42 protein-coding genes and 11 tRNA genes (1 of these 53 cut by a window edge) are annotated in these 40917 nt (G+C 31.4%); 45 read left to right on the forward strand and 8 right to left on the reverse strand.

The annotated features are described in order from the left end of the window. The 8 genes from E0K96_RS05670 to dnaJ form a co-directional block, all read left to right on the forward strand. A protein-coding gene (locus tag E0K96_RS05670; RefSeq protein ID WP_168081809.1) for a DNA internalization-related competence protein ComEC/Rec2 crosses the window boundary here: on the forward strand, nucleotides 1-1598 show its 3' portion. The gene continues 391 nt to the left of window position 1, outside the view; the window shows 1598 of its 1989 coding nt (coding positions 392-1989); its start codon lies beyond the left edge, outside the window; the stop codon is at nucleotides 1596-1598. Between the two features lie 32 nt (nucleotides 1599-1630). Beyond that, the gene (holA, locus tag E0K96_RS05675) at nucleotides 1631-2608 is read left to right on the forward strand and encodes a DNA polymerase III subunit delta (protein ID WP_087242870.1); all 978 of its coding nucleotides are present in this window, start codon (nucleotides 1631-1633) and stop codon (nucleotides 2606-2608) included. Beyond that, nucleotides 2596-3801 carry an L-serine ammonia-lyase, iron-sulfur-dependent, subunit alpha gene (locus E0K96_RS05680; protein WP_168081811.1) on the forward strand — a complete coding sequence of 402 codons (1206 nt, stop codon included), beginning with the start codon at nucleotides 2596-2598 and terminating at the stop codon, nucleotides 3799-3801. Before holA ends, E0K96_RS05680 begins: the two co-directional genes overlap by 13 nt. Next, complete coding sequence (gene hemW, locus E0K96_RS05685; protein WP_087297686.1) at nucleotides 3798-4895, forward strand: radical SAM family heme chaperone HemW; 1098 nt, start codon at nucleotides 3798-3800, stop codon at nucleotides 4893-4895. The genes E0K96_RS05680 and hemW overlap by 4 nt, the downstream gene beginning before the upstream one ends. A gap of 104 nt (nucleotides 4896-4999) precedes the next feature. Further along, nucleotides 5000-6037, forward strand: a complete 1038-nt coding sequence (hrcA, locus tag E0K96_RS05690) for a heat-inducible transcriptional repressor HrcA (protein ID WP_168081813.1) — start codon at nucleotides 5000-5002, stop codon at nucleotides 6035-6037. 10 nt (nucleotides 6038-6047) lie between these two features. Further along, nucleotides 6048-6605, forward strand: coding sequence for a nucleotide exchange factor GrpE (gene grpE / locus E0K96_RS05695; protein ID WP_240924449.1), 558 nt, complete (start codon nucleotides 6048-6050; stop codon nucleotides 6603-6605). Between the two features lie 20 nt (nucleotides 6606-6625). Further along, nucleotides 6626-8446: a molecular chaperone DnaK gene (dnaK, locus tag E0K96_RS05700; RefSeq protein ID WP_087242862.1), complete on the forward strand. Its 1821-nt coding sequence runs from the start codon at nucleotides 6626-6628 to the stop codon at nucleotides 8444-8446. A 49-nt stretch (nucleotides 8447-8495) separates the two neighbouring features. Then, nucleotides 8496-9620 (forward strand): molecular chaperone DnaJ, encoded by a 1125-nt coding sequence (dnaJ, locus tag E0K96_RS05705; RefSeq protein ID WP_168081817.1) that lies wholly within the window; start codon nucleotides 8496-8498, stop codon nucleotides 9618-9620. Nucleotides 9621-9715: 95 nt separating this feature from the next. On the opposite strand, the gene rpmB is transcribed toward dnaJ, so the two are convergent. Further along, nucleotides 9716-9901, reverse strand: coding sequence for a 50S ribosomal protein L28 (rpmB, locus tag E0K96_RS05710; RefSeq protein WP_087242858.1), 186 nt, complete (start codon nucleotides 9899-9901; stop codon nucleotides 9716-9718). Nucleotides 9902-10193: 292 nt separating this feature from the next. On the opposite strand from rpmB, the gene E0K96_RS05715 reads away from it, so the two are divergent. Both E0K96_RS05715 and E0K96_RS05720 read left to right on the forward strand, forming a co-directional pair. After that, complete coding sequence (locus tag E0K96_RS05715) at nucleotides 10194-10550, forward strand: Asp23/Gls24 family envelope stress response protein (protein ID WP_087242856.1); 357 nt, start codon at nucleotides 10194-10196, stop codon at nucleotides 10548-10550. Between the two features lie 12 nt (nucleotides 10551-10562). After that, nucleotides 10563-12224, forward strand: coding sequence for a DAK2 domain-containing protein (locus E0K96_RS05720; RefSeq protein WP_168081819.1), 1662 nt, complete (start codon nucleotides 10563-10565; stop codon nucleotides 12222-12224). 159 nt (nucleotides 12225-12383) lie between these two features. On the opposite strand, the gene E0K96_RS05725 is transcribed toward E0K96_RS05720, so the two are convergent. From E0K96_RS05725 to E0K96_RS05735, 3 genes are all read right to left on the reverse strand, one after another. Beyond that, entirely contained in the window at nucleotides 12384-13007 is a 624-nt protein-coding gene (locus E0K96_RS05725) for a transposase (protein WP_168081821.1), read from the reverse strand. A 7-nt stretch (nucleotides 13008-13014) separates the two neighbouring features. Continuing rightward, nucleotides 13015-13290: a transposase gene (locus E0K96_RS12335; protein ID WP_168081863.1), complete on the reverse strand. Its 276-nt coding sequence runs from the start codon at nucleotides 13288-13290 to the stop codon at nucleotides 13015-13017. Nucleotides 13291-13546: 256 nt separating this feature from the next. Continuing rightward, on the reverse strand, nucleotides 13547-13726 hold the full coding sequence (locus tag E0K96_RS05735) for a transposase family protein (protein WP_168081823.1): 180 nt from the start codon (nucleotides 13724-13726) through the stop codon (nucleotides 13547-13549). A 305-nt stretch (nucleotides 13727-14031) separates the two neighbouring features. On the opposite strand from E0K96_RS05735, the gene E0K96_RS05740 reads away from it, so the two are divergent. From E0K96_RS05740 to E0K96_RS05780, 9 genes are all read left to right on the forward strand, one after another. Further along, nucleotides 14032-15036, forward strand: a complete 1005-nt coding sequence (locus E0K96_RS05740; RefSeq protein ID WP_168081825.1) for a C45 family autoproteolytic acyltransferase/hydrolase — start codon at nucleotides 14032-14034, stop codon at nucleotides 15034-15036. A gap of 77 nt (nucleotides 15037-15113) precedes the next feature. Then, a complete protein-coding gene (locus tag E0K96_RS05745) occupies nucleotides 15114-15572 on the forward strand; it encodes a VOC family protein (RefSeq protein ID WP_129736421.1) in 459 nt (152 codons plus the stop codon). Nucleotides 15573-15693: 121 nt separating this feature from the next. Then, nucleotides 15694-16182, forward strand: coding sequence for an MGMT family protein (locus E0K96_RS05750; RefSeq protein ID WP_168081827.1), 489 nt, complete (start codon nucleotides 15694-15696; stop codon nucleotides 16180-16182). 34 nt (nucleotides 16183-16216) lie between these two features. After that, nucleotides 16217-16816, forward strand: a complete 600-nt coding sequence (locus tag E0K96_RS05755) for an alpha/beta hydrolase (RefSeq protein WP_168081829.1) — start codon at nucleotides 16217-16219, stop codon at nucleotides 16814-16816. A 46-nt stretch (nucleotides 16817-16862) separates the two neighbouring features. After that, nucleotides 16863-17195, forward strand: a complete 333-nt coding sequence (locus E0K96_RS05760) for a DUF3795 domain-containing protein (RefSeq protein WP_087303711.1) — start codon at nucleotides 16863-16865, stop codon at nucleotides 17193-17195. Nucleotides 17196-17222: 27 nt separating this feature from the next. Next, complete coding sequence (locus E0K96_RS05765; RefSeq protein WP_087303710.1) at nucleotides 17223-17621, forward strand: SRPBCC family protein; 399 nt, start codon at nucleotides 17223-17225, stop codon at nucleotides 17619-17621. Between the two features lie 23 nt (nucleotides 17622-17644). Continuing rightward, a complete protein-coding gene (locus E0K96_RS05770) occupies nucleotides 17645-18289 on the forward strand; it encodes a flavin reductase family protein (protein WP_168081831.1) in 645 nt (214 codons plus the stop codon). A gap of 141 nt (nucleotides 18290-18430) precedes the next feature. Beyond that, nucleotides 18431-19060 (forward strand): TetR/AcrR family transcriptional regulator, encoded by a 630-nt coding sequence (locus tag E0K96_RS05775; RefSeq protein WP_168081833.1) that lies wholly within the window; start codon nucleotides 18431-18433, stop codon nucleotides 19058-19060. 81 nt (nucleotides 19061-19141) lie between these two features. Then, complete coding sequence (locus tag E0K96_RS05780; RefSeq protein WP_168081835.1) at nucleotides 19142-19783, forward strand: alpha/beta fold hydrolase; 642 nt, start codon at nucleotides 19142-19144, stop codon at nucleotides 19781-19783. Nucleotides 19784-19874: 91 nt separating this feature from the next. On the opposite strand, the gene E0K96_RS05785 is transcribed toward E0K96_RS05780, so the two are convergent. Further along, the gene (locus tag E0K96_RS05785) at nucleotides 19875-20177 is read right to left on the reverse strand and encodes a hypothetical protein (protein WP_087242846.1); all 303 of its coding nucleotides are present in this window, start codon (nucleotides 20175-20177) and stop codon (nucleotides 19875-19877) included. Nucleotides 20178-20457: 280 nt separating this feature from the next. Between E0K96_RS05785 and E0K96_RS05790 the strand changes: the two genes are divergently transcribed. From E0K96_RS05790 to pap, 3 genes are all read left to right on the forward strand, one after another. Next, a complete protein-coding gene (locus tag E0K96_RS05790) occupies nucleotides 20458-21423 on the forward strand; it encodes an ROK family protein (RefSeq protein WP_206080605.1) in 966 nt (321 codons plus the stop codon). Further along, nucleotides 21404-22291 carry a PHP domain-containing protein gene (locus tag E0K96_RS05795; RefSeq protein ID WP_168081865.1) on the forward strand — a complete coding sequence of 296 codons (888 nt, stop codon included), beginning with the start codon at nucleotides 21404-21406 and terminating at the stop codon, nucleotides 22289-22291. The genes E0K96_RS05790 and E0K96_RS05795 overlap by 20 nt, the downstream gene beginning before the upstream one ends. Nucleotides 22292-22421: 130 nt before the next feature. Next, nucleotides 22422-23891 carry a polyphosphate:AMP phosphotransferase gene (pap, locus tag E0K96_RS05800; RefSeq protein ID WP_168081839.1) on the forward strand — a complete coding sequence of 490 codons (1470 nt, stop codon included), beginning with the start codon at nucleotides 22422-22424 and terminating at the stop codon, nucleotides 23889-23891. A gap of 26 nt (nucleotides 23892-23917) precedes the next feature. On the opposite strand, the gene E0K96_RS05805 is transcribed toward pap, so the two are convergent. Beyond that, nucleotides 23918-24700: a Cof-type HAD-IIB family hydrolase gene (locus E0K96_RS05805; RefSeq protein WP_168081841.1), complete on the reverse strand. Its 783-nt coding sequence runs from the start codon at nucleotides 24698-24700 to the stop codon at nucleotides 23918-23920. Between the two features lie 129 nt (nucleotides 24701-24829). On the opposite strand from E0K96_RS05805, the gene E0K96_RS05810 reads away from it, so the two are divergent. The 20 genes from E0K96_RS05810 (at nucleotide 24830) to E0K96_RS05905 (ending at nucleotide 36483) form a co-directional block, all read left to right on the forward strand. Beyond that, nucleotides 24830-25741 carry an AEC family transporter gene (locus E0K96_RS05810; protein ID WP_168081843.1) on the forward strand — a complete coding sequence of 304 codons (912 nt, stop codon included), beginning with the start codon at nucleotides 24830-24832 and terminating at the stop codon, nucleotides 25739-25741. 73 nt (nucleotides 25742-25814) lie between these two features. Continuing rightward, on the forward strand, nucleotides 25815-27824 hold the full coding sequence (recG, locus tag E0K96_RS05815; protein ID WP_168081845.1) for an ATP-dependent DNA helicase RecG: 2010 nt from the start codon (nucleotides 25815-25817) through the stop codon (nucleotides 27822-27824). A 36-nt stretch (nucleotides 27825-27860) separates the two neighbouring features. Further along, entirely contained in the window at nucleotides 27861-28844 is a 984-nt protein-coding gene (gene plsX, locus E0K96_RS05820) for a phosphate acyltransferase PlsX (protein WP_168081847.1), read from the forward strand. Beyond that, on the forward strand, nucleotides 28841-29524 hold the full coding sequence (rnc, locus tag E0K96_RS05825; RefSeq protein ID WP_087242834.1) for a ribonuclease III: 684 nt from the start codon (nucleotides 28841-28843) through the stop codon (nucleotides 29522-29524). Before plsX ends, rnc begins: the two co-directional genes overlap by 4 nt. A gap of 69 nt (nucleotides 29525-29593) precedes the next feature. Beyond that, nucleotides 29594-29860, forward strand: coding sequence for a LysM peptidoglycan-binding domain-containing protein (locus tag E0K96_RS05830; RefSeq protein WP_087242832.1), 267 nt, complete (start codon nucleotides 29594-29596; stop codon nucleotides 29858-29860). Between the two features lie 54 nt (nucleotides 29861-29914). Beyond that, nucleotides 29915-30268, forward strand: a complete 354-nt coding sequence (locus tag E0K96_RS05835; RefSeq protein ID WP_087303700.1) for an FMN-binding protein — start codon at nucleotides 29915-29917, stop codon at nucleotides 30266-30268. A 122-nt stretch (nucleotides 30269-30390) separates the two neighbouring features. Next, nucleotides 30391-31860 carry a nicotinate phosphoribosyltransferase gene (locus tag E0K96_RS05840; RefSeq protein WP_168081849.1) on the forward strand — a complete coding sequence of 490 codons (1470 nt, stop codon included), beginning with the start codon at nucleotides 30391-30393 and terminating at the stop codon, nucleotides 31858-31860. A gap of 26 nt (nucleotides 31861-31886) precedes the next feature. After that, the gene (locus tag E0K96_RS05845; RefSeq protein ID WP_168081851.1) at nucleotides 31887-32717 is read left to right on the forward strand and encodes a prephenate dehydrogenase; all 831 of its coding nucleotides are present in this window, start codon (nucleotides 31887-31889) and stop codon (nucleotides 32715-32717) included. A 220-nt stretch (nucleotides 32718-32937) separates the two neighbouring features. Further along, a tRNA-Cys gene (locus E0K96_RS05850) sits at nucleotides 32938-33012 on the forward strand. A gap of 3 nt (nucleotides 33013-33015) precedes the next feature. Further along, a tRNA-Leu gene (locus tag E0K96_RS05855) sits at nucleotides 33016-33104 on the forward strand. 84 nt (nucleotides 33105-33188) lie between these two features. After that, nucleotides 33189-33265 (forward strand) — tRNA-Arg (locus E0K96_RS05860). A 14-nt stretch (nucleotides 33266-33279) separates the two neighbouring features. Beyond that, nucleotides 33280-33356 (forward strand) — tRNA-Pro (locus tag E0K96_RS05865). 7 nt (nucleotides 33357-33363) lie between these two features. Further along, nucleotides 33364-33439 (forward strand) — tRNA-Ala (locus E0K96_RS05870). Between the two features lie 9 nt (nucleotides 33440-33448). Next, nucleotides 33449-33541: transfer RNA gene (locus tag E0K96_RS05875), tRNA-Ser, on the forward strand. Nucleotides 33542-33558: 17 nt separating this feature from the next. Then, nucleotides 33559-33635: transfer RNA gene (locus tag E0K96_RS05880), tRNA-Met, on the forward strand. A gap of 3 nt (nucleotides 33636-33638) precedes the next feature. After that, nucleotides 33639-33715 (forward strand) — tRNA-Asp (locus E0K96_RS05885). A gap of 8 nt (nucleotides 33716-33723) precedes the next feature. Then, a tRNA-Phe gene (locus E0K96_RS05890) sits at nucleotides 33724-33799 on the forward strand. Nucleotides 33800-33825: 26 nt separating this feature from the next. Continuing rightward, a tRNA-Met gene (locus tag E0K96_RS05895) sits at nucleotides 33826-33902 on the forward strand. A gap of 40 nt (nucleotides 33903-33942) precedes the next feature. Beyond that, nucleotides 33943-34019: transfer RNA gene (locus tag E0K96_RS05900), tRNA-Ile, on the forward strand. A 127-nt stretch (nucleotides 34020-34146) separates the two neighbouring features. Continuing rightward, nucleotides 34147-36483: an HAD-IC family P-type ATPase gene (locus tag E0K96_RS05905; protein ID WP_168081853.1), complete on the forward strand. Its 2337-nt coding sequence runs from the start codon at nucleotides 34147-34149 to the stop codon at nucleotides 36481-36483. Here the strand turns inward: E0K96_RS05905 and E0K96_RS05910 are convergent. Next, nucleotides 36480-37025, reverse strand: coding sequence for a hypothetical protein (locus E0K96_RS05910; protein WP_168081855.1), 546 nt, complete (start codon nucleotides 37023-37025; stop codon nucleotides 36480-36482). The two genes, E0K96_RS05905 and E0K96_RS05910, sit on opposite strands and share 4 nt — an antisense overlap. Nucleotides 37026-37154: 129 nt before the next feature. Between E0K96_RS05910 and E0K96_RS05915 the strand changes: the two genes are divergently transcribed. From E0K96_RS05915 to E0K96_RS05925, 3 genes are all read left to right on the forward strand, one after another. Further along, a complete protein-coding gene (locus E0K96_RS05915) occupies nucleotides 37155-38168 on the forward strand; it encodes an AI-2E family transporter (RefSeq protein ID WP_168081857.1) in 1014 nt (337 codons plus the stop codon). A gap of 23 nt (nucleotides 38169-38191) precedes the next feature. After that, a complete protein-coding gene (locus E0K96_RS05920; RefSeq protein ID WP_168081859.1) occupies nucleotides 38192-38965 on the forward strand; it encodes an HAD-IIB family hydrolase in 774 nt (257 codons plus the stop codon). Nucleotides 38966-39039: 74 nt separating this feature from the next. Next, nucleotides 39040-40377, forward strand: coding sequence for a citrate synthase (locus E0K96_RS05925; protein ID WP_087242750.1), 1338 nt, complete (start codon nucleotides 39040-39042; stop codon nucleotides 40375-40377). A gap of 9 nt (nucleotides 40378-40386) precedes the next feature. On the opposite strand, the gene E0K96_RS05930 is transcribed toward E0K96_RS05925, so the two are convergent. Then, nucleotides 40387-40893 carry an MFS transporter gene (locus E0K96_RS05930; RefSeq protein WP_206080606.1) on the reverse strand — a complete coding sequence of 169 codons (507 nt, stop codon included), beginning with the start codon at nucleotides 40891-40893 and terminating at the stop codon, nucleotides 40387-40389. Nucleotides 40894-40917: the final 24 nt, after the last annotated feature.

Consider the following 40917-nt stretch of genomic DNA (forward strand, 5'->3'; position numbering starts at 1 on the left):
ATGGACAAAAGATTTTTCATAAAGCTTATTTACAGACATTACTTAAGCAACAGCATCATCCTACATTTTATCACTGGCTAGAACAGCGTTTATCAGACCATCAGGATATAAATGATTATCAGAAATTATTTATTTTAGGTGAAAGAAATGAAAGCATTCATGATGATTATCAGGTTTTGACAGATTTATCTTTAGTCCATATGTTTGCTTTATCAGGTATGCATATTCATATTTTGTATGCTCTCATCAAAAATGTTCTTGGTTTATTTCTGCCACGTTCTTTGTCTCGATTGATAACCTATTTATTGATTGGTTTTTATATTTTTTCTATCCCAATGCTTGTGTCTTTATATCGTGCTTTTTTTGTTTTATTGTTGTATGATTTATTGAAAAAGTGGCTGAATAAATTAGATGTTTTTGCTATTTTGATTATGATATCTTTATTTTATAATCCTTATATCATTTTTAATATTTCTTTTGTTTTTTCTTATTTTGTTTATTTTATTGTTTTATTGACACAACATATGCGTTATTCTTCATTTTGGATTTATTTATCTTCTTTACCTATTATTCTCACACTTAATGCTCAAATTCCACTGATTGCTTTTTTTGTTAGTGATATTTTGAATCTTTTTATTGAATATTTTTATAGTTTATGTATTTTTTCAATTATTTTTCCTGCTTTAGAAATTATTTTAAAATATTATGTAAATGTTTTTCAAAGTATTTTATCATTTTTAGAAACAATCAATCATTTTATTGTTTTTTCAAAACCTACATTAGCATGGCTTGTCTTGTTTTATTTCTTTTATTTTCGGCTTTTATTACGTCAGGAGATCCAGCATCGCTATCGCCATGATATTTGTGCTTTACTTTCATTAATGCTGGTATTAAATGTATGGAGTCAATATAAGATTTATGGAGAAGTGACAATGATTGATGTTGGACAGGGAGATTGTACTTTGATTCGTTTACCAATGAATCAGGGGCATATTTTAATTGATACTGGAGGTCATCAGGAATATGATTTGGCTACACAAACAATTATTCCCTATTTAAAGTCAGTTGGAATTTCACATTTAGATTATGTTTATATTTCTCATGATGATTTTGATCATTGTGGAGCATTAGATTCTTTGCTGGAACATTTTTCAGTTGGACAAGTGATTGATAGTTTTGAAGAGAGTCGACAAATTGGATGTGCTCATATTCAAATGTTAAAAAGTGACAAAGTTTATAGTGATTCGAATGATCAGTCTTTACTCATGTATGTGACTTTACCAGCTATGAATATTCTGTTTATGGGGGATGCTTCTGTTGCTGTTGAAAAGGATATTGAAAAACAGCTTCAAGACTTAGATGTTGATGTTCTTAAAGTATCTCATCATGGAAGTGCAACGGCTACATCAGCCACTTTTTTATCACAAATTCATCCTGAAATTGCAATGATTGGTGTCAAGAAGGATAATATGTATCATCATCCATCATTAGAAGTGATTGAACGATTGCAAAGAAAAGGAATCACAATTTTACGTACTGATCAAGATGGGATGTTTCATATTCGATTTTATGGAAAAGAGCGTTACATTTTAAGATGATTCATGTATAATGATAGGCGTGGGGTGATTCTATGAATTTTGTTATTTATGGTGAAGATAAATTATTAATGGAACAAAGATTGAAGACATTAAAGAAAAAATATCATATTCAGGAAGATGATATGAATATTGTGACATATTGGTGTCAGGACACACCGTTATCATCTATCATAGAAGATGCTTTAACACCACCTTTTTTAAGTGAGTATAAAATGATTGTTGTGAAAAACCCCGTTTTTTTGACAACTCAAAAACAAAAAATAGCAAGTGATGAAGATATTCAAAAATTTATGGATTATTTAAAACTAGACAATCCTACTACAGTTCTTGTCATCTATCATGATCAAAGAAATTTTGATGAAAGAAAAAAAGTTGTTAAAGAGTTGCGTAAAAATGCTCATTTTTATGATATTGAAAAAATGGATGAACATCAATTATATAAAGCCACTCATCAGGCTATTAAAAGTCGTGGCTGTGAGATTGATGAAGAAGCTTTAAGGTTGTTTTTATCACGTATGCCAAATAATTTATTAGAAATTTCTCAGGAAGTTCAAAAACTTTGTTTATATACAAAGCATATTACAACACAGACAGTTGATTTGTTAGTGAGTAAACAGATTGAAGAAAATGTGTTTGAATTAACTCAAGCTATTTTAAACAAGGAAACAGCGAGAAGTTTTCGTATTTATAAAGATCTTATTATGAATAATGAAGAACCAGTGAAATTAATTGTGTTGATTGGAAATGCTATGCGTTTATTATACCAGGTGAAATTATTGGATAGAAAAGGCTATAATGATAAAGAAATAGCCCAAATGTTATCTATTAAATCTGGCCGTTTGTGGTATATTAGACGAGATAGTCGAAATTTTGATTTGAAAGAATTATTGGTTTGTATTGATGAGTTATCACAACTTGATATTGCGATAAAAACAGGAAAAATTGATAAATACAAGGGTTTAGAACTCTTTTTAATGCGAATGGGAGGAAATGGAAAATGGAATCAATGAGAGAATTATTTAAAATTGGTGTTGGGCCCTCTTCATCACATACGATGGGCCCTCAAAGGGCAGCCTTAAAAATAAGTGAAATGTATCCTGAAGCCACACATTTTCATGTTGATTTACATGGTTCATTGGCTTTAACAGGGAAGGGACATTTAACTGATTATATAATTGAAAAGACTTTTGCGCCAAAACCTGTTCAATTTTCTTTTAAAAGTGAAGAATTACCTTTTCATCCTAATGGCATGATTGTTCATGTTTATAAGGATGATGTAAAAATGAAAACGGTAGAAGTTTATTCTATTGGTGGTGGTTCCATCCTATTTAAAGGAGATTTGGCTCAAGATCCAGTTCAGGTATATCAACAAAATACAATGAAAGAAATACTTGACTATGTAGATGTTCATGGTATTTCTTTATATGATTATGTTTTAGAAAATGAAGGTGAAGATTTTGATCATTTTCTTTCTGATATATTGGAAGCTATGTTTGAAAGTGTTGAAAATGGTTTGAAAAAAGAAGGAGTCATTCAAGGAAAGCTAAAATTAAAAAGAGTAGCAAAATCAATGTTTCAACAGGCGCAAAATACGCGACGTGAAGCTGATCGTGAAAGACTATTTATTTCTAGTTATGCTTATGCTGTGTCAGAAGAAAATGCTGATGGTGGACAAATTGTGACAGCACCAACATGTGGGGCGAGTGGTATTATGCCAGCTATTCTTTATTATTGTTATAAGCAATTACATATTGAAAAGAAAGATTTGATTAAAGCTTTAGCTATTGGCGGTTTATTTGGTAATGTTGTTAAAACAAATGCTACAATTTCTGGCGCTGATGGTGGTTGTCAGGCAGAAGTAGGAACGGCCTGTGCAATGGCGGCTGCTACAATGGCTTGGATATATGAACTTAATAATTCGTTAATAGAGTATGCTGCTGAAATGGGATTAGAACACAATCTAGGATTGACTTGTGATCCTGTAGGTGGTTATGTTCAAATTCCATGTATTGAGCGTAATGGATATGGATCATTACGTGCATTAGATGCAGCAATGTTAGCTAAACAGTTAGGTTATTTAAGAAAAAACAAAGTGTCTTTTGATACTATTGTCAAAGTCATGAAAGAAACGGGTAAAGATTTATCTAGTGATTATAAAGAAACCTCTCTAGGTGGATTAGCGAAAGAATTTGGTTTATCATGAGTGCTTTATATGTTCATGTTCCATTCTGTCAGCATATTTGTAGTTATTGTGATTTTTGTAAAGTCTTTTATGATGAAAAATGGGCCTGGGATTATTTAAAAGCTTTATCTTTTGAAATAAAAGATAAAGCTTTATCAACATCTTATGATAGTATCTATATTGGTGGTGGAACACCAACTGCTCTTACTTATCAGCAGCTTCAATACTTATTTGAATTATTAAAACCTTTTTCCAAACAAGTTCAAGAATATAGTATCGAAGTCAATCCAGAAACAATGGATCAAGAAAAATTAGAGCTTTGTTTTCAAAATGGTGTCAATCGTTTAAGCATTGGTGTCCAGACCTTTCGTGATGATTTATTAAAAAAGATTGGTAGAGTTCATACCTCTAAACAAGTTTTAGAACTCATAAAAGATGCTCAAACAATAGGCTTTCAGGATATTAATATTGACTTGATGTATGGTTTACCAGATCAGACATTAGAAGATGTTCAAGCAGATATTCAACAATTATGTCAATTAGACATAGGACATGTTTCCTATTATGCGTTGATTTTAGAGGATCATACAATCTTAAAAAATATGAATTATCAGCCTTTGGATGATGAAGAAGATGCCAAGTGGTATCATTTTATACGACAAGAATTAAAAAAATATGGTTTCCATCAATATGAAGTGAGTAATTATTATCGTTATAAACCATCATTGCATAATCTTGTATATTGGCATTATCAGGATTATGAGGGGATTGGTCTTTCTGCACATTCATTAAAAAAACATCATCGTTATGAAAATACAAAATCTTTGACACGTTATTTGAATCATCATTATTTAGAAAATGATATTCCATTGTCTATGGAGGATTGCTTGTTTGAAAAAATCATGATGGGTTTACGTTTGAATGAAGGGATTTCTCTTGAGGAAATGAATAGATTATTTGATATTGATTTTCAAGTGAAATATCAAGATGTCATTACTAAATATCAAAATATGAATTTTTTAGAAATAACGAATGGATATTTAAAAACAACATCTTTAGGGATGGATTATCTCAATAATATTTTAATAGATTTTTTAGAAGATGAACAGGGATGACCTGTTTTTCATTCTTTTTTAGCACAAAAGTGTTGACAGTGCTAAAAAGATGAGTATAATGTAATTAGCACAAGAGGAAAAGGAGTGCTAAAGGAGGCTATGATATGCTGACAGCTAGGCAATTACTGATTTTAAAATGTATTGTTGAAGAATTTGTGGAAACGGCTGAGCCAGTAGGATCAAAAACCTTAATGACGAAATATCAGCTTCCTTATTCGAGTGCAACAATTAGAAATGAAATGTCGTTTCTAGAAGAACACGGTTACTTAGAGAAGACGCATACGTCTTCAGGGCGTGTCCCATCAACAAAAGGATATCGTTTTTATGTCGATACCTTGATGCAACCTAGTGTAGATGACGAGGTGAAAAATCAGGTTTCAACAATTTTGGGAGACCGACATCGCTCTTTAAATGAAATTATTAAAGAGAGTTGCCAAATTTTAAGTCAATTGACTCATTTGACAACAGTCGCATTAGGACCAAATGCAATTTATGAACATTTACAGAATATTACGCTTGTTCCTTTGTCTGAACATACTGTGACAGCCATTATCGTCACAGATAAAGGACATGTCGAAAATCGAAACTTCAATATTACGAATAATGCTTATATGGAAGATTTAACGAGTTGTGTCAATGTCATGAATGAACTGCTTGATGGAACACCGATGAATCAAGTCGTTTATCGTTTAGAAAGAGATGTCAAACCTATATTAAGTGCTCGTATTAAAGAACATGAAGTTCTATTCAATGCTTTCTTGGAAGCATTTATGAAGTTTGCGAATAACAATGTTTATTTTTCTGGAAAAGAGAATATGTTATATCAGCCAGAATATAACGATGTGAATAAATTACGTCGTTTAGTAACTGCATTTGAAAATTCACAATCTTGGAAAAGTTTGGAACCGATTGCTTTGGAAGATGGTGTAACGGTCAGAATTGGAAGTGATTCACCAATAAAGGATTTAAATGATGTTTCGGTGATTTCAGCTTCGTTTAAAACAGGGAATGAGTCTAAAGGATCTATTTCAGTCATTGGGCCAACACGTATGCCTTATGAGAAAGTCGTTTCTTTAGTTGAGTATATTTCAAAGAGCTTAGAAGAAGTTCTTGTGAGTCAAAATGATGAAGATGATGAATAGAGGTGAAACAATGGCAAAGGAAAAGGAAACTGAAAAAGAAGAAGTGACAGAAGAAGTTGTAGATGAACAAACAAATGAAAATGAAGAAAAGAAAGATGAGAATACAACAGAAAGCTTAGAAAAGCAAATGAAAAAATTGGAAGAAGAAGTCAATACATGGAAAACGGATTATTATAAAGTTTTTGCAGATATGGAAAACTTAAAAAGACGTTTAGAAAAAGAACATCAAAATTCATTAAAATTTATGATGCAGTCATTTATTGAAGAATTACTTCCAGTAGTGGATAATTTTGAACGTTCGTTGAATGTGCAAAATCCAAGTGAAGAAGTTCAAACTTTCTTGAAAGGTTATCAGATGATCTTTGATCAGTTGATGAACATTTTAAAGAAAAATGGTGTAGAAGTGATTGAAGCTCAAGGTAAAGAATTTGATCCAAATCTACATCAGGCAGTTATGACAACACAAGATGAAAATTTTGATCACAATGTTGTTGTAGAAGAACTTCAAAAAGGTTACAAATTGAAAGATCGCGTTATTCGTGCATCTTTAGTCAAAGTCAATGAATAAATTTTAGGAGGATGATCATTATGGGTAATAAAATTATTGGTATTGATTTAGGAACAACAAACTCATGTGTAAGTGTGATGGAAAATGGTGAAGCAAAAGTTATTGCAAATCCTGAAGGATTAAGAACAACTCCATCTGTTGTTGCTTTCAAAAATGGAGAAATTATTGTTGGTGAAGCTGCTAAACGTCAAGCAGTTACAAACAAAGAAACTGTTATGTCAATTAAAAGACATATGGGTACAAGCTATAAAGAACATGTTAATGGTAAAGATTATACACCTCAAGAAATTTCAGCTATGATTTTACAAAACTTAAAAGCAACTGCTGAATCTTATTTAGGTGAATCAGTTAATCGTGCTGTTATTACAGTACCGGCATATTTCAATGATGCTCAACGTCAGGCAACAAAAGATGCTGGTAAAATTGCTGGATTAGAAGTTGAACGTATTATCAACGAACCAACTGCAGCAGCATTAGCATTTGGTGTTGATAAATTAGATAAAGAACAAAAAGTTTTAGTTTATGACTTAGGTGGAGGAACATTTGATGTTTCTATCCTTGATTTAGCTGATGGTATGTTTGAAGTTTTAGCTACTGCTGGTGATAACCATTTAGGTGGAGATGACTTTGACCAAGCTATCATGAACTGGATTGTTGCTGAATTCAAAAAAGAACAAGGTGTTGACTTAAGCAACGATAAAATGGCTATGCAACGTGTAAAAGAAGCTGCAGAAAAAGCAAAGAAAGATGTTTCTGGTATGATGCAAACTCAAATTTCATTACCATTCATTTCTGCTGGTCCAGCTGGTCCATTACATCTTGAATTAACACTAACAAGAGCTAAATTTGATGAATTAACACATGATTTAGTTATGCGTACAGAAGGACCTGTAAGACAAGCATTAAGCGATGCAGGTATGTCTCCAAGTGATATTGATCAAGTTTTATTAGTTGGTGGTTCTACACGTATTATTGCAGTTCAAGAATCAGTAAAGAGATTACTTGGAAAAGAACCTAACAAATCAGTAAACCCTGATGAAGTTGTTTCTATGGGTGCTGCAATCCAAGGTGGAGTTATTGCTGGAGATGTTAAAGACATTGTCTTACTAGATGTAACACCATTATCATTAGGTATTGAAACAATGGGTGGAGTTATGACTGTCTTAATTGAAAGAAATACAACTATCCCAACAACTAAATCACAAATCTTCTCTACTGCTGCTGATAATCAACCTGCTGTTGATATCAACGTATTACAAGGTGAAAGAACAATGGCTAAAGATAATAAACAATTAGGTTTATTTAAATTAGATGGTATTGAACCTGCACCTAGAGGAGTACCTCAAATTGAAGTAACTTTCAGCATTGATGTTAACGGTATTGTTAATGTTAAAGCAAAAGATATGAAAACACAAAAAGAACAATCTATCACTATTCAAAACTCAACTGGTTTAAGTGATGAAGAAATTGATAGAATGGTTAAAGAAGCTGAAGCAAATAAAGCTGATGACGAAAAGAAACGTAAAGATATTGAAACAAGAAATAAAGCAGAACAAATGATTAATGAAATTGATAAAGCTTTAGCTGAACAAGGTGATAAGATTGATGATAATCAAAAAGCTCAAGCTACTGCTTTAAGAGATGAATTAAAGAAAGCATTAGATGCTAACGATATGGCTACACTTGAAGCAAAAATGAGTGAATTAGAACAAGTTGCTCAACAAATGGCAGCATATCAATATCAACAATCACAACAAGGAGCTAATCCAACAGGTGATGCTTCAAATACAGCAACTCAAGATGATGATGTTGTTGATGCAGATTTTACAGAAAAAAATTAAAATAAAGCCAAGGCTTTGCCTTGGTTTTATCTAGTCAAGAGGTGAGATTATGGCTGAAAAAAGAGATTATTATGAAGTGCTTGGTATATCAAAGAGTGCCAGTGCTGATGAAATAAAAAGAGCATATCGTAAAATGGCTAAAAAATATCACCCTGATGTCAATAAGGAACCTGGAGCAGAAGAAAAGTTTAAAGAAGTTCAGGAAGCCTATGATGTTTTATCTGATGACAATAAAAAAGCTGCCTACGATCGTTATGGTCATGCTGCATTTGATCAAGCTGGTGGATTCGGTGGAGGAGCCGGAGGCTTTGGCGGATTTGGTGGCTTTGAAGATGTTGACTTAGGAGATATTTTTGGTTCATTCTTTGGTGGTGGAGGATCACGTCAAAGAAAAAGTGGACCTATGCGTGGTGAAGACCGCTTTGTTCAATTAGAAATTGATTTTATGGATGCTATTAAAGGTAAGAAGGCAGAAATTAAAATCAATTATGATGAACAATGTTCACATTGTCATGGAACTGGTGCGAAAACACCTAACGATTATCAGACATGTTCTAGATGTGGTGGAACAGGTACGATTCGTACACAACAACGTTCGCCTTTTGGAACGTTTGTAAATCAGACAACATGTCCTGATTGCCATGGTACAGGTAAAGTCGTTAAAGAAAAATGTCCTCACTGTCATGGTAATGGATATGTCAATAAAAATATAACAGTTGAATTAAATATACCAGCTGGTATTAATACGCACCAACAGTTACGTGTTCAAGGTAAAGGACATCGTGGTACAAATGGTGGACCTAATGGTGATTTATATGTTGAAATCTATGTCAAACCACATCAACACTTCCAACGTGATGGTAGAAACATTTATATTTCTATTCCAATTTCAGCAGTTGATGCCACTCTAGGTTGTGAAGTAGATGTCCCAACGGTTTATGGTGATGTGACATTAAAAGTTCCAGAAGGAACACAACCAGGTACAACATTACGTTTAAAGGGTAAAGGTGTGAAGGATTTACGTAGTGATAATTATGGAGATCAATTTGTTAAAATTGATGTTAAGATTCCTACAAAATTATCTCGTGAAGAAAAAGATCTTTATCATAAGTTAAAAAAAGCCGCAAAAAAAGAATCAATCTTTGATCAATTCAAAAAAGGTTTTAGAAGATAGCATGAATTTGTTATCTTCTTTTTTCATATGATAGGGTATAATGATTGAATAAAAGAGCATAAAAAAAGCATCCAGGAAGGATGCAATCTTTATCATTAAGCACTTTTTCTAAGAGTTCTTAATTCTCTTGCTGAAATTTTTACTTTTTTTGGTTTACCATTGACTAAAATAGTAGCTTTTTGTAAGTTAACATTCCATTTTCTCTTAGTTGCATTTAATGCATGAGAACGAGAATTACCAGACATAGGTCCTTTTCCGCTCACTTCACATTTTCTAGCCATTATATTCACCATCCTTTACAAAGTGTCATTCACATACCTAAGTATAATATCATTAATAAAATGAAAATGCAAATACTTTTTTATATAAACATAAAAAATATTTTGTATTTGAACGTAAATATAATATATGAAAAATATGAATATTTCAATATTTTTTTAAATTTTATTTACAAGATAATATAAGTGGGTTATAATGCGTATGCATTGTTATGAAATAATTGTCAACAATTTAAAAATAAGATATAATATAGTTAACTATTTATGAATTTATGATAAGAACGGAGGAATAGTTATGATAACAAAAACAACTGATTTAGGAGATATTCATCTTTCATTAGATGTCGTTGCTAGTATTACTGGGGGTGCTGCAACTGAATGCTATGGAGTTGTTGGAATGGCAAGTCAAAAGATTATGAAAGATGGTTTTTATGATCTTTTAGGTAAAGATAATTATGCTAAAGGGATTGTCGTAGAAGATGGGGAAACAGGAATCATTTTAAATGTCTATATTATCGTTGGATATGGTGTCAAAATTTCTGAGGTTGTTTATGAAGTTCAAAAGAAAGTGAAATATGTTTTAGAAACAACTTTAGATATTGATATTGAAGCAGTGAATGTTTTTGTACAAAGCATTCGTGTAACAGATTAGTGGAGGGTTAACATGAGAATCATTGATGGTAAACAGTTTAAAGAGATGGTTATAACAGGTGCGACTGTTTTGCATAATAATCATCCAGAAATTGATGCACTAAATGTTTTTCCTGTGCCTGATGGAGATACAGGTACAAATATGTCTTTAACATTTAGTTCTGGGGCAGATGAGATTGAAAAGTTAGATTCTAACGATATATATGAAATTTCAAAAAAATTATCTAAAGGTTTATTGATGGGAGCAAGAGGAAACTCTGGTGTTATTTTATCACAGATCTTTAGAGGTATTTCTATGGCTTTTGAGGGAAAATCTCAAGTTGATGCTGTAGAATTTGCACAAGCTTTACAAAATGGAGCTAAAGTAGCTTATAAAGCTGTTATGCGTCCTGTTGAAGGTACAATTTTAACTGTCATAAGAGAATCAAGTGAAGCTGTTGTAAAATATGCAAAACCTGGTATGGAAATCGAAGATGTTTTTTCTTACTTTGTAAAAGAAGCTGAAGAATCATTGGAAAGAACACCAGAACTTTTACCTGTATTAAAAGAAGTTGGTGTTGTTGATAGTGGTGGTGCTGGTCTATTATTGATTTTAACTGGGTTCATGGCTGCTTTAGCTGGTGAAGAAATTGAACGTGTAGATATTAATAACGATAATGCAAAAGAAGCACTTGTTGATGTTGAATCTGGTAGTGAAGATGCATATGGGTATTGTACAGAATTTATTTTTAGATTGGATCCAGCAAAAATAAAAGTTTTTAAAGAAGAAAATTTACGTAATGAACTAGAAAGATTACCTGGTAATAGTATTGTTGTTGTTCAGGATGAAGATATTGTTAAAGTTCATGTGCATACATTAAAACCAGGAAATGCTTTAAATGTGGCACAAAGATATGGTGAGTTTATTAAATTAAAGATTGAAAATATGCAAGAACAGCATAATTCTATTTTAGAAGCTAATAGTACACCTGCTGCTAATGCAAAAGCAACATTAACTGCACCAAAGGAAGAACCTAAGGATGTGTCTATTATTAGTGTAGCTGCTGGTGATGGTATTAAAGATATGTTCTTAGAATTGCATTGTGATTATGTTGTCAGTGGTGGACAAACAATGAATCCTTCTGCTGAAGATATCGTTCAAGCCATTCGTGATGTTAATGCAAAACATGTCATTATATTACCAAATAACTCAAACATTGTGATGACAGCACAACAGGCAGCTATTATTTTAGAAGATGAAGTAGATGTTCATGTGATTCCTTCTAAAACAATTCCACAAGGTTTATCAGCATGTATTATGTTTAATCCAGAAGTATCTTTAGAAGACAATTTAAATGAAATGAATGAGGCTATTGCAAATGTGAAAACTGGACAAGTGACTTTTGCGATTAAAGATACAAATATTGATGGTGTGGATATTAAGGCTAATCAATATATGGCATTATGTGAAAAAGAGATTATTGCCTGTGTTCCAAATAAAGTAGAAGCTTTAAAAGAAACTTTAAATGGATTGGTTGATGAAGATTCAGAAATTATTACTTTAATTTATGGTGAAGATGTGACTGAAGACGAAGTTGAAGATATTGAAAGTTATGTTGAAGATCACTTTGAAGCTGAAATCGAATGTGTAAATGGAAAACAACCAGTTTATTCATTTATCGTGGGTGTCGAATAGAATATTACGAAAGACAGGATAATATTTCTTATAGAATATGGAGGCTCGATTTTATCGGCGCTTTAAATAATCGTGGGGTTTTATAAAAAAGCTTTAAAAAAATTGTGGGGCAGAAACACCCCACTTTTATTTTAAAGGAAATTGCAGACATTCATTATTTTATTTCCTTTTTTTATATTTTCCTCTATAATTACCTATTCTTTTAATACTTTCTTTATTTTCATTTATTAGATATTTTTCATATTGGTTTTGTGAATAAATGAATTTATTCCTGGCTCTTTTAAAATTGCTTAATCCATTTGCATTACTTATAATTTTCTTTATATAGTTATTCTTTCCTTCTATAGGTCCGTTTGAAAGTCTTCTTCCATCATACCAATGAAATGAATTTAATATCTCCTGTTTCCAGTTTGTGAGTGTCTTTGCACATTCAATCATCTCCTGTATATTTGATAATTTCATTCTTTTTATTAATGAATCGAATTCTTTTGTTTTTTTATCTATATCAAATGTCTCCTGATTTTCATTATTGAAGTTGATGTATTCTTCTTTTATTTTATAGGCTTCATTGAGTATAGGATTAATTTGAAGGATTCTTTCCTTTAAGCCTAGTTCAGTTGTTGTATGTCCTAAAACTCTATCATAGTAGAATTTTTCAAAGTTTAAACTGTCTTCATTTTTAAGAATAATGTAATATCTGCTTTTAAGAAGTTTGTAATCTACAGAATTTTTAAGTTCATCAGTAGAATACTTCTTCATGATTCTTTTTCTTACCTGATTCAATGAATCATTAACTTTTTTTGACTACATGAAAAGGATCAACACAGATAATAGCACTTTTAAAAAAATTATTAATAATGAACTTATAATTAGAATACATATCTATAATGATATATTTAACTTGATTTCGTTCTTCAAGAGGAATGTGGAAGAAATAGTCATAAAGATCTTCACTCCATCTGGATTCCACAATATCAATAATATATTTTTTAGAAAAATCCATAATCATAAAAGCATATTTCTTTTTTGCATGTCTGTTGAAATAGAATTCATCAAAACAAAGGATATGAGTAAGATTTTTCTTTTGATTTGAACATGTCTATCGAAGATATCAACAACAGTAGAAACAGAAACACCATATTTTTTAGCTACAGAAGAAAATGTAGAAGTGTAAGGTTTCAAATCATTAAGAATATTGATAACAGTAGAAGCAGTAAGGATATGTCTGGTACCAGTAAAGGGAGAATATTCAACGAAGGACTTGCCACAGTCCTTGCAGCAATAACGACGTTGTTTATAGAAAATAAAAGAATGAGAATGAATTAAAACTTTATGATTTTATAATCTTTAATTCTATCGGTTAAAGAACCACAATGAGGACAAACCTGAATAAATCTTTTAAGAATAATAATAAAATCAGAAGATTCAGTTTTGGTAATAGATTCAATAAAATCCAAATCTTTTTCTTTTAAATCAAGAAGTTTAATGATAAAATCGTTCATGAGGAACCTCCTTTCAAGATATAAATGTCTGCAAACATATATTATATCAGGAGGTTTCTTTTTATTATGAAATTACCCCATTTAGAAATTAAAGCAGAAAAGGGCAAACCCCGTAATAAAATTAAAGGTTAAGGTTTACCCCGCGATTATTTAATATACCCTTTATTTGCTCATATGTTATTGAAAGGATGAAGAATTATGAGTTGTATTTAAATAAATTTTAATTCATTGACATAAAATTTTTATTCAATTAAGATTGAAATTGAGGAAGATCTTGCTCGAAATAAACGAGGAGGAAAAATAAAATGTATCATGGAAAATTCAAAGGTAGTCACTATGATTGTGGTTTTCGTTGGGGAACTTTATTAAGAAAAAATAATAAAATTATTGCGAATCAGCATACATTTGTTGTCAGTGAAGAAAGAAAGGAATTTGCTAAGCAATGTTTACCTATTTATGAAAAATATTATCCAGAAATTTTAGATGAAATAAAAGGAATTGCTGATGGACAGCAAACATCATATGAAGATATGCTCACTTTTTTATTGAGTATGTACTGTTTTGAATTTAATAATAAATGTACGTGTATGGCAATCAGTGATAAAAATCAAATTATCTTAGGAAGAAACAGTGATTTTTTAGTTGAATTAGAGAAACTTTATATGAACTGTTTGTATAATTTAGATAATTGCTACTCATTTAATGGAAATACGACAGCGTTTGTTGAAATGGAAGATGGTATCAATGAATACGGCTTAGCAATAGGAATGACTTTTATTTATCCACAGAATATCATGCCTGGAATAAATGCAGGAATGATTGTGCGTTATATTCTGGAAAGATGTCAGACACTACAGGAAGCTATTCAATTTATAAAGTCAGTTCCCATTGCTTCTAATCAAACAATAACAATAGCAGATGCTTTAGGAAACATTGCAATAGTAGAGTGTAATAGTCAAAATGTTGTGGTCGTTTATCCTTTAGAAAATGAAAATTTTGTTACTACAGCAAACAACTTTAACTCGTCACAAATGAAAAAATATAATGAATACAATATTGATGACTGGAATTCATTATTAAGACATCAAATTGCATATCAGTCATTAAAAAATAACGATTTATCAATGGAACTTATTTTTGATATATTATCTGGAAAGTATGGATTTATGTGTCAGTATGATAGAAGAAAAGGTGCAGATACTGTATGGTCTGTAGTTTATGATATTAAAAATAAAAAAATATATAGAGTTGAAGGAAATCCATCAAGAAAACAATATCAGGAAGATCATCGATTTAAATTTTCTTATTGATATAGTTAATGATTGTCAAACATTTTTTATAATGGGATAATGATTATATCAAGTACATTATAAAGGAGAAAATAAAAATGAAATTAAAGAACCCTATGTTAGTAGTCACTGATATAGATAAATCAGTTGAGTTTTATAAAAAAGTCTTTGGACTTCATGTGATTATGGATTTTGGAGCTAATAAAACTTTAACTGGAGGTTTGTCTTTACAGACAGTTGAAACATACAAAGAATTTATCAGTGCAAGTGAAATCACCTTTGGAGGTAATAATTTTGAAATTTATTTTGAAGAAGATAATTTTGATAAGTTTATTGATAAATTAAAAGAGTGTGACATTGAATATGTACATCCTGTTATAGAACATTCATGGGGACAACGTGTAGTTCGATTCTATGATCCAGATAAGCATATTATCGAAGTTGGAGAAAATTTAAAAGTCGTATGCAAACGTTTCTTAAATAGTGGACTGACACCTGAACAAGTAGCAGAACGTATGAATGTACCCATGAAATTTGTAAATGCGTGTTTAAAGTAAATCAATAAAAAAGTCAAAAAGAAGTTATTTATATGGTCTAGAGATTGTAAGCATTATTTCAAACAGTCTCATTGCATTGAATTTTTTATCTCTTTATAATAAAGATAGGAGGTGTTAAAGTATGGCTAATGAAGAAAAAAAGGATTTTAATGCCATGTTACACAATAATAAAGATATGCCTAAATTTCAGGTGATTACAGACCAAAAAAGTATTGAAAAATATGGTGGAAATAATATGTATTTTGCTCCACCAATTGATTACGATAAAGTCATGAAGAAAATACCTTATGGAAAGGTAATCACCATTGGGAAAATTCGAGAATTTTTCGCAAAAGAGAACGATGCAGATTTTACTGAACCTATCACCGCAGGGATTTTTGTATCTATTGCAGCATGGGCAAGTTATCAGCGAACTGAAGATAAAACTCCATATTGGCGAACATTAAAAGCAAATGGAGAATTGAATTCAAAATATCCAGGAGGTATAGAAGTCCAAAAAGAAAAACTTGAGGCTGAAGGACATACAATTATAAAAAAAGGACGCAAGAATATAAAGTATTATGTAAAAGATTATGAAGATGTACTTTTTGATTTGAATAAGGAACATTGAAGGTGATTAAAAAACGAAAGTGAGGGGAACTCATTTGAAAAAAGTTATTATATATATTCATGGTAAAGGTGGCAATTATCTTGAAGCTGAGCAATATAAGAAAAATTGCCCTGGCTTTGATATTTACGGAATAGATTTTAACGACTATCTTCCTTGGATTGTAAAAAATAAATTTGTTGATTTTTATAATAATGTTCAAAATAAATATGATCAAATTTATATACTGGCAAATAGTATTGGTGCCTATCTAGCAATGCACTCACTACAGAAATGTAAAATCAAAAAAGCGTTATTTATATCTCCGATATTAGATATGGAGCAGTTGATAATAGATATGATAAATTGGGCAAATACTTCAGAAAAAGAATTGGCTGAGAAAAGAGAAATACAGACAGATTTTGGAGAAACATTATCTTGGGAATACTTATGTTTTGTTAGAGACAATCCAATAATATGGAATGTTAAAACTGAGATATTGTATGCAGGACATGACAATTTAACATCAAGAAAAACAGTAGATGAGTTTATAAATGGTCATGATGCACATCTTACCGTAATGGAAAATGGTGAACATTGGTTTCATACTGATGAGCAAATAGAATTTTTAAATAATTGGATGAAAAATGTCATATAACAAAAAATTTATAGAGAGTTATAAATACGAGTGGAGGTATATAACCATGAAAAACATGATTGCATATTGCGGATTGGATTGTGAAAATTGTGATGCATATCTTGCGACAGTCAATAATGATCAGGAGTTGAGAAAGAAAACTGCCAAGCTATGGGCTGAATTGAATAATGCACCCATTTTTCCTGAACATATTAACTGTGAAGGATGCCGTGTTGATGGTGTGAAAACTGTATTTTGTGATAGTATGTGTGGTATTCGACAGTGTGCAATGAAAAAGGGTGTTAATACTTGTGGGGATTGTTCAGATTTAGAAAAATGTTCTATTATAAGTACCATCCTAGAAAATAATCCGTCTGCTTTAATAAATTTGAAAAAATAGATCCTTATTTGAAAGGAAGTGTTAAAAATGCCTACTTCTCATATAAAAGCACTGATTGATAATGATATCCAAAAAGTCTGGGAAGTTGTTTTCAATGTTGAAAAATACAAGTTATGGCGTAGTGATTTAAGTCAAACAGAAATCATAAATGAAAAACAATTTATTGAGTACTCTCAAGAACATTTTGCTACTACTTTTACTGTTACTGTTGTAGAACCGTATAAACGTTGGGAATTTGATATGGAAAATAGCAATATGAAAGGTCATTGGATTGGTATTTTTACTCCTAAAGGGAATCAAACTGAAATAGAATTTACTGAGGATGTACAAGCTAAAAAATGGTTTATGAAGCCATTCGTTAAATCTTATTTGAAGAAACAACAGACACAATTTGTTGAAGATTTAAAGAAATCATTAAAGAAGTAAATTGAAATTATGGAGGGATGTTCATGAAAATAGAGATTGAAAAGGAATTTCCAAAGTATTTTAAGCCCTCATATCCAGAGGAGTTTGAACTATTTTCTCACTTTGAAGTTACAGCAGGTATACCTACAGTTTTATTTGCCATTACCACTTGGAAAGAAAATGGACAACCTAATGTATGTTTTCATTCCTGGAGCAGTTTTCATGGAGATAAGACAGCTTTCTTTGCGGTGATGGGAAATTTATACCAACATACACATACATATGCGAATATAAAACGAGAAAAATGTTTCTGTATTAATTTTCTTCCTATTAGTTACTATGATCAGCTGGTCAATACAATTCATCATAATCAAATTGAAGATGATGAATTTTCAGTAGGGCAATTGACACTTGAACATGCCAAAACTATACATGCACCTGCCATTCATGAAGCTTTTATCAATATAGAATGTACTTTAAAAGATATACAGGATTTGAGTGGAGCGGGCATAACTGCCATGATTATAGGTCAAGTACAACATATATCAGTTGAAGAGAACTATGCTCAAGGATATAAGCGATATGAAAAAAATGGATTTATGATGCTAATACCAGCACCACAAGATCTTCTGACTGGGGAACCGAATCAATCTGCTATAGCTACTATAAATATCGAAAAGTATGACTAAAAAAACAGAAAGAACAAAATTGAGTTAATTGAAGATAAAATATCTTATTTAACAAAGATACTTTGAGTATGTTTGAATTGACTCTTTTTTGTTTTTTTATTTATAATTATACATACCAAGAGTATGTAAGAGGTGAGAAGTATGGCAAGAAATAAACATCCTGAAGTCACAGTCAATAAAATATTAGAAGTTTCTAAGCGACTATTTTTAGAAAAAGGGTATGACAACGCAAAAATTCAAGATATAGCAGATGAGTTAGGTATGACAAAAGGTGCTATCTATCATCATTTTGAATCTAAAGAAGAAATCATGAATAAATTAGGGGAAACTATGTTCATTCATAATAATCCTTTTGAGATAGTCAAAAAACGAAATGATCTAAACGGTCTAGAGAAAATGAAATTAGCAATTAAACTCAATCAGTCTAATGAACAGATGGTAGAATTAACTAATCAGGCATTACCTCTTTTAGAGAATCCTCAAATCTTAGCGAAAATGTTTGAATCTAATTATCAGAATTTGCTTCCCTATTGGTTGGAGTTGATTCAAGAAGGGCAGGAAGATGGTTCTATAAAAACAGAACAGCCAAAAGAATTAGCCGAACTCTTCATATTAACAGATTTATGGATGATACCATCACTGTTTCCTGGGAATGTTGATGATATAAAGAATCGTTATAAGTTTGTCACTGTCATGCTAGGAAAGATGGGGTTACCACTTTATGATGAAGAAATGATCGAAAAAATTGATAAGTTACCATATTATAAATAAAAACATTGCCTTATGATAAGGCAATTTTAAATAAAATTATACATACTTAAAGTATGTATGCTATGAGTAGGAGGAAGAAAAATGATAAAAGTATTTATTCATGGATCTGGGCATAAAGGTAGCAGTTGGAATGAAGTCGTTAAGAATATGCATAACAACAAAGACATATTATGTCCTGATTTATCGACAATCCTCAATGGGAAAGAAGCAAGCTATTCTCATTTATATTCTTCATTTGTTGAGTACTGTCATGAAATTGAGGGACAAATTGATTTATGTGGACTTTCATTAGGTGGAATATTAGCTTTGAACTACGCTATAGAATACCCGGGTAAAGTAAAGTCGTTAGTCCTTATTGGAACACCGCATAAAGTACCGAAAATCATGTTTAGTATTCAAAATGTTATTTTTAGATTGTTGCCAAAATCAACATTTAAGAGTATGGCTTTTGAAAAGAAAGATACATTTATTTTAGGAAATACAATGAAAGAATTAAATTTTAGTCATAAAGTCAATGTTATTAAATGTCCAACGTTTATTATTTGTGGAGAAAAAGACAAAGCCAATATGAAATCAGCTTATTTTTTCTCTCAAAATATTCAACAATCAGAATTCATCATTATTAAAGAAACAGGTCATGTTGTTAATGAAAACAATCCAAAAGAATTAGCAAGAATATTAGATGAATATTATGATCAATTGAATAATGATTATAAATATTAGCTATTTTTTAGACAAGACAGAATTTTATGGTTTTGATCAATATTTAAACGTCTATATATTTATGACTAAAAATACATAATACTGAATTTTATTATTCTTTATCTTGTTTGATTTTATTTAATTCTTCTTCTAACTTTTGAAAACTTTTCTTTAAAAGATCATACTCATTATCCTGATTATCTTCTTGAGAGTTTGAGTCTTGTTCATTGGATTGACTATCTGTTGTCTGAAAGGAAGAAAGATAACTGCTGTTAAGAGCTAATAAATCACCAAGTACATTGAAAAAGGCACCAACAACAGCTTGTTCATCAACGGATAAACTTTCTGTTAAAGGGGCAACCAATAAAACAGCTAAACCATCAAGTGCGATAGGATGAATAAAAGTTAAGGACATTGTCATCACCATAATTATCATATGTTCCTATTTGAATTTTGAGTGTGGTAAATGACTTATATGACAAAGTGATTGAAGAAATGAAGATGAAAATATTATTTATCTGGTATATACAGATATTTTTTTCATAAGTTGAAATTTATATGAATAAATAAGAATATGTGATATGATAATAATAACTTTCAACAAGACTTAACGAAAGTAATTGAATCTTTTATCAAAGAATTGGAGTTTAAATAGAAAGCGTGATATTTTGTCAAAAGTTAAAGATTTAAAACACATGAATATTCAAAAAGTAAGACAATGTTTTTATGATGGAAACATATGGACGAAAACACAGTTATCTGATGAGACGCAATTATCGTTATCATCCATGACAAATATTTTGCAGGAACTATTAAAAAATCAAGAAATATTTTTTATAGGTGAAAATGCATCAACAGGAGGACGAAAATCAAAACAGTATGTTTTGAATAAAGATTATCGTCATATATTAAAAATGATTTTAAAAAGACAAATCAATGGTTATGAATTTATTTGTCAGAATGTGAATCTTTTTAATCAGGTTATTTCATCTCAAACAGTTTCTTCGATGTATGGTCAAGTGGATGAATTGATCTTATTAATGAAGAAGTTTTTATCTGCTGACTCTTCTATAACGATGATTTGTTTAAGTATTCCTGGTGTTTGTCATGATGGATATATTGATGTTTGTGACTTTGAATTGTTTGAAAATGTGAATCTTTTAGAGATGATTCGTGATTTTTATAAGAATCAAATCATTTTAGAAAATGATGTTAATATTGCCAGTATTGGTTTTTATCATCAATATCCAAAATGTCAGCATTTGGCATTTGTTTATCAGCCAGCAGTTCAATATATAGGCTGTGGAATGATTATTAATGGAAAGTTATATAACGGTTTTACGCATTTTGCGGGCGAGTTAAGATATTTACCGTTTTATACATCTGAGCAACAAAATCAAATGCTTGAAACTCAACCTAAAGAATTACTAGAAAAACAGTTATCGACACTTTGTTGTGTTTTCAATCCAGAAATGATTGGGATTTGTAGTGATGTTATTGATTGTCTGGATGATTTTCATCTCAATACGATTCCATTTAAACATAGACCACGTATGATTCATGTAAAGAATATGGATTCATTGATAGAAGATGGGCTTTATCAAATGAGTATTCAAAAAATATTAGAGGAGGAGAAGAATGATGACAAAGAGTTATATTGATTTACATATGCATAGTATGTATAGTGATGATGGAGAATATACACCAACACAGTTAGTGGATATGTGTCATGAGGCAGATGTGAAAATCATGGCTATTGCTGATCATAACTGGGTAAAAGCAAATGAGGAAGCAAAAAAACATGCAGATGAATTAGGAATGACATATATTCCTGCTATTGAAATTGATTGTACTTATAAGGGTGTTAATTTACATGTGTTAGGATATGGTATTGATAATCAGGAAGTCTTTAACCAATTAGGTGAAGATATTGAAAAGCAGGAAATTGCATGCAGTATGAAGAAATTAGAATTAACGAATGCCTTAGGATTTGATTTGAAAAAAGAACAATTAGATGCATTATCAACAAATGGTGTTTATACAGGCGAAATGTTTGGTGAAGCCTTATTAAATGATTTACGATATGAAGATCATGAATTATTAAAGCCATATCGTCAAGGTGGAGAAAGAAGTGATAATCCCTATGTGAATTTTTATTGGGATTATTATGCCCAAGGGAAACCATGTTATACAGAGATACATTTTCCAACTTTAGAAGAAACTATACAATTGATTCATCAACATGGTGGAGTTGCCCTGTTGGCTCATCCTGGTAATAATTTAAAAGGACAGTTTGAACTGTTTGATGAAATGGTGGCATTAGGATTAGATGGAGTAGAATGTTTTTCAAGTTATCATACAACAGAAACAAATGAATATTTCTACAATAAAGCTAAAGAACTAAATGTCTTGTATACATGTGGAAGTGATTTTCATGGTAAGACAAAACCATCTATTCATTTAGGAGAAAATGGTTGTTCAAATCCACAGGAAATAGAAGATTGCTTAAAAGCTCATCATCTTATTTAATAGAATGAAACACTACAGTATTGGAAATCAATAGGTAGTGTTTTTAATTATTATTTGATCAAGTTATATTTTTATTTAAGCGCTTACATAAAAGTGATAAAATATAAATATGTAGGTGAGGAGGAAAAATATGTTAAGAGATTATCAATTTGAACAAATAGAAATTGCACCTGATATTGAAGAATGTTTAGAAAATGCAAAACTTGAGTTGTCTAAAAAACAGATGTTATTAAAAGAAAAGAAATTACCTGTTGTAGTTTTATTTGAAGGATGGGGAGCATCTGGAATTGGGACAACGCTTGGCAAAGTGATTCAAAATATGGATCCCCGTTTTTATAATGTTGAAACAATGAATAAGATAAGTGAAGATGAACAAAGACGACCTTTCTTATATCGTTATTTTTTACGCATTCCAGAAAATGGAATGGCCACATTTTATGACCATGGTTGGATGAATGATGTCACAAGGCAGTATATGCATAAACAAATTTCAAAAAAACAATATCATCAAAGAATTGAAAGTATACAGAAGTTTGAAAGAACTTTAGTAGATAATGGTTATATAGTGATTAAATTCTTTTTCCATATTTCTCAATTGGAACAGGCAACACGTACACATAAGTTATTGAAAAACAAGAATACAAAATGGCGTGTCAGTGATGAGGATTTATGGCAAAATAAACATTATGATGAATACTTAGGTTTATATGATGAATATATGAATGCGACAAATGACACATATGCTCCTTGGTATATTATTGATGCAACAAATAAAAAACTAGCTCAATTACAGGTGCTTGAAACATTAATGAGCTGTATTCAAGAACGTCTAGAGCATGAAAAGCAGGATGCACCACTGATTGACAATGTTTTTGAAATGAGAGAGAAAATCCATTTAGAAGATTATGATTTGAGTGTTAACATTAGTGAAGAAACATATCGTAGAGAATTGAAAAAATGTCGTAAAAAATTAATGAAGTTGCATAATAAACTTTATCGTCAAAAAATACCTGTGATTATTGCCTATGAGGGTTGGGATGCAGCTGGTAAAGGTGGAAATATCAAGAGAGTCACTTCTGGATTGGATCCTCGTGGATATACAGTTTATCCTATAGCAGCTCCTGATAAAAGTGAATTGAATAGACATTATTTATGGCGCTTTTATAAACGTTTACCAAAGGACGGACATATTGCCATTTTTGATAGAACATGGTATGGTCGTGTTATGGTTGAAAGATTAGAAGGATTTTGTAGTGAAAATGACTGGCAACGTGCTTATAATGAAATGAATGAATTTGAAAAAGAACTTTATGACTGGGGTGCTATTGTTATTAAATTCTGGGTACAGATAGATAACCAAACACAATTAGAACGTTTTACTGAACGTCAAAATACACCTGAAAAACAATGGAAAATTACCGAAGAAGATTGGCGTAATCGTGAAAAATGGGATTTATATGAAAATGCTATTGGAGAAATGCTTCAAAAAACAAATACAGTGTTTGCACCATGGTATGTATTAGAATCAGTAGATAAAAAATATGCACGTATTAAAGCAATGAAAATTGTCATTCGTGAAATTGAAAAGAGATTAGGATAATATAAAAACAAGAATAAGCTCATGTCTTATTCTTGTTTTTGGCATAATTGAAAATGAACACAGGCATTGAAAATACCATCATGATCAACATCATCCGTTATATAGTCAGCAATAGACTTGACTTCATCATTGGCGTTTCCCATTGCAACACTTATAGCAACATGCTTTAACATAGGAATATCATTTCCACCATCGCCAAAAGCCATAGTTTGGGATAAATCAATATGATAATGTTTTAAGAATTCATCAATTCCATGTTGTTTAGAACCACCTATCGGTGAAATATCACAGAAAGTGGGATACCATCTTGAAGCATGACAATGGGGCATGACTTTTAATAATTCCTTTTCCTCATTTTCATCAACAAAGCACATACATTGATATATCTTTTTATGGATAACCTGACTGCAATCACGAGCAGGATGATCATCGTTATGTGTGATTGCATGGATTTCATCAACAAGATGATTACGCATATTAAAATATTTGGTATGTTCTTCAGTAAAACCACAAGGAAATGGTTTTTCTTTTAAATATTCTAATAAAGCCTGAATATCCTGAGAATCAATTGTATTTTCATAAATCAGTTCATCATTTGTAAAACAGTATTGCCCATTTAATGTAATATAGCCATCAAAGGGGAAACCTTGTAAAATATCTAAACCATCTTTTCCTCTTCCTGTCGCAATAAAGAGTTTGATTCCGTTATCTTTGAGTTTATTTAAAGTATAAAAAGTTGAATCAGGGATTTGGTGAGTTTTGAAACTGGCCAAAGTACCATCTATATCAAAAAAGATTGCCTTAATCATATATATCCTCCTTATCGTTTCTTTTATTATATCAGGCATTATATATTTTACAAAAGATTTTCATTTTTTGCTTGTTTTATCTTTTTTATAACAAAAGTGCTATAATGCATGAAGAAAGAAGGGGAAAAAATGTTTGACGTTTTGATAACATCATTAACTTTTATTTTGATTATTGTGATTGCATACTTTTTAAAAAAAGTGAAAGTTTTAAAAAAGAGTGATGCAAATATTTTAGCAACCATTATTATGAATGTGACATTGCCATGTGCTTTATTAACAAGTGCCAATGGAATTACATTAGATATGACAATTCTTATATTGATAGCTGTAGGTATTTTATCTAATGTTATTATGATTCTCGTTGGTTATGGATTTGCTTATAAAGAACGTCCTGTAATAAAAGGAACATATATGATTAATGTATCAGGATATAATATTGGGAATTTTGTATTGCCATTTGTTCAATCGTTTTTTCCTGGTATGGGAGTCGTTTATTTATGTTCTTTTGATATTGGAAATGCATTAATGGGATTAGGGATTACGTATGCTTTAGCCGATCATGTTGCCAGTGGTCAAAGTGATTTTCATTTAAAGGATGTTTTAAAAAAGCTTTTTTCTTCTATTCCATTTGATGTCTATTTATTGATTTTTATAATGGCTATATTTCAAATTGAATTTCCATCATATATTCTTTCTATGGCAACGACTATTGGCGCAGGAAATAGCTTTTTAGCCATGATGATGATTGGGTTAATGCTTGAAATCAAAGTCTCACATAGTGAAGCATATCATGTTATCAAAATTATAGTGTTAAGAATTGTTGGCACTTTGATTTTATCAGGTATCATTTTCATTGTATTACCATTGCCATTATTAGCTAAAGAAATATTAACTATGGCTCTTTGTGCCCCTTTATCAACAGTTTCAGCTGTGTTTAGTCAAAAAATTGGCTATAGTGGTGATATGCCTGCAACAGCAAATTCTTTAAGTATCATTATTTCTATTGTTTGTATGATTACATTGTTATTGATTTTTATTTAATCAAATGAAAGATATTCTAAATGAGTATCTTTTTTTTGAATTTATGGTACAATAAACGACAGGTGGTGAGAATATGACAGATATAAAATTATTAAAAACGACATCTCGACGTTTAGAAATTTTAGCTTCAATGAATATAACAACTTTGGAAGACTTGATTTATCAGTATCCTTATCGTTATGAAGTGATTGAAGAAAAATATCCCACTGATGAGGATGAACATCTGATTATTGAAGCGACTGTCATTTCACCAGTCAAGATTTTTTTTAAGGGTAAAATGTCTAGAATGAGTTTTGAAGTCGAAGATAAGTATTTACAACATTTTCAGGTGTCTATTTTTAATCGTCATTTTTTAAGGCAACATTTAAAGCTAGGAACAACCATAACAATCATTGGTAAATGCATCAATCATCGTATTACGGCATCTGATATTAAAATCAAGCCATTACAAGACATATCTGGTATTTATCCAGTCTATTCTTTAAAAGAAGGAATAACGCAAAAATCTTTTAGACAATATGTCAAAAAAGCATTGTCTTTATTAAATCATGAATTTGATGATTTTATTCCTGAAAAATACCGCATTCAACATCATCTGATTCGAAAGGAAAGTGCTTTATATTGTATTCATTTTCCAGAAAATAAAAAAGATGTTCAAGAAGCGTTGAAATATTTAAAATATGAAGAATTTTTAAAATTTCAATTAACAATGCAATTGATGAAGCAACAACGTACTCAAGAAATGGGGATTGCGAAAGATTTTGATGTAACACAATTACAATCATTGATATTATCATTGCCTTTTGCTCTTACCAAAGATCAACAGACGGCTATTAAAGAGATTGTAGAAGATTTAAAAAGTCCACAGATGATGTATCGCTTTTTACAGGGTGATGTTGGTAGTGGGAAAACAGTTGTCAGCTCTGTAGCTTTATATGCCAATTATTTAGCTGGTTATCAAGGGGCTTTAATGGCACCAACAGAAATTCTAGCGACTCAGCATTATCAGACATTAAGCCGTTTCTTTGAAAATACAGATGTCCATATAGAGTTATTAACAGGTTCATTGTCATTGAAAGAAAAAGAACGTGTTTATCAGGCTATCCAAAGTGGAGAGGCAGATATTGTGGTTGGGACACATGCTTTATTTCAAAAAAAAGTTGTTTATCACAATTTGGGATTTGTGATCACTGATGAACAGCATCGTTTTGGTGTTATGCAACGTAAGGCTTTAAAAAATAAAGGTCAGCAGGTTGATTTTTTAATTATGAGTGCAACACCTATACCACGTACGCTAGCTATTTCTATGTATGGTGATATGGATGTATCGACAATCAAAACAATGCCTCAAGGGCGCTTGCCAGTGACAACACAATATATTCACTCGTCTTCGATGAAGCCGATATTAAAACATTTAAAATCATATTTGGCTCAAGGAGGACAATGCTATGTGATATGTCCGTTAGTGGAGGATAGTGAAAATTTAGAAGCAAAGAGTGCCTCACAGATTGCTAAGGCTATGCAAAAGTATTTTCAAACTCAATACAATGTTGGATTATTACATGGACAGATGAAAGAAGACGAAAAAGAAAAAGTGATGAATGGCTTTTTGAATAACACAATTCAGATTTTAGTATCTACGACAGTTGTAGAAGTAGGAGTAGATGTTAAGAATGCAAATATGATGGTTATTTATAATGCAGAGCGATTTGGAATGAGTCAATTACATCAATTGCGTGGACGTATTGGGCGAGGACAGGAGCAGGCTTATTGTTATTTAATGAGTTCATCATCGTCAAAAGAAGCCATTGAACGATTGAAATATTTAGAAAAGAGTCACGATGGATTTGAAATATCATTGTATGATTTAAAACTTAGAGGACCTGGGGAAGTTTTAGGCCAACGACAAAGTGGTTTACCAACTTTTTTAGTTGCTGATATAATGAAAGATTTTCCTATTTTATCAATCGCAAGAAAAGATGCCGATGAAATTATACATGATTATATACAAAATCATGAATATCAGGGAATTGTATGTAAGATTCAAGAGAAATTACAGGTGAATAATGAATATGTTGATTAAATATGTTATACTATACAAACGAGGAGTGAAAGAATTATGTATAAGTTATCAATAGATGCTATGAGTGGTGATTTAGGAAGTTCTATCGTTGTAGAAGCTTGTGAAATGTTTATGAAAAATCATCATGATGTAGAACTTTATGTCACTGGAAAAAAAGAAGAATTAGAAACATTAACAAAATATGAAAATATTCATATTGTAGATGCCAGAGATGTTGTGAAAATGGACGATGGCATTATGTCTGTCCGTCGTAAAAAAGAATCAAGTATGGTAAAAGCTGTCATGATGGCACGAGAAGGTGTTGTTGATGGTGTGGTATCATGTGGTTCAACTGGTGCTTTTTATACAAGTGCTATGCTCTTTTTAAAACGTATTGAGGGTGTTGAAAAGTCTTGTCTGATGGTTATGATGCCTACATATAATGGCAAAGGTATGGCTATGCTTGATGTAGGAGCCAATGCTGAAAATACAGCTGAACAATTGTATGATTTTGCGATTATGGGGAATATTTATGCTAAAAATATAAGAGGAATCCAAGAACCTAAAGTTGCCTTATTAAATATTGGAACTGAATCTAAAAAAGGTGATGAAGCGCATCAGCAGGCATATCAGCTTTTACAGGCAAGTGACCGTTTGCGCTTTGTAGGAAATGTTGAGGGTCGAGATATTTTAAGTGGTGATTATGATGTTGTAGTCACTGATGGTTTTAGTGGTAATATTGCTTTAAAAACTTGTGAAGGGGTTGCTTCAACATTAATGAAAATGATCAAAGAAAGCATGATGTCTTCACTAAAAGGAAAAATAGGGGCATTATTAGCCAAATCTTCACTTTATAGTTTGAAAGAAAAATTTGATTACAAATCTGTTGGTGGTGCTTTAATGATGGGATTTGAAAAAGCAGTTGTAAAGGCACATGGAGCCAGTGATGCTAAAGCATTTTGTAATGCTATGGATTTAGCTTATCAGATGGTGAAAATGGATGTTGTAAGTCAAATGAAGGAAGGATTAAGTCAAAAATGAAAATATTAGATTTTTTACAGAAAGAAAATATACCATTTCATAACATTGCCATTTATAAAGAAGCATTTACACATGCTTCATATGCTAATGAATCGCATTATGTAAAAAAAGACTATGAACGTTTAGAATTTATGGGAGATGCTGTTTTACAGCTTTATGTTTCAGAGTTTTTATTTAATCTTTTTCCTGATGTTCCAGAAGGAACATTGACAACTTTACGTAGTAAACTCGTACGTGAAGAGTCATTAGCACGTTTCTCTAGAGAATTAGGTTTAGGAGAATTGCTATACTTAGGTGTTGGTGAAGAGAAAAGTGGTGGTAGAGAACGTGAAAGTGTTCTTGCCAATATTTTTGAATCATTTATAGGTGCATTATATTTAGATTGTGGTCACGATGAAGTTTTAAAGATATTACAACAAACTATATTCAAACATATCAACGATTTAGATTATGATGATATTACTGATTATAAAACAACTTTGCAGGAATTAATTCAAGCCGATCAGCGTCGTACTGTCACATATGAATTGTTAGAAACATCTGGTCCGTCTAATGCTCCAGAATTTAAAGTAGCTGTCATGATGGATGATATGTGTCTAGGTGTTGGGAAAGGAACAAGCAAAAAAAGAGCTGAACAGCAGGCAGCGAAGGATGCTTTAAATAAACTTGCGACAAAATAATGATGAAATGATGGATTTTGCCTAGATATCTTTTTCAAAAAAGCATAGTTTATTTTGGGAGTGATAATCATGTATAATCCATATATGTATGATGATGAAAGAGTCATAAATCCTCGTGTTGGAGAAATTGTTTTATATACGGTACACAAAGGTGATAATGTTTATCGTATTGCGAAAACATTAAATAGTGAAGTGGCATGGATTCAGGTTATGAATCAGCTTAATGATGATTTGTTGATTCATCCTCAACAAGAACTCTTGGTGCCAATTGTTTACCAAAAGGTTCCACCAATGCCACAGCCATTCCAAAGAGAAACTTATGATTTATATTTTTAAAAAAATGCATAAGATTTTCATTTGAGCAAAAACTATAAATAGGAGGTTTGAAAAATGAAGAAAATAATCATCCTATTTGTAGCTATGATGTTATGTGGATGTGCTCAAGAAAAACAAGTAGAAGAAAAATCACAATATAAAGATGGGACTTATACAACAACTGCTATGGGATATGGCGGAGAGTTTGAGGTTGAAACAACATTAAAAGATGATAAAATTCAGGATATTGTGATTAAAGAGCATAATGAAACACCATCTATTGGAGGTGTGGCTTTAGAACAAATGATTGACAACATGAAGAAAAAGAATCATTATGATGTTGATACCATTTCTGGAGCTACCAAATCTTCTCAAGCTTTAAAAGAAGCCGTTGCTAAGGCTTATGAAGAAGCTAAAAATGAATCTTAGTATTTTATATTGATCAAAAGTAGTTACAATAAAAGTGACTGCTTTTTTTGTTTATTGAAGAATAAATCTTTATTTTTTAGGAAAATTAGTATATGATAATGACAATGATAGGGGGCTAAATAATGGGAAAAAACTATGTTGGTTGTGAAAGAAATATCACTTTGATCATGGATTTTTATGAATTAACAATGGCTTATAATTATTTTAAATTAGGAAAACAAGATGAAATTGTTTATTTTGATATGTTTTATCGTAAAAATCCTGATCAGGGTGGTTTTGTTATTTTTGCGGGTTTACAGCAGTTAATTGAAGCAATTGAAAATATGCATTTTACTGATGGGGATATTGAATATTTAAGATCATTAAATGTCTTTGATGAAGATTTCTTTGCGTATCTCAAAGATTTTCATTTTACAGGAACTATCTTTTCAGTAAGAGAAGGGACACCAGTCTTTCCATATGAACCATTAATTACAGTGAAAGCTAAACTTATTGAAGCACAGTTGATAGAAACATTTTTATTAGTGACAATTAATCATCAATCTTTAATTGCAACAAAGGCTAGACGTATTGTACAGGAAGCAAAAGGGCGTGCTGTGATGGAATTTGGAGCACGTCGTGCTCAAGGATATGATGGTGCTCATTATGGGGCGCGAGCTGCTTATATTGGCGGAGTGGCTGGAAGTGCGACTGTATCTGCTGGAAAAGATTTTGGAATACCTGTATTAGGAACAATGGCACATTCATTTGTACAGTCTTTTGATTCGGAATATGAAGCATTTAAAGCTTATGCTCAAATTTATCCTGATAATTGCGTTTTACTTGTTGATACTTATGATACTTTAAAAAGTGGTGTTCCTCACGCTATACGCGTTGCTGAAGAGGTTTTAGCACCAATGGGGAAAAGATTAAAAGGAATTCGTTTAGACAGTGGAGATATTGCTTATTTAACTAAAAAAGCCAGAATGATGTTAGATGTTGCAGGATTGCATGACTGTAAAATTACAGTTTCTAATTCATTGGATGAGTATTTAATTCGTTCAGTGTTGGAACAAGGCGCTCAGATAGATTCATTTGGTGTAGGTGAAAATATGATAGTCTCTAAATCTTCACCAGTTTTTGGTGGTGTATATAAACTTGCTGCTATTGAAAAAGATGGAGAAATTATTCCTAAAATTAAAATATCTGAAAATACTGAAAAAATTACAAATCCAGGATTTAAAAAAGTTTATCGTTTAATTGAAAAAGAAACTCATAAAGCCATTGCTGATATTATTGCTTTCCATGATGAAGTTTTAGATGAAAATCAAGATCTTACAATTTATCATCAATTAGATGCATGGAAACATAAAACACTTTATGCTGGAACATATGAAATTCAACCATTGCAGACACTTGTGTTTGAAAATGGAAAAAATGTTTATCCATATTATTCTTTAGATGAAATTAGAGCATATTCTAATCAGCAAAAACAATTATTATGGGATGAAATTTTCCGTTTAGAATACCCTCATTTGTATTATGTTGATTTAACTCAAAAATTATTAGATTATAAGCTAAAAATGTTAGCGAAAGGAAAAAAAGGACATTAGTCCTTTCTTTTTAAAGGATTTTATTTATGATTATTACAGTTGTAGGATTAGGTGTTATTGGTGGTAGTTTTGTTAAAGCTTTAAAAGGAAAAGGATATGATGTTTATGGAGTGGATTGCGATCAGCAGACTTTAGAAATGGCGAAAGCTGAAGGATGTATTATTGAAGGGTATCTTGATGGACATCAGATTATTTCACAGAGTGATTTAACGATTATTTGTTTGTATCCATCAAAAGTTTTAGATTTTATTTCTGAACATACTTTTAAAAAAGGAAGTATTGTTACAGACGTTGTTGGTATTAAATCATATTTTTTAAATCAGGCTTTATCAAGAATAGATCAGGATGTCGAATATATTAGTGGTCATCCTATGGCTGGTCGTGAAAAAAAAGGCTATTTGTATGCCAGTCAGGAAGTTTTTCAAAATGCAAATTATATAGTTATTCAGCATGAACATAATCAGATAGATAAAATTGAATGGATGCGTCAATTTGTAGGACAACTAGGTTTTAAGAGTGTGAAAATCATGAGTCCTTATGATCATGATGAAATTATTTCCTATACATCACAATTACCACACACATTAGCTGTCGCATTGATGAATAGTGATGATGAAAAATATGAAACAGGTAAATATATTGGAGATTCATTTCGTGATTTAACGAGAATTGCTAATATCAATGCAGATTTATGGGCAGAACTTTTCTTTCATAATCGTGATTATTTATTGGTTTCTATGGAGCGTTTTGAAAAGCAATTTGATTTGTTAAAACAAGCTATTGCTTCAGGGGATGAAAAATCTTTAAAGGAAATGTTTTGTCAATCATCTAAGCGTAGAGAAAAGTTAGAAAAATAAGTCATCAAAAATTAAGAGAGTAGATTTATCAATGAAAAGATAAAGATACTCTTTTTTTAAAAAAAATATATATTTTAGAGAATAAAAAAGCTTTGAATTTAAGAAGTAAAATTAAAATATGGAGTCAAATGAGAGCAATCATTTGTAAAAAAAACGAAAAAAGGTATTGCATAAATGTGGAAAATATTATATACTAGGTGAGCAACGAGTTAAGGAAGTTGGTTCCATAGCCAAGTTGGTAAGGCTACAGACTGCAACTCTGTCATCGTCGGTTCGAGTCCGGCTGGAACCTCCAACTGCCCAGGTGGCGAAATTGGTAGACGCACAGGACTTAAAATCCTGCGGACCTTAAAATCCGTGCCGGTTCGACTCCGGCCCTGGGCACCATTCAAAAAAAGATTTTGAAAAAAATGAAAAAAAGTGTTGCAATTGAATAAGAAATGTGATATTATTGAATGGCACTGTTAAGAGGCGCTAGTAGCTCAACTGGATAGAGTGCTTGACTACGGATCAAGAGGTTGTGGGTTCGATTCCTGCCTAGCGCGCCAATCAAATATACGAACGGGAAGTAGCACAGCTTGGTAGTGCACCTGGTTTGGGACCAGGGGGTCGCAGGTTCGAATCCTGTCTTCCCGACCATTGTAATGGGGCTTTAGCTCAGCTGGGAGAGCGCCTGCTTTGCACGCAGGAGGTCAGCGGTTCGATCCCGCTAAGCTCCACCATTATGTTGCGGAGGTTTACCCAAGTCCGGCTGAAGGGATCGGTCTTGAAAACCGACAGGGGATGAAAGTCCCGCGGGGGTTCGAATCCCTCAACCTCCGCCATTTATTAAATTTCATATCGCGGGATGGAGCAGTCTGGTAGCTCGTCGGGCTCATAACCCGAAGGTCGTTGGTTCAAATCCTTCTCCCGCAACCAAATGGTCTGGTAGTTCAGTTGGTTAGAATGCCGCCCTGTCACGGCGGAGGTCGCGGGTTCGAGCCCCGTCCAGACCGCCATTTGTTTTGGTTCCGTAGCTCAGTCGGTAGAGCAGAGGACTGAAAATCCTCGTGTCGCTGGTTCGATTCCGGCCGGAACCACCATTTTTATCAAAAACGATTCACTACATGGCGGGGTAGCTCAGTTGGCTAGAGCAATCGGTTCATACCCGGTGGGTCGGGGGTTCGAATCCCTTCCCCGCTACCATTAAGTTTAATAGTGGTGAATACCACTTTTTATTTTACTTGGACCCTTAGCTCAGTTGGTTAGAGCTATCGGCTCATAACCGATCGGTCGAAGGTTCGAGTCCTTCAGGGTCCACCAAGATGTATGCAACCTCTTTATGAGGTTTTTTTATTTTTTTATATTATAATTTGTGTTATGATATTTTTATGATATTCATATATATTTCATAACAATGTTATATATTGATATAAAAGTAGGTGATTTGATGGATGATATGAAATATATGGGGTTAACATATCAACAGGTAGATGAACGTAAGCAACGAGGGCTTATTAATATATCACATGATAATATTTCAAAAACAAAAAAACAAATTGTTTTAGAACATACTTTGACTTATTTCAACTGTTTAAATGTTTTTTTAGCAGCCATTATTATTTCTACTGGTCGTTGGACCAATTTAACCTTTATGGTTGTCATCTTTATTAATGCTTTTATTGGTATTTATCAGGAGTTTAAGGTTAAGAAAATTATTGATCAGTTAACTGTTGTGACAGTTAAGAAAGTAAAAGTTATAAGAAATCAAGAAGAAATCATTATTCCTACGGAAGAATTGGTTTTAGATGATATTGTTTTTTTAGAAATGGGTAATCAAATAGGAAGTGACTGTATCGTTTTAAGTTCGCAGGGAATGGAAGTTAATGAAGCTATGTTAACTGGTGAATCTGAACCTGTTAAGAAGTATAAAGATGATGAGTTACTTTCAGGTAGTTTTGTAGTTGCCGGAAGTGCTTATGCGAAGGTTATTCGTGTAGGGAATGATAATTATTCCACTAAGCTTGTTCATAAAGCGAAAAATAAAAATAAAGCTTCTTCTGAAATGAAAGATTCTATTGAAAAAGTGATTAAAGTTTTAAGTGTTGTGATTATTCCAGTTGGTATCGTATTGTTTTTTTCACAACGTAGTGCCTTTCCAAATGATTTAGCCAGTGCCATTGTCAAAACTGTAGCTGGTGTCGTTGGAATGATTCCTGAAGGTTTGGTTTTATTAACAAGTTTATCATTTATCATTGGTGTTGGAAAATTGGCGCGTAAAAAGGCCTTGATTCAAGAAATGGAAGCTATTGAAGCTTTAGCAAGGGTAGATGTCTTATGCTTAGATAAAACAGGAACCATTACAACAGGTGAACTCAAAGTTGAAGAAGTGATACCTGTTGAGGCATATCGTTTAAAGGAAATAGAATATATTATGGGTGTGATGGCTCATGAGTTTGATGATGTCAATGCAACGCAATTAGCATTGCAAGACTATTTCTTTAAACAAGACAACGTTATTGTGAATAAACGTATTCCTTTTTCATCTCAAAGAAAGATGCGTGCCTTAAGTATTCAAGGAAATGGTAACTATGTCTTAGGAGCACCAGAATTTTTATTACCATCAGATCATGTTGTTTTAAATCAGGCTGATGAATACGCCCAAAAGGGATTTCGTGTTCTTTTGTTAGGAAAAACAGATTTGATTAATGAACAAGAATCAAGGATTGGTCAAGTTAAGCCAATCGCACTTATTATTATTTATGATTGTATTCGTCCTGAAGCTAAAGAAACATTACATTTCTTTGAAAATGCAAGTGTGGATATACGGATATTATCAGGAGATAATCCAGCAACTGTATCTCGTGTTGCTCAATTAGCTGGATTAAAGAATGGTCATCTCTATATTGATGCTTCAACATTACCTGAAGATGATATGGAATTAGAAAATATTGTTGCACATTATCATGTTTTTGGTCGTGTTAAACCAGAACAGAAACAGCGTATTATTAAAGCACTACAGGTAAATGAGCATGTTGTTGGAATGGTTGGAGATGGAGTAAATGATGTTCTGGCACTTAAAGATGCTGATTGTGGTATCGCTATGGCCGCGGGAAGTGATGCTGCTAAACAGGCTGCACATATTGTTTTATTAGATTCTTCTTTCGCATCTATGGTTGATATTGTGAAAGAGGGGAGAGCTATTATTGCAGATATTGAAAGAGTCAGCTCACTTTATTTAACCAAAACAATTTATTCAACAGTATTAGCCTTGATTTTTGCGGTTTTAAGAATGAGTTATCCATTTACACCATTACAGTTAAGTTTAATTAGTGGTTTAGCAATCGGTTTACCTAGTTTCTTGTTGACTCTGGAACGTTCATCGTCTTTATCATCACAAGGTTTTTTGAAACATGTCATTTCGACAGCTTTGCCTTGTGCCCTGACTATGATCATTTATATGCTGGCCATTACCTGGATTGGAAAAGAATTCCATTTTGATGCTAAAATGTTATCTACATATTATTATTTAGTTGCTGGTTTTATCAGTTTTCTGGTCGTTTTTGTTGTATGTTTGCCATGGAATCGTATAAGAGTCATTGTTACGAGTACGATTACAGTTGTTTTTTATCTCATATTGATGATAATGCATGATTTCTTTGAGATTTATTCACTTTTCTCAAAATCATTAATTTTCATTATTCCAATATGTTTGAGCAGTATTTTTGTATTATTGATTTTAAAAAAAGCAATTGTCCTTTTATATCAACACTTTGAATGTCATTAACGTAATAATTTTAAATTATAAACTGAAATGTGTGTTTTATCTTTAGATAAAATTTGTTGACATTGTTCTTTGGCCAAATCAAAGAGCTTATAAGGATGAATATTAATGGTTGATACATAAGCACCACATTTGATTTGAAATGAACATGTATGATGTAAGTATTCAAATGTTTTGTTTTTCAAATATGAATGAAATTGAATAAAAGCAATTTCAATCAGTTCTTCATTTGTATTAAACATAACTAAAAAGAAGAAGTTCGATCTTTCATAATAGAGGTGAGCATCACCGAAATCAAAGAATTCACTCATTTTTGTTGCTAAATGTTTTGAGATATGAAAATAAAGTTGAGGATATTCTTCAATATGATATGGTACAATTTGATATTCAATATATATTCCTGTTAAAAAGCGTACAGTAGAAGGAATATGTAACTGTTTAAAGAAAGGATATAGATTTTTTTGATAATCAATATGCTGATAGGAAAAATCTGGATCTAAAATTGGAAATTGATATTGATTATTCGTTGAATCATATATATGCATTTTTAATCACCATGATTAACTTTAACATGTTTTCAATAAGAAAAATGTCGATTGTTGTCATGAATTGTATAAATAAGTCCTGAATGGACTTATTTTTATTTATAAACATATAAATGAATAGGTGAGTCTATGGATAAAAAACAATACCTTATCATTGGGTTTGGTTTATTAATATATATCATTATTTTAAAATATATGTTTTCTTTACTTTTTCCATTTATATTAGCTATTCTCTGTTTTTTTGTTTTAAAGCCATTGATTGATCGTATTCAACAGTATATTCCATTACAAAAAAGTGCTATAGGTATTTCTTTGCTATTATTTATTTATCTTGCTTTAGCATTCCTTTTGGGCATATTAATAACAGCTTTATTTTGTTTATGTGTCCACTTTTTTCAACAATTGCCTGTGTATTATGATTCTATTTTTTTACCCTTTATATATAAAATAACAAAACTTTTAGAAAATATTTTTTCTTTTGTATCTCAAGATTTTGTAATCATCTTTCAAAACTGGATTAATCAGAATATGCTTGACTTCATATCCTTTGCATCATCTTTTATTAAATCTATTCCTTCATTTCTTTTATCTTTCTTCATATTTGTGATTTCTACATTTTTTCTTGTTTTAGATTATGAAGATATGAAAGATTGTTTTTTACGACTCTTACAAAAAAAGACATGTTTTCAACTTGTACAGTTTAAAAATAGAGTCTTAAAAAGTTTATGGATTTACATGAAATGTCAGATTATTTTAATGTTTGTAACATTTTTAATTTTATTGATTGCTTTTCTTATTTTAAAGATTGATTCACCGTTACTTTATGCTTTTACAATTTGTTTGCTGGACAGTTTGCCATTTATTGGAATTGGAATTATTTTAATTCCTATGATGGTTTTATATTTATTTCAAGGGGCATATATGAAGGCAGTTTATTTATTTTGCTTATATTTGATTATTAATATGATACGTAGTTTTCTTGAACCTCATATCATGAATAAAGAGATGAAAATTCCTGCTTTTTTATTATTGGTATCTATGGTTCTGCATATTCATTTTTTTGGTATAGCTGGCGTTATTCTTTCACCCATTCATATGAGTTTTATTTATCAGTATTTTCATAAAAGTGAGGATTTGATATAATAAACTCTAGGAAGGTGATGGTTATGAATAAAAAATATTTTTTCTTTGATATAGATGGAACACTTACAAATAAGCAAACAGGTGAATTGATACCTAGTGCAAAAACAACAATCAAAAAATTACAGGACAATGGTCATTTTGTATGTATTGCGACAGGAAGAGCTTATTATAAAACAAAAGAATTTGCGAATGAAGCAGGATTTCACCATATTGTAAGTAATGGAGGCGCTGCTATTACAATTAATGATCAGCTTATTGAAAATAAACCTTTGGATCGTCAAAAAGCTATTGCGTTATGTCAGGAAGCTCATCAAAAAGGATTTGGACTTCTTATTTCACCTAATGATAGTATTGATGTTATTATGAATGATGAATTATTTATTCAACAGGTTGGATATAGAAAAGAACCAACTAGATATTTCTTTGATTCATCATTAACTTATCAGGGTATTCAAGATTATTATAAAATTTATATTGCTGTGGATGAAAAACATGAACATGAATTAACACTTCTTGATTCAATTGGACATATTCGTTTTATGAAAGAATATTTAACATATCAGCATGATGCTAAAGATGAAGGAATTTTCAAAATGTTAGAGTATGTGCATGGTCAAGCTGAAGATGTCGTTGTTTTTGGGGATGATTATAATGATTTGATTATGTTTAAACCAGAATGGACATCAATTGCAATGGGAAATGCCTGTCAAGAATTGAAAGATAAAGCAAGTTTTATTACAAAAGCAAGTTATGAAAATGGTATTGAATATGCCTGTCAATATTTTGGATGGATTTAAATAGTTATTTATTGTATACAATTATACAAAATAGTGATATAATGGACTTAATATAGAAAAAGGGGTGAGAATCTATGAATGATCAAATCCAAGATTTTTTTGAAAAGTCCTTAGTTGAAAATCATATAGATAATGAACTTTATCAAACTTATTCTGTGAAAAAAGGTTTACGTAATGAAGATGGTACAGGAGTATTGGTTGGATTAACTAAAATTTCTGATGTTGTTGGATATAAAATCCAAGATGGAGAAAAAACAGATGATTATGGAAGTCTTTATTATCGTGGTATTAATGTTGAAGACATTATAAATGGTCAAAGAAAAGAGAAAAGATATTTATTTGAAGAAGTGTGTTTTTTAATTCTTTTTGGTTATTTGCCTTCATATGATGAGTTTGAAAAATTCAAAAAAGTTTTAAGTGATCGTTATGAATTGCCTCCACATTATTTAGAGGCCAATATCTTAGGATTTCCAGCTAAAAATTTAATGAATAAATTACAGCAGGAAGTATTGATGTTATATGGTTATGATGATGATCCTGATAATACAAGTATAATAGAAACTCTTAATAAGGGAATTGATTTATTGGCTAAGATTCCAAGTATTGTCTGTTATACATATCAGACAAAAGTTCATTATTTTGATGAAAAGAGTTTGGTTATTCATCATGTTCAAAAAGATTTAAGTATTGCTGAAACGATTTTATCTTTATTGAGAAATGACGGAAAATTTACTCAAAAAGAAGCAGAAGCTTTAGATATTGCATTGGTTTTACATGCAGACCATGGTGGAGGAAATAACTCTACATTTACCAATGTCGTTATTTCTTCAACTGGAACAGATATATATTCTTCAGTAGCTGGAGCAATTGGTTCTTTAAAAGGACCACGTCATGGAGGAGCAAATTTAGCTGTAAAAAAACAAATGGAAAACGTTATTGAAGAAATATCATTAGATGCAACTGATGATCAAATAAAAATGATTATTAATCGTATTTTGGATAAAGATTTCAATGATGGCAGTGGTCTTGTTTATGGAATTGGGCATGCTGTTTATACATTAAGTGATCCTCGTAGTGAGATGTTAAGTCAAATCTGTGAGGAATTGGCCATTGAAAAAGGGCGTCATCAGGAATATTTATTTTATAAACGTTTTGGTGAAATTGCTGTTCAAGAAATTTATCAACGAAAAGGAATCCATGTCTGTACGAATGTCGACTTTTATAGTGGGCTTGTTTACAATATGTTGAATATACCGAGTGATCTTTATACATTATTATTTGTTGTTGCAAGAACAGTAGGGTGGATCGCACATAATGTAGAAAACAAATTATATTCAAATCGTATTATCAGACCAGCTACAAAATATGTTGGGACATTAAAAGACTATCAGCCAATTGAAAAGCGTAAATAAAAAGCAAGTCTAAGCTTGCTTTTCTTTTTGCATTTTTAAACGATATGTTAATGATGATGGATGCTTTTTGCCAATAGCAATATAAATAAGAATAGATAAAATATTTGCTATAGCAATGATGGCAAACATATAATTATATCCAATCATATCAATCAAAACACCAGCGATTCCTCCACCTAAACCAATTCCCATATCATAAGCGCATAGAAATGTTGAATTGGCTGCACCTCTTCTTTGAGGTGGTGCAATACTCACGGCCATAGACTGTAAGGCGGGTTCAATTCCTCCAAAGGCATAACCAGAAAGGGCTGCTGAAAGAAGAAAAGTGATGTTATGAGGTATGAAGGCTATCAGGAATAATGCAATAAACCTACACATATGACATGTATAAACAAAGATAGCTTCGCCTTTTTGATCGGCCACTTTTCCTATGAAAATTCTTGTTAAGAATAACATCACAGCCATAATTGTAAAATATATTCCACCTTTAAATGACAAAAAAAGGCATAAGTCCATAATCTGGACTTACGTCTTTTTTGC

This window comes from Massilimicrobiota sp. SW1139 (assembly GCF_012027715.1).
GTDB classification, from domain to species: Bacteria; Bacillota_I; Bacilli_A; order Erysipelotrichales; family Coprobacillaceae; genus Allocoprobacillus; species Allocoprobacillus merdigallinarum.

What these genes read in the sequence shown, in the direction of transcription:
- E0K96_RS05745 (WP_129736421.1), top strand. Translation starts at nt 15,114, where the DNA reads ATGAAATTAAAGAACCCTATGTTAGTAGTCACTGATATAGATAAATCA.
- E0K96_RS05840 (WP_168081849.1), top strand. Translation starts at nt 30,391, where the DNA reads ATGGGAAAAAACTATGTTGGTTGTGAAAGAAATATCACTTTGATCATG.
- E0K96_RS05715 (WP_087242856.1), top strand. Translation starts at nt 10,194, where the DNA reads ATGATAACAAAAACAACTGATTTAGGAGATATTCATCTTTCATTAGAT.
- E0K96_RS05720 (WP_168081819.1), top strand. Translation starts at nt 10,563, where the DNA reads ATGAGAATCATTGATGGTAAACAGTTTAAAGAGATGGTTATAACAGGT.
- E0K96_RS05795 (WP_168081865.1), top strand. Translation starts at nt 21,404, where the DNA reads ATGACAAAGAGTTATATTGATTTACATATGCATAGTATGTATAGTGAT.
- E0K96_RS05830 (WP_087242832.1), top strand. Translation starts at nt 29,594, where the DNA reads ATGTATAATCCATATATGTATGATGATGAAAGAGTCATAAATCCTCGT.
- E0K96_RS05750 (WP_168081827.1), top strand. Translation starts at nt 15,694, where the DNA reads ATGGCTAATGAAGAAAAAAAGGATTTTAATGCCATGTTACACAATAAT.
- plsX (WP_168081847.1), top strand. Translation starts at nt 27,861, where the DNA reads ATGTATAAGTTATCAATAGATGCTATGAGTGGTGATTTAGGAAGTTCT.
- rpmB (WP_087242858.1), bottom strand. Translation starts at nt 9,901, where the DNA reads ATGGCTAGAAAATGTGAAGTGAGCGGAAAAGGACCTATGTCTGGTAAT.
- rnc (WP_087242834.1), top strand. Translation starts at nt 28,841, where the DNA reads ATGAAAATATTAGATTTTTTACAGAAAGAAAATATACCATTTCATAAC.
- E0K96_RS05925 (WP_087242750.1), top strand. Translation starts at nt 39,040, where the DNA reads ATGAATGATCAAATCCAAGATTTTTTTGAAAAGTCCTTAGTTGAAAAT.
- E0K96_RS05785 (WP_087242846.1), bottom strand. Translation starts at nt 20,177, where the DNA reads ATGTCCTTAACTTTTATTCATCCTATCGCACTTGATGGTTTAGCTGTT.
- E0K96_RS05920 (WP_168081859.1), top strand. Translation starts at nt 38,192, where the DNA reads ATGAATAAAAAATATTTTTTCTTTGATATAGATGGAACACTTACAAAT.
- E0K96_RS05915 (WP_168081857.1), top strand. Translation starts at nt 37,155, where the DNA reads ATGGATAAAAAACAATACCTTATCATTGGGTTTGGTTTATTAATATAT.
- E0K96_RS05835 (WP_087303700.1), top strand. Translation starts at nt 29,915, where the DNA reads ATGAAGAAAATAATCATCCTATTTGTAGCTATGATGTTATGTGGATGT.
- E0K96_RS05740 (WP_168081825.1), top strand. Translation starts at nt 14,032, where the DNA reads ATGTATCATGGAAAATTCAAAGGTAGTCACTATGATTGTGGTTTTCGT.
- E0K96_RS05760 (WP_087303711.1), top strand. Translation starts at nt 16,863, where the DNA reads ATGAAAAACATGATTGCATATTGCGGATTGGATTGTGAAAATTGTGAT.
- grpE (WP_240924449.1), top strand. Translation starts at nt 6,048, where the DNA reads ATGGCAAAGGAAAAGGAAACTGAAAAAGAAGAAGTGACAGAAGAAGTT.
- E0K96_RS05845 (WP_168081851.1), top strand. Translation starts at nt 31,887, where the DNA reads ATGATTATTACAGTTGTAGGATTAGGTGTTATTGGTGGTAGTTTTGTT.
- dnaJ (WP_168081817.1), top strand. Translation starts at nt 8,496, where the DNA reads ATGGCTGAAAAAAGAGATTATTATGAAGTGCTTGGTATATCAAAGAGT.
- E0K96_RS05780 (WP_168081835.1), top strand. Translation starts at nt 19,142, where the DNA reads ATGATAAAAGTATTTATTCATGGATCTGGGCATAAAGGTAGCAGTTGG.
- dnaK (WP_087242862.1), top strand. Translation starts at nt 6,626, where the DNA reads ATGGGTAATAAAATTATTGGTATTGATTTAGGAACAACAAACTCATGT.
- holA (WP_087242870.1), top strand. Translation starts at nt 1,631, where the DNA reads ATGAATTTTGTTATTTATGGTGAAGATAAATTATTAATGGAACAAAGA.
- recG (WP_168081845.1), top strand. Translation starts at nt 25,815, where the DNA reads ATGACAGATATAAAATTATTAAAAACGACATCTCGACGTTTAGAAATT.
- E0K96_RS05930 (WP_206080606.1), bottom strand. Translation starts at nt 40,893, where the DNA reads ATGGACTTATGCCTTTTTTTGTCATTTAAAGGTGGAATATATTTTACA.
- E0K96_RS05765 (WP_087303710.1), top strand. Translation starts at nt 17,223, where the DNA reads ATGCCTACTTCTCATATAAAAGCACTGATTGATAATGATATCCAAAAA.
- E0K96_RS05770 (WP_168081831.1), top strand. Translation starts at nt 17,645, where the DNA reads ATGAAAATAGAGATTGAAAAGGAATTTCCAAAGTATTTTAAGCCCTCA.
- hrcA (WP_168081813.1), top strand. Translation starts at nt 5,000, where the DNA reads ATGCTGACAGCTAGGCAATTACTGATTTTAAAATGTATTGTTGAAGAA.
- E0K96_RS05905 (WP_168081853.1), top strand. Translation starts at nt 34,147, where the DNA reads ATGGATGATATGAAATATATGGGGTTAACATATCAACAGGTAGATGAA.
- E0K96_RS05735 (WP_168081823.1), bottom strand. Translation starts at nt 13,726, where the DNA reads ATGAACGATTTTATCATTAAACTTCTTGATTTAAAAGAAAAAGATTTG.
- E0K96_RS05775 (WP_168081833.1), top strand. Translation starts at nt 18,431, where the DNA reads ATGGCAAGAAATAAACATCCTGAAGTCACAGTCAATAAAATATTAGAA.
- E0K96_RS05805 (WP_168081841.1), bottom strand. Translation starts at nt 24,700, where the DNA reads ATGATTAAGGCAATCTTTTTTGATATAGATGGTACTTTGGCCAGTTTC.
- pap (WP_168081839.1), top strand. Translation starts at nt 22,422, where the DNA reads ATGTTAAGAGATTATCAATTTGAACAAATAGAAATTGCACCTGATATT.
- E0K96_RS05810 (WP_168081843.1), top strand. Translation starts at nt 24,830, where the DNA reads ATGTTTGACGTTTTGATAACATCATTAACTTTTATTTTGATTATTGTG.
- E0K96_RS05910 (WP_168081855.1), bottom strand. Translation starts at nt 37,025, where the DNA reads ATGCATATATATGATTCAACGAATAATCAATATCAATTTCCAATTTTA.
- hemW (WP_087297686.1), top strand. Translation starts at nt 3,798, where the DNA reads ATGAGTGCTTTATATGTTCATGTTCCATTCTGTCAGCATATTTGTAGT.
- E0K96_RS05790 (WP_206080605.1), top strand. Translation starts at nt 20,458, where the DNA reads ATGAATATTCAAAAAGTAAGACAATGTTTTTATGATGGAAACATATGG.
- E0K96_RS05680 (WP_168081811.1), top strand. Translation starts at nt 2,596, where the DNA reads ATGGAATCAATGAGAGAATTATTTAAAATTGGTGTTGGGCCCTCTTCA.